The sequence below is a fragment of the Methylomonas sp. Uni0011 genome, assembly GCF_056850255.1.
Window position 1 is genome coordinate 1 of the sequence record NZ_JBVVNO010000014.1, and the last position, 57,671, is coordinate 57,671.

A 57,671-nucleotide genomic window follows, 5' to 3' on the forward strand; every position below is an offset into this window, starting at 1 on the left:
AGTCGGAACAACTGCAAACGCTGATGGCCTTCTTCAAAATCGGCCACGGCAACAGCAGCGGGTCGCGCAGCAGCGCGAAAGCCTCGCGGCGGGTGGCAAAGGTCAAGCCGGTCTCGAGTCCTGCGTCCCACGACGAAGGCGAAGCCGAATTCGACCTCAGCCAGTTCGAACGTTTCTAGGAGGTCGGCATGGGTGCAATCGCGACAACATCAAGCCAACTGCCGGTGGCAGTAGAGTCCGTAGCTACTGCAGGCCAGTATTTGACATTTGTCCTTGGCGGCGAGGTTTATGCGCTGGGGATTTTGAATATCAAGGAAATTATCGATTACGGCCAACTGACCGAAGTACCGATGATGCCGTCTTTTGTGCGCGGCGTGATCAATCTGCGCGGTAGCGTGGTGCCGGTAATCGACTTGTTGGCCCGATTCGGCAAAGGTGCAACTCAAATTGCCAAGCGTACCGGTATTGTGATCGTCGAGACGGCAACGAGCGACCAGGAAGACGAGCATAGCCAGGATATCGGCATCATCGTCGACGCGGTCAACGAGGTGGTGGATATCGGTAATCAGGATATCGAGCCACCGCCAAGTTTCGGCGCCGGTATCCGGCCGGATTTCATTAACGGCATGGCAAAGTGCGATAGCAGTTTCGTAATTTTGTTGAACGTTAACAAAGTGCTATCGGTGGATGAAATGGCCGCGCTGGGGCAGACGGTTTCCGGGTTTGCTCAGGAAGGAATAGCCGATTAGGGAGGACGCAATGGCGGCCATTAGTCATCAATCCGGGTCGGCTCCTGTCTTGCAACAACATGAGTTTGTCTGGATCAAGGATTTTTTATACAAGCGCGCGGGAATCGTGCTCAACGACAATAAGCAGGCGATGGTGGTTGGGCGTTTGGAAAAACGCCTACGCCATCATGGCTTGACCAGCTATACCGAATATTTTCGTTTGTTCGGCCGGCCCGGATTCGAAAACGAAACGACGATGGCGATCGATTTGTTGACCACGAACGAAACATATTTTTTTCGTGAGCCCAAACATTTCGAATATTTGACTCAGCATATTCTGCCGAATCATTCGCCTAGCAGGACGTTCAGAGTCTGGAGTGCGGCCAGCTCGAGCGGTGAGGAAGCTTACACCTTGGCGATGTTGTTGGCCGATCATGCCCGGCTAGGGCCATGGGAAATCGTCGGGACCGACATTTCCAACCGGATTTTGGAGAAGGCCAGGCGAGGTTTGTACCCGACTCACGGTTCGGAAAAGATTCCGCCATCGTTACTTAAAAAATATTGTTTGAAAGGTACCGGCGAGTTCGACGGATATTTTTTGATCGATCCGGCTTTGCGCAAGCATGTCAAATTTATCTATGCCAATTTGATTGGGAACTTGCCCAAGATGGAGATGTTCGACGTGATTTTTCTACGTAATGTCATGATTTACTTCGATATGGAAACCAAACAACGTTTGCTTGAGCGAATTACTAAATATTTGCTGCCGGGTGGTTACTTTTATGTCAGCCACTCCGAATCGTTGAACGGGATGAAAACCGATTTGCAGATAGTGACGCCATCCATCTACCGCAAGCCGGTAGAAGCTTGATTTTAGGAGAGGCATGAGCAAGCCGGAATTTTTTCTGGAGATTTTTTTACAACCGGGGGAACTGTATTTCGGCGACAGGGAGACCAGAATTCGCACGGTTCTGGGTTCTTGCGTTGCAATCACATTGTGGCATCCCGCATTGCATATCGGCGGCATGTGCCATTTTATGTTGCCGGGAAGCCGGCGCCAGCAACGGTCCAACGAGTTGGACGGGCGTTATGCAGATGAAGCGGTATTGATGTTTATGCAGGAGTTGCGGAAGTCCAAAACTTCGCCAAAGGATTACGAAGTAAAAGTGTTCGGCGGAGGGGACCAGTTCCCCGGACAAGCCAAGCCTAACCGGCTCAGCGTTTCCGATAACAATGTGATAGCCGCTAGGGAATTGCTGGCACATCATGGCTTTAAGATCAAAGCGGAGCACTTGGGCGGAACTGGTCACCGCAATGTGATTTTCGATTTGTGGAGCGGCCATGTCTGGATGAAGCACGTTTCGAAAGGGGCTTGAGCGAGTGAGAATATGAGCGAGAAGAAAATCAGAGTGCTGATCGTCGACGATTCGGCGGTTGTGCGCCAAGTGTTGACGCAAATTCTAAGTAAGTCGGCCGATATCGATGTCATCGGTTCGGTATCCGACCCGATTTTTGCGATGGCAAAAATGAATCAGGACTGGCCTGATGTGGTTGTGCTGGATGTGGAAATGCCGCGAATGGACGGTATTACCTTCCTGAAGAAGATTATGTCGGTTAGGCCGACGCCGGTGGTAATTTGCTCGACGTTGACTGAAAAAGGTGCCGAGACGACGATGCAAGCGCTGTCTGCAGGCGCTACCGGTATCGTGACCAAACCGAAAGCCGGCTTGAAGTCGTTTTTGGAGGACGACTGCGGCGATATTGTTCACGCCGTGAAAGCAGCGGCAATGACCGATATGCGGCGCATGAAAGCGATGACGATGGCCTCTCACGCGAAGCCGGTGAAAACCATGGACTCGGCCGCAACCGGAACGGGAGGCGTCGGGCATGCCTCGGCGATGGCTGCCACTACCGACCGACTGGTTGCAATCGGCACGTCGACCGGCGGAACCCAGGCTTTGGAAGTGGTTTTGACTCAGTTGTCCCGGATCGCGCCGGGAATTGTGATCGTACAGCATATGCCGGAGAAGTTTACCGGCGCCTTTGCCGCCCGACTTAACAGTATTTGCGAAATTGAAGTCAAAGAAGCCGTCAGCGGCGACCGGGTAATACCGGGGCGGGCCTTGATTGCACCGGGCGGCAAACATATGTCGATCTTGCGTAGTGGTGCCCAATACGTGGTCGAAGTCCAGGACGGGCCGTTGGTCAATCGGCATCGGCCGTCGGTGGATGTGTTGTTTCGTTCGGTAGCGAAATGGGCCGGTAAAAATGCGTTTGGAATCATTATGACCGGTATGGGGGACGACGGCGCGCGGGGTTTGAAAGAAATGCACTCGGCCGGAGCCCGCACAGCAGGCCAGGATGAAAAAACCTGCGTGGTCTACGGCATGCCCAGAGAAGCGGTGAAGTTGGGCGCTGTGCAGCAAGAAGTGCCGTTGCAAGCGATCGCCGGCCTGATCGAGCAATACGGCAAGTAAATCCGTTCAAAAAATACAAATTTCGTTTCCGTCTCGGTCATAATTGCCGTTTTATTGCCGGGATCGTAAGCATGCGTTATTTACACACTATGGTGAGGGTGCGAGACCTTGCCGAATCGCTGGATTTTTATTGCAATAAGCTGGGTTTGACGGAAATTCGGCGGCTGGATAACGAGTCAGGCCGGTTTACTTTAGTGTATTTGGCTGCGCCGTTAGATCGGGAACGCGGCGGCGCGAACGGTGCTCCACTGTTGGAATTGACCTATAACTGGGATGCTGAGGATTACACCGGCGGCCGCAATTTCGGCCATCTGGCGTTCGAAGTCGACGACATCTACGCAAGCTGCCAAAAGCTGGCGGATCAAGGTGTCACCATCAACCGCCCGCCGCGGGATGGCTTTATGGCCTTCATTCGCTCGCCGGACCAGATTTCCATCGAGTTGCTGCAAAAAGGCGCCGCTTTGCCCCCGCAAGAGCCCTGGGTCTCTATGGCGAATACCGGGGTTTGGTAAGGCATACACCTTTGCTACCCTTAGGTCTGTACATTCATTTTCCGTGGTGCATCCGCAAATGCCCTTATTGCGACTTCAATTCCCACGCCGTCAAACAACCAATCCCTGAACAGCTTTACGTCGATGCCTTGCTGGCCGACTTGCAAGCGGATTTGAATTTGCTGGCAACGCCGCGCGAAATCGCAAGTATTTTTATGGGCGGAGGTACACCCAGCTTGTTTTCGCCGGACGCGCTCAACCGCTTGTTCGCCGGGATAAGACAGCTGGCAGGGCTGACCGCCGATTGCGAGATCACGCTCGAAGCCAATCCGGGAACCTTCGAGAGTGCCAAATTTGCCGAATTCCGCGCTTTGGGCATCAACCGCTTATCTGTGGGCATCCAAACTTTTTCTGACCATCACTTGCAAGTTCTGGGAAGGGTGCACTCCTCCGCGGAAGCCATGGCGGCATCGGAGATTGCGATTCAGGCAGGGTTCGACAATTTCAATCTGGATCTGATGTTCGGTTTGCCGGAACAAAGTCCAGACCAGATGCTGGCTGATGTGCAAACCGCGATCAATCTGGCGCCGACGCATATTTCGTTTTATCAGTTGACGTTGGAGCCCAATACCTACTTCCACAAATTTCCGCCACAATTGCCGGACGGCGACGAAATATTCGCCGCGCAGAAGCGTTGCCAGAGCTTATTAGCAGATCACGGTTTTCAACAGTACGAAGTTTCGGCTTACGCCCAGGTTGGACGGCAATCCCGCCACAATAAAAACTATTGGCAATTCGGCGATTACTTGGGGATTGGCGCCGGCGCCCACGGCAAAATCAGTCGCCGTTTGCCGGACGATATCGTACGTACCGTCAAACCAAGGAGTCCGGAGCAGTATTTGCGCCGCGATTGGACGGCAATCGCGGAGCCGATAGCGGTCGGCCAATTGCCACTGGAGTTCTTGATGAATCAATTGCGCTTGAAAGCCGGTTTCGATTTGGCGCACTTTCGCGCAGCCACCGGATTAACGGCAGTCAGCTTACAGCCTGGATTGTCGCTATGTCTGCAGCAAGGCCTTTTGAGTCGACAAGAAAACCACTACGCCTGTACCGAGCGAGGCTGGGATCTGTTGGATTTGGTCCTAGAAAAATTTATCGATTAGAGGGGCGCGGTTATAATTGTTCACCCGGATTTTTTGTTACTAGTATCCCGTTCGGGCTGAGTATCTCGAAGTCCAAGGCGGTTCTAGCTTGACATGCTCAGCCCGAACGGGATTCAAGACCCGGGCAACAATGCCATTAACTCGTAATATTCCTACCATGCTCGATTACCAGAAACAGTTTATTCAGTACGCTTTGGCGTGCGGTGTACTGAAATTCGGCGAATTTCAATTAAAGTCGGGGCGGATCAGCCCTTATTTTTTTAATACCGGTTTATTCAATACCGGCGCCCAACTTGATAAGTTGGGCCAATTTTACGCGCAAACCTTGATTAACGCCGGGGTCGAAGTCGATGTGCTGTACGGCCCGGCGTATAAGGGCATCCCGTTGGTCAGCACGACGTCGATCGCTTATTCCCGGTTAAAAGCGGATATTCCGTTTGCCTTTAACCGCAAAGAAGCCAAAGACCATGGCGAGGGCGGCACCCTGGTCGGTGCACCACTGCAAGGCAAGGTCTGGATTCTGGACGACGTGATTACCGCCGGGACTTCGGTGCGGGAATCGGTAGACATTATTCGTGCGGCCGGCGCCACCGTGGCCGGCGTGGTTATCGCGTTGGATCGCCAGGAAAAAGGCCAGAACGAGTTGTCGGCAGTGCAGGAAGTCTCGGCTCAATTCGATATTCCGGTGCTGGCAATTATCGGTTTGGCGGACATCATCGAGTTTATTAATCAAGAGCCGGCATTTGCCGGGAAATTGCCGGTGATTCGCGCTTACCGCCAGCAATACGGAATTTGAGCCGCGACGCGAGTTACCGGCGAAATGCTTGTGGATTATTGGTCTACACTTAGCCGTTATTATTAGCCCTTACATCGAGTACAGTCAGCACAAAGGCGAGCAATGAGAACTCTGGAATTTAAAGAACAGTTGCACGAATACACGCATTGGCGTGAACAACTGATTCAAGGCATCGAGATGTATCGCGACTGGCGCAATCGGTATCGGTTTAACGACCCGCAAAGCACCGATACGTTGCTGAATATTTTACAGGGCTTGCATAACGACCGTGTGACGCTGGCGTTCGTCGCCGAGTTTTCCCGCGGCAAAACCGAATTGATCAACTCGCTGTTCTTCGCCGAAACCGGCGTACGTCTGTTACCGTCCTCGCCGGGACGCACGACGATGTCGCCCACCGAATTGTTTTGGGACGAGAAAGGCGGCAGTTACATCCGGTTGTTGAATATTGAAAGCCGTTTGGAAGACATTTCGCTGATGGACTATAAGCGTAACCCGGATCGGTGGACCCAAATCGATTTGAATTGCGACTCGCCAACCCAGATGCAGGAAGCCTTCCGCGAGTTGATTGCGACGAAAAAAGTGTCCAAGGATATGGCCGACAAACTCGGGCTCTGGAACGAACGCGAAGCCGCCGAACAGGGCATCATCAACCCGGAAGCCGTGGAAGTCCCGTGCTGGCGTCACGCGATGATCAGCTTTCCGCATCCGCTGCTGAAGGAGGGATTGTGTATTCTGGATACCCCGGGCCTGAACGCATTGGGTACCGAGCCGGAGTTGACCCTGAGCATGTTGCCCAGCGCCCAGGCCATCGTTTTCGTGTTGGCGGCCGATACCGGCGTGACCAAAAGCGATTTGGAAATGTGGAAGAGCCACGTTTGCAGTTCCCGCGGTAACCGTCGCCAGGGCTTGGCGGTGGTGATGAATAAAATCGATTCGATGTGGGACGACTTGGCCGGAGAAACCGGTTACGAAGCCGCGATCCAGAAGCAGATCGAAACCTCGGCGACGATTCTAAACCTGGAAAAAGACGTGATTTTCCCGGTGTCCGCCAAGCAGGCATTGCTGGCAAAAGTCAAAGGCGACGAAGCCTTGTTGGAAAAAAGCCGGCTGCGGCAATTGGAGAACTACCTTTCCGAAGACATTTTGAATCAGCGTCGCGATATCCTGAAAGGTGTTGTGGACAAAGAGATCGGTTTCTTGATCAGCGAATCGGTGAAGCTGATGGATGCCAAGATCAATCACGCCCAGAAGCAGTTGGAAGAATTCAAGCAGGTCGATTTCGAAAATCAGGAGTTGACCGGCAAGTTGATGGCGGAAACCCGCGATCGGCAAAACACTTATATGGCGAATATCGAGAACTTTCAGGCCAGTCGCAAAGTGTTTGCCGTTCAGGCGAAAATGCTGATCGATTCGTTCGCAAAAGAGAAAATCGACGAGATCATTCGCCGTACCAAAGAGGATATGAGCAAAAGCCTGACTACCTACGGCATGAAACAGAACATGCGCAAGTTGTTCGACGAGTTGCGCGACTTATTGCAGGATTCGGTGGATTTAACCGAGGAGACCCGGCGCCTGATCAAGGCAATTCACAAGAAATTCCAGGACGAATACGGTTTCAAGGAAATCGAGCCGCAGCTGTTTTCGATCAAACAGCATCAATTTGAATTGGAGCAGATTTTCGAGGAAGGCGAGGCGTTTCGCAATAGCGCCCGAACGACGATGACTGAGCAGAGCGTCGTGGTAAACAAGCTTTACAGCACGCTGATCGCCAAAGCCCGCAACATATTGCAGCAGGCGCAACGCGACGCCGTAACCTGGAGCAACAGCGTATTGTCGCCGTTGATGCACCAGATCAAAGACCACAAAAAGCAGATCGAAAGTCGGTTGATCATGCTGCGCAAAATTAACGAATCCAAAGGCGGTTTGGCGGAAAGTATCGCCCAATTGGAAGCCGAGTTGGGGCCGTTACAAACCCAGTATCAGGAATTGCTGGACATCATGAAATCGGTGCATTTGGCGCCGCCCTCCGACTAGCTGTTTCGGCAGCGACTCGGCTATTGCGTCAGTTAAGTAAATCGTAAAAACGTTGCCAGTCGAACAATGGGCCGGGGTCGGCCTTGCGTAGCGGGGCAATGTCGCTGTGGCCGGCAATTCTTTGCGCCGATAAGCCAGGGTAGGTTGCCATTAAGGTTTTGACTGCTTTGGCTAATTGTATGTACTGCGCGTCGGTGTAAGGTTGGGTTACCGAACCTTCCAGCTCGATACCGATAGAGAAATCGTTACACCGTTCGCGGCCTTGATAATTCGAAACTCCGGCATGCCAGGCGCGGCGGTTGAAGGGTACATATTGCCGGATGCTGCCGTCGCGACGGATCAGCAAGTGAGCGGACACCTGCAGTTGGTAAATTGCCTGGAAATAAGGATCGCTGTCGGGGTCCAGCTGGTTGCAGAACAATTGATCGATATAGGGGCCGCCGAATTGTTCCGGCGGCAAGCTGATGCAATGAATGACCAGTAGCGAGATGTCTTGCGCATCAGGCCTGTCGTCGCAGTTCGGCGATGGGACTTGGTGGGCTTGGTCCAGGTAATGGTCTTGAATTTTCATCGATCTCGCTCAGGCAATCGCGGCATTGTACAGCGCCAGGCCGAACCTCGGTCACGGCTTTGTTTATAATGTCGCTTTTGTTTCAGACAATTCGATACGGCATGCAACCTGATCCCGCAGAAATTGACCGCTTTTTAGCCGAAGATATCGGTGATGGCGATTTGACCGCCAATATCATTCCCGAAGCGATACCAGCCAGCGCGACAGTTGTCACTCGCGAGAACATGGTGTTATGCGGTAGCGCTTGGTTCGATGCCGTGTTCGAACGGCTTAGCCCGCAGTTGATGATCGAATGGGTGGTTAGCGACGGCGATTGGGTGGCCGCCGACACGGTACTTTGCCGCCTGAGCGGTCCGGCGAGAGCTCTGTTGACTGGAGAACGTACTGCGCTGAATTTACTGCAAACCCTGTCCGCCACAGCCAGCGTCGCCCGCGAGTATGCCAATGCGGTGGCCGGCACCGGCTGTAAAGTGTTGGATACGCGCAAAACCTTGCCTGGCTTGCGGCTGGCGCAAAAATACGCGGTGCAGTGCGGCGGTTGTTTCAATCACCGGATCGGCTTGTTCGACGCCATTTTGATCAAGGAAAACCACATTTTGGCCGCCGGGTCCATAGCGAAAGCGGTGCGTGAAGCCAGGAGTCAGGCAAGCGTGCCGGTAGAGGTTGAGGTGGAAAATCTGGACGAGCTTGAGCAGGCTTTGGCGGCAAGGCCTGATAGGGTCATGCTGGACAACTTTAGCGTGGCAGAACTGGTGGCGGCGGTCAGTCGCAATCAAGGCCAAGTCGAATTGGAAGCTTCCGGCAATATCACGCTGCAAAATATCCGTAGTGTCGCTGAGACCGGAGTCGATTTTATTTCGATCGGCGCACTGACCAAAAATATCAAAGCGGTGGATTTATCGATGCGCATCGACATGCGCATCGGCTGATCCGATCTCGCAAGTTTGGTCAGTTGACCGCGTTCAGCATCTCGTTTTCGTAGAGCCGCAATTTTTTCCAGTTGGCGAATTTGCTGTCGTCGAATTGCGCATCGTGGTCGATGGCGTGTTCGTAGCAGCTACGGAACAGGCGAGCGGTTCTGAAGGCATGCAATTCGTCGTCTGCAGTGACCGTTTCGACATTGCCTACCTGGAAGGTTTTGTTGCGGGATTTGCTGTCTTTGACCCAGAACACCGTGTAACAAAGATAGCTTTTGTCCTTCCGATGGTCGAATTTGATTGTTCTGGAAACGCCGGTCACGCCGGTGGTTGTTTTATTTTTCGGCGGTTTCAAGAAACGGGTCTTACTGCCTTTCAGCACCACCAGCATCTGGTCGCGCCAAGTGATGGCGGCCTTCAGTGACTTGGTTTTGCTGCCCCACAATTTGTGAGAAAAATAACGGCTGCTCTCTTTGCCGCGGCGGACGATGCGGACTTGAAAGCCGAATGCGTCGGGTTCAGTGATGTGTTTTACTTTTGCCATACGTTGTAAACCAGGTGTTTGACAACAGCCCGCATAATGGTGAATAACAATGTACGCAGACCGTCTGTTATTTATGTAAGCCGTGGATTACACGTTAGCGCGAAATTTACTGTCTTGCAAGCGGAATTTGATGGGATTATTGGCCGATTACCAACTATTTTAGTGTAGAATAGGGTTCAGCCTTCTCGCAGAGGCGGAAAAAAGGTCTTAACCTTCTGTTTTATAAATAAATATGGAGAAATTCGATGAGCGTTTTAGTAGGTAAGCAAGCCCCTGATTTTACAGTTCCTGCGGTGTTGGGCGATGGCCAAATTGTTGATTCTTTCAGCTTTTCTGAAGCAACTCGTGGCAAGTATGCGGTACTTTTCTTCTATCCGCTGGACTTCACTTTCGTTTGCCCTAGCGAATTGATCGCTTTGGATCACCGTATCGACGAATTCAAAAGCCGCGGCGTCGAAGTCATCGGCGTTTCCATCGATTCGCATTTCACCCACAACGCCTGGCGTAACACTCCGGTCAACCAAGGCGGTATCGGCCCGGTCCGTTATACCCTGGCGGCCGACCTGAAACATACGATCGCACAAGACTACGATGTCGAATCCGCCATCGGCGTGGCTTATCGCGGTAGCTTCCTGATCGACAAGGCCGGCGTAGTACGTCACCAAGTGGTTAACGATCTGCCGCTGGGCCGTAATTTCGACGAGATGCTGCGCATGGTCGACGCGCTGCAATTCCACGAAGAGCACGGCGAAGTCTGCCCGGCCGGTTGGAACAAAGGCGACGCCGGTATGAATGCCAACCCAGCGGGTGTGGCTGAATATCTGAGCAAAAATGCTGACAAACTGTAAGCGTTAGCCGGCATTGAAAAGCAGGGCGTATCGTTTCGGCGATACGCCTTTTTTTTGCCTCGCAAAATTTGCAGCGGTGGCAAACCAACCCTACAAACAAAAGTTGAAGCCAGCCGACTTATTGCTTGCCTGTCTGACCAATGCTAAGGTGCCGCGAATGGCATGTGATTCGACTCGACCTTAAACGGCGGATGGCGCAAATTACCGGAATACTACTGGCGGCGGGAGCGAGCCGACGCTTCGGCGGCGATAAACTCAGTTATACCCTTCCCAACGGCTCAGCCGTTGCCGAGCAAGCGTGTCGTAATTTAGGTCAAGCCGTGGATCGGGTGTTAGCCGTGGTGCGTCCAGGGGCCGATGTTGTCGCCGAGGCGCTGAAAGCAGCTGGAGCTCGGGTTGTGGTCTGCGCAGAAGCCGATAGCGGCATGGGCGCAAGTTTGGCTTGCGGGGTTGCGGCCAGCACCGATGCCGATGCCTGGCTGGTCGCGTTAGCGGACATGCCGTGGATTGCGCCGCAAACCGTTGCTTCGGTAGCGGATGCGTTGCGAAACGGCGCTGCAATCGCTGCTCCCTGCCGACAAGGCCGGCGCGGCCATCCGGTCGGATTTGCCCGGCATTTGGCCGCCGATTTGCTCGCTTTGCACGGCGATAACGGGGCGAAGAGCGTAATCGAGCGCTACCGGGCGCAATTGCAATTGGTCGAAGTCGCCGATCCCGGTATTCTGCGCGATATCGATACGCCGACCGATCTTATCCAACTATAAAAAACCGCGTGATTACCGACATACTCGACTTGCAACTTTCGTTGCGTAAACAACGCCAGCCTTACGTTTTGGCCACCGTCACCGAAATTCTGGGTTCGTCGTCGGCAAAGCCGGCAGCGAAGGCGTTGTTGGATCACGACGGCAAGGTCTTGGCCGGTTGGGTTGGCGGTGGCTGCGCGCAGTCCATGGTGGCTCGCACCGCGTTGGAGTGTCTGAAAACGGGAGAGCCGTGCGTGATCGATATCGATTTGAACGACGAAATATTCGGCGCCGGCATGCCTTGCGGCGGCGCGATGCGGGTGTACGTGGAGCCGGTGCTGCCCAAGCCGCAGCTTTGGTTGCTGGGCCACGGCCGCATCGTCGAGGCGGTGTGCGAATTTGCCCATCGGCTTGGCTTCGACGTGATCGTCGACGACCCGCAAGCTTGCGCCGACCGCTTCCCGGCTGCGACCAGGCTGATCGATGACGATGTCCGTTACCGCCAACTTCAGCCCGGTTCTGGCGATTTCGTTGTGATCGCAACCCACCACAAAGGCGATTACGATGCGCTGAGCCAAGCGTTGCATTCCCAAGCCTGTTACATCGCGCTGGTTTCCAGCCGGAAAAGGGCGAAATTGGTGCTGGATCGGCTGGCTGGCGAGGGCTTCTCCCAGGCTACATTGGCCGCAGTCAGAGCGCCGGCCGGCCTGGATTTGGCGGCGAAATCGCCGGAAGAGATTGCCTTGTCCATCGTCAGCGAAATGGTCGCGATTCGTCGCGGCGGTAGCGGCTCGCCGCTGAGTCGGGCCATAGCGCCGGCCTGATCCGCCGACCTTTACCGGTCGCAAGCCGGCGTGTAACATCCTCGGCCAATTCCGGTGTAGCTACGATTCTTACCGCGTCCAACGAACCCAGGGGAGTGCCAGATGACCATACTTAACATCAACGGCAAAAGCCGAAAAACCCGTTTGCCGCCCGATACGCCGTTATTGTGGCTGTTACGCGACGAATTGGGCTTGACCGGCACCAAGTTCGGTTGCGGTATCGCTATGTGCGGAGCCTGTACCGTACATCTGGACGGCCAGCCGATCCGCGCCTGTGTAACGCCGATTTCGGCAGCGGAGGGCAAAGCCATTGTCACGATCGAAGCCATCGGTCAGGACGCTACCGGCAAAAAAGTTCAAGAAACCTGGCTTGAGCTGTGCGTGCCGCAATGCGGATATTGCCAATCGGGCCAGATCATGGCCGCGACTGCATTGCTGAAGCAAAAGCCGCAGCCCGACGATGCCGACATCGACAAAGCCATGAGCGGCAATATCTGCCGTTGCGGTACCTACCCTAGAATCAGGGCCGCGATCAAACAGGTCGCTGCTAAAGCGGAGGTGCAGCCATGAACCGTTTGGCTCAGGATCTTGAGACTTCCGGCGTCAGCCCGGCCGACATCGATGGCTTTGAAATTGCCAACATCAGCCGCCGCGAGTTTTTGAAGGATTTAGCCTTGACCGGCTTGGTGTTGGCGGCCGGGGTGCCGCAGCTTTTGCAAGCCGACGAAACCGCCGCACCGGCGCAAGCCGAAAAGTTCGGCGCCGAGGCGATGCCGCATGGCTGGGTCGATAATCCTTTGGTATTCGTCGCGATTGCCGCCGACGGCGCCGTGACCATCGTCTGCCACCGCTCGGAAATGGGTCAGGGGGTGCGCACCAGTCTGCCGATGGTGGTCGCCGACGAAATGGAAGCCGATTGGGAGCGGGTCAAGGTGGTGCAAGCGCCCGGCGACGAGGTGCGCTTCGGCAACCAGGATACCGACGGCTCGCGCAGCACCCGCCACTTTTTTCAGCCGATGCGCCGGGTTGGCGCCGCCGCTCGGCAGATGCTGGAAACCGCAGCGGCCCGACATTGGCGGGTGACGATCAGCGAAGTGCGGGCCGAGCGCCACGCCGTTTTGCATATACCGACCGGCCGCACCCTGGATTACGGCGCATTGGCCAAGGCTGCCGCGAAGTTGCCGGTACCGGCGCGCGATAGTCTGCGCTTGAAAACTGCCGACCAGTTTCGTTACATCGGCAAGGGCAAGCAAGGTTTGTACGACGGTCGAGACATTGTGTCCGGCGCGGCGCAATACGGTATCGATATTCAGTTGAAAGATATGCTGTATGCCGTTGCCGCGCGGCCGCCGGTGCTGGGCGGTAAAGTGGTGAGCTACGACGCCAGCGCGGCCTTGAAAGTCCCCGGCGTGGTTAAAGTCGTGGAGTTGCCGAGCAGTCCGTTGCCGGCCGATTTCAATCCGCTGGGCGGCGTTGCGGTGATTGCGCGCAATACCTGGGCGGCGATCCAGGGCCGTAAGGCCTTGAAGATCGAATGGGACCACGGACCGCACGCCGGCTACGATTCCGCCGCCTACAAGGCCGAATTGGAGGCAGCGGTGCGGGCGCCGGGCAAAGTGGTGCGGAACGAGGGCGACGTGGATATAGCGTTGCAAAATGCGGCCAAACGCCTGGAAGCCGAATATTACGCGCCGCATCTGGCGCAGGCGCCGATGGAGCCGCCGGCCGCGACGGTGCGTATCGCCAACGGCGCCTGCGAAGTCTGGACCTGCACCCAAGCGCCGCAACTGACTCGCGAGCGCGTCGCCAAATGGTTGAAGTTGCCGGTGGCGAAAGTCACGGTGCACGTCACGCTGCTCGGCGGCGGATTCGGCCGCAAGTCCAAACCGGACTACGTGATCGAAGCGGCTTTGTTGTCCAAGGCAATGCGCGGCAAGCCGGTGAAGATGACTTGGACTCGCGAAGACGATCTGCGCCATTCCTATTTCCATACCGTGTCGCTGGAGCGGCTGGAGGCCGGCCTGGATGCCGCCGGCAAGCCGGTGGCTTGGCTGCACCGCACCGCGGCGCCGTCGATCTCGTCGACCTTCGGTCCCGACAGCAAACAGCAGATGCCGGTGGAACTGGGTATGGGCGTTATCAATAACCCGTTCGCGATTCCGAATTTGCGGATCGAGAATCCGCCGGCTGCCGCCCATACCCGGATCGGCTGGTTTCGTTCGGTGTCGAATATCCCGCGCGCGTTCGCGATTCAATCCTTCGTCGCCGAACTGGCCGCCGCGGCCGGACGCGACCACCGCGATTTTCTGCTGGAACTGCTCGGTCCGGATCGCCGGATCGATCCGCGCGACCTGAAAGACATGTGGAACCAGGGCGAATCACCGGTTTTGTATCCGCTGGATACCGGTCGTTTGCGGCGGGTGATCGAAACCGCAAGCCGCGAGGCCGGTTGGGGCCGGCCGGCTCAGCCCGGCCGCGGTTTGGGCCTGGCGGCGCATTACAGCTTCGTTACCTACGTGGCGGTGGTGGCTGACGTTGCCGTCGATGCCGTCGGCAAACTCAGCATTCCGCGGGTCGATATCGCCGTGGATTGCGGGCCGCAAGTCAATCCGGAACGGATTCGCTCGCAATTGGAGGGCGCTTGCATCATGGGCGTCAGCTTGGCGACGCTGGGCGAGATCAGCTTCAAGGACGGTGCGGTAGTGCAGGATAATTTTCATACCTACCAATTGACCCGGATCGACGATGCCCCGCGCGAAATTCGGGTGCATTTGCTGCCGTCGGCGGAATACGACGCGCCGCTCGGCGGCGTCGGCGAACCCGGCGTGCCGCCGATCGCGCCGGCCTTGTGCAATGCGATTTTCGCCGCCACCGGCCAGCGCATCCGCCAGTTACCGATTCGCGACCAATTGTTGAAGGATTGAAGCGCTAGCGGTTGCGGTCCAGTTTACGGTAGCCGATCGCTTCGCTGAGGTGGGGGATTTCGATTGTCTTTGCGTCGGCCATGTCGGCGATAGTGCGGGCCAGTTTCAGGATGCGATGGTAGGCGCGATGCGACAAGCCGAATTTCTCCATGGCCTGCTCCAGCAATTGGTGGCCGGCGTCCGTCAGTTTGCATACGACTTTGACTTCGGCAGCCGTCAGTGCCGCGTTGGGTTTACCGCTGCGGGCATCAGCGATTTGCCGGGCCGCGACTACCCGGCGGCGGATGGTTTCGCTGCGTTCCTCGCCTTCCGCCGCGCCTTTGCGCAACATTTCCAGCGAGACTCGCGGCACTTCCAGGTGCATGTCGATCCGGTCCAGCAACGGCCCGGAGACTCGCGCCCGGTAGCGGGCAACTTGCTCCGAGGTGCAGCGGCAGCGGCCGGAAGCGTCACCCAGATAGCCGCACGGGCACGGGTTCATCGCCGCAATTAGTTGGAATCGGGCCGGAAAATCGGCTTGGCGATTGGCGCGGGATATCGTGATATGGCCGGTTTCCAGCGGCTCGCGCAACACTTCCAGCACTTTGCGGTCGAATTCGGGCAGTTCGTCCAAAAACAGCGCGCCGTTATGCGATAGCGAAATTTCACCGGGTTTGGGGTTGCTGCCGCCGCCGACCAGGGCTGCGGCCGACGCGGTATGATGCGGTGCCCGAAACGGCGGTTGCCGCCAGCGGCCGATGTCCAGACCATGGTCGCTGATCGAGGCGAGCGCGGCGGTTTCCTGGGCTTGTTGTTCGGTCAGTTCCGGCAGAATGGTCGGCAGCCGCGCTGCCAGCATCGATTTGCCGGTGCCTGGCGGGCCGAGCATCAGCAGATTATGTTGACCGCTGGCCGCGATTTCCAACGCCCGTTTGACGTGGTACTGGCCGTGAACGTCGGCGAAGTCGACTACAAAGGCCGCGGCGGTGCCGATTGTGCTCGGGGCGGGCGGTTCGATTGGTTTGTGTCCGCTCAAATGCGCGCAAACTTCCAGCAAATGTGCGGCCGGCAATAAGCCGGCGTCTTTGATTAAACTCGCCTCGGCAACGCAGCCAACTGGCAGAATCAGTTGCCTATGCGCGTCGCGGCAATGAATCGCCACTGGCAAGGCGCCGGGTATCGGCCGTAGCTCGCCACCCAGCGACAATTCGCCGATGCACTCGTATTCGGCCAACGAATTCTTCGGGATCTGGCCGGACGCGGCCAAAATCCCCAAGGCGATAGCCAAATCGAAGCGGCCGCCTTCTTTGGGCAGGTCGGCCGGCGCCAGATTGACCGTGATGCGTTGGATCGGAAATTCGAAATGCGAGTTGACGATCGCGCCGCGTACCCGATCCTTGCTTTCCTTCACCGCGGTTTCCGGCAAGCCGACGATGTTCAGCGCCGGCAAACCGTTGCTGACGTGGACCTCCACCGTTACCAACGGCGCGTCGATGCCGGACCGGCCCCGGCTATAAACCACGGCCAGCGACATCGCTTATTCTGGCGACAGGCGCTGTTCCAGTTCGGCGATGCGTTGTTCCAGCTCTTCCAGGCGGGCGCGGGTTTTCGCCAACACGGCCTTTTGTACTTCGAATTCTTCGCGGCTGACCAGATCCAGTTTTGCCAAGCCGCTTTGCAGCAAGGCGTGGACGTTTTTTTCGACATCGTCCTTCAGGTTGGTCAGGCCGGGCGGAATGGCGCCGGCGATGCGCTCGGCTAAGTTATCAATGGCTTTGGGATCGAACATGGTCATCACTCGTGGTCAATAAAGGGGTTGGGTGTCGGTAAATGGTCTCGGCAAATCTTCTCGGTATCATCCCGGTCTAGCGGTTGCTCGGTCAAGCCGCACTGGTAATGGTGCTGTTCCACTCGGAAATAATGGCAGGAACGGCATAAACCGAAACTTTTGGATTGGTTGACTTTTTGCAATAAGCCTAGCGCATTTTGCAAGGCCTCGCCCACACTGTCTACTTCCTGGCGGCTGATACGCGATTCGGCTTGCTTGAAGATGTCCAGCGGCTTCAATTCGTCGACCAGGCGTTTGCCGCTGGCAGTCAGGCTCAAATGGAAGATACGGCCGTCCAGCGTGTCGACCGACTTTTCCAAATACTGTTTGCGTTCCAGGATTTGGATGCTCTGTGACACGGTGCCCTTGGTCAGGCCCAGATATTCGGCAACCGCCGTATGCGTATTGCTGTAGCGGTTGCAGCGGGCCAAATATTCCAGAACCTGGCCGTGGACCGGTTGTAAGCCGATGGTTGCGTATTTTCGGCGTTCTTCCGAACGCAGTATGGCGCTGATCCGTTCGATCAGCTTGAAGGTTTCTAATTCATGCATCGGCCCGATTCTAACACAGGCCGGCCGGGCAGCCTTGAACTGCGGCCGGTCTGTGTCGGATAAACAGGCTTACATTAGTCGAGTTTGTCCATTTGGTCGCTCCAGTTGAGGTTATCGCGGACAAAATAACGGTATTCCGCCTGTTTTTGCAGATTCAACACGTACAGCGAACGGCCGATGCCGCGCCGGCGGTAACCACCGTTTTCTTTGTCGACGATTTGATCACGCCAGGCGCCGAAATTGACGTAGGTGAAGTTCTTGCGGGTCGGGCTGTCGATGTCGGCCTCGGCTTGCAGCGGGATATGGGTATGCCCCTCGCCGTGGATTTGGAAGCCCTGTTGCAATAGTGCTTCTTGAAAGGTCGGAAAGGCCAGCAAGTTTTTCAAACTGGCGCCGTCCTCGCTGTACACCGAGCTAGGCCGGATTCGTTCCAGCCAGTCCAGCACTTTCAGGACGCCACGCACGAACTGCAATTGAATGCGGTACATCAGGAAGGATTCGGTGAATTTCAACCAGTATCTGGCCAGCGTCAAACCCAGGCGTTGCGAGCTTGGAGCGCTGGCCAGGGTATAGTCCCAATTCAGCCAGTCCTTCAAGGCGCGGAACAGCTGGTTTTCGATGATGTCGCGAATCCTGGCGTCGGTCGACGAACGGCTGGTTTCGTGCAGTATCCGGCTTACTGCGGCCGAACTGGGTCGGTACAGGTCCAACTCGTCCAAAATCCGGGTGATGCGGGCCAGATCCGGCGGAGCTGTGTCGGAGGTTTTGAATGCGTTCTCCAGCTCATCCTTGCTGCGCCAGATAAAGGTGGATAATACGCCGGCCGCCACGGTATCGCCGAAACAGGCTTCGGTGAACGGCCGGTAATTCAGCTTTTGCCAGGTTTTTGCTGCCCATCCGTCCTGGGTGTTCCAACCCGGCAGGCCGTCGGTGGCGGCGATGGCTAGACAATTGGCCCGGTCGCGCCACTGGCCGTGAGTGACGAACAGTCGCAAATCGGTGTCACCCCAGTAAAACGGCAGCCACGGCACGCTGTCGGCTGCGGTAAAGCGATCGGGGTCGCCGAAGTACATGTTGCCGATCCAGGCCCGGTATGCCGGTGTCAGTTCGCCAAGCGGCTGGCCCAGACAGTCTTCGTAAAACCGCTTCAGAATATCGGGATCGGCGAATATTTCCTTGTCGTGGTTGCCGAGCAATACCAGCACTTCCACCGTCGTAGGCGTGGTATCGGCACTGGTATTGAGCTTGCGTTTGGTTTTTTGGGCCTCGAGCAATTGGTTGGGAAGATCTTTCAGGTGGTAGAAAAAACCGCCTGAATGCTCGCCTTTTGCCGGTGGCCGGTCGTGCAGAAGCAGAATCCCGTCCATGATCTTATGCAGGCATTCCTTGAATTCCGGCTTGCTGCGTTGCCACGGGTAAACTCCGGCTTTGGCCCAAACCGAGGTGCGGATCATATCCACGACATCGCCGTCCAATATCAGCGTCAATTGGTCGATGTGCTGGTTTTCGCAGGTGTCGGCCAAGTCGGAGAAAAAATCGGCCCAGACTGTTTCTTCGGCGCTTTGGGTGCCGACCGTGCCGTCGGTGAAGTGGACGTCGCTGATTACGACGCAGAGCCGGTTCGAGGCCGTGCCGGAACCGGACGTTGCCGGTTGCAGCGTATCCAGCGTCAGTTGCAGATCTTCTTGAGTGATTGCCATGGTCGTATGCCTCAATTCCGGTGTTTGTTCAAAAATTCCACGAAGCGCGGAAACACGTCTTGGGCGGCGTTCTTACCCATGATGACGTCGGCATGGCCGTAATCCGGGATCACGGCCAACTCGTGGCGGCCCGGGACAATTTTTTCCAGGCGTTGGTGGCAAACGATGTTGGAGTCGCGGAACAAGGCATTGTCCTGGCCGGCGACCAGCAGGCACGGGGTCTGAATATCGGCAGCGTCGGCCAGATAATTGTCCGGCAGGCTGCGGTAGCGCGGTTCGTTGGGCTGATATTTGACGGCGGTATTGCCGGCGTTGACCATCTTCAACACGTGGCGATAGTAATTGACTGAGCTGCCGCCGAACAGGTCGCCGCAGCGGCGGTGGGTGACGTCATGCAGATTCTCGTGTTTGTACAGCACCGGAAAACCCCAGCCCCACATGAAGCTCAGCATGTGGCATTCCGGCGAATCGCATTCGTGGTGGAAGGCCGAGATCGCCATCGCCAGCAATTTGCCGGCGCCGAAGCCGGGGTCGCGCCGCCAATGCGGATTCAGATAATCCACGCCCAAAATGTAATCGGCGGCCAACGGCCCCAAGTACAGTTTGATCTTGGCCGGCAGCGGCACGCACGGCGTCAGCGATACGCCGTTGGCGATCAGGCTGCGGATGCCGGTGACGGCTTTGCCGAACAGGCTCATACTGAAGGCCAACGCACCGAAGCAATGGCTGATCACATGGATCCGCGCATCCGGACCGACGGCTTGGCGTACGGTCGAGATCGCCGCCGGCATGTCGTACAAGGCCAGATCGTCGACGTTGTAGCGGTGGCGTTGCAGGTTGTACGAGTAGCGGTTGCTGATTCGGCCGTCCAGGGTCCAGACGTCGGTAAAGCCCTGGTCCAGCAGATAGCTGGTCAGGTTGTAATGTTCCGGCATGATGAACATGTCGCTGGCGGCAGTCAGGCCCGGAACCAGAACCACCACGTCGTTGCTCGGCGCCCGCTTGAAGCGCAACAGGCTCAAGCCCAGTCGGTCGGCGGTGGTGAACGGGTGGGTCGAGACTTCGGCATCCTTGACGCCTTCTAGCGTATACAACGGAATTTCGCGGACGAAGGCGCCCATTTTCGGCGTCAGCGCCGGTTTATAGACTTCCCACAAGGCGCCGAGGAAAAAGCCGCCGAAGCGTTCCACGGCGTGCAGCCGGTCGGCTAAGGTATCGCCGCTGGCGCGGATCGTGGTCAATTGTTTGGCGAAGTCCATGATCTCGATGTGCAGGATACCGGTGGCGTAAACCTTGGCTTTGGCTTCCCGGTCGGCTTCGACGTGGCCTTTGAACAGGTTGGTGAACAAGGTCGTGGTGTCGGCCCACAGATCCGGCCCGACATTGTCCTGGATTTGTTTGGCGCCGCTCAGCGTCAGCTTTTGGCCGTTGCTGTCGGTGAAAAACAGCCGGTACAGCATTTGTTTGCGGTTGGCGTCAGCGCTGTCGACGAACAGGTTGAACACACCCTGGTCGACAGTGCGACGGCCGCCGACCAGATCGCCTTCCACCCAGCCGATGGCGGCGGCCTGGTGGCGATCGTTATCCAAAAACGTATCCAGATCATCGCTCTGGATGGTCAGATGAAACATGAAGTAATGGCCGTCGGTCTTGCCTTGGTCGTAACCGTCTTGAAATGCAGTTTGGCCGGGGCTGAGGTAGCCTTTCATTTCTTCGGTGAATTCGAACGAAGTTTTTGCGTTGGAGTCAGTCATGTCTGTGTCCTCTGGCGATGGGGCTACACGCCCAGGCTGGCGTCGGGTGCAATGCCGGTGATGCCTTCGGCAATCCACTCGGCAGTAGCGGAAATGGTGGCGATCGGATTGGCGCCGACTGCGCTTGGCAGGATGGAGCCGTCGGCTATGTATAGGCCTTGGTAACCGAAGGCCTGGCCGCGGCTGAGCGGGTCGGCGGAGACCACGCCTTTCTCTACCGAGTCGGCCAGGATACAGCCGCCCAACGGGTGCACCGTTACGTTGTGTTTGACCGGCAACTCCCAAGTCGGCAATGGCAAAAACAGCTTGCCTTTGATAAAGGCGTTAAAGCGTTTGCCGGTGTCGAGAATGGCCTGATACAGGCCCATGCTGGTGTCTTGCGGCCAGTCCAGGTCGATGCGGCCTTCTTGGTTTAGGGTCAGGGTGCCGTCGCCGTTATCCAATCCCATGCAGAGCAGCACGCCGCTTTTCGAAGACAAGTCGTCTTTCAGGATTTCGTGCAGCGAAAAGCCCAGTGAGCCGTTCCAGATACCGTTGACCAGATATTTTTTCAGCCAGGCAATGAATGCCTTCGCCGCACGGACCAGTTTGCGCAACAGACTGGTGGGGAAGGCGCCTTCGATATACCAAGCCAATGTGGCCGGGTAAGAGGCGTCTTCCAGTATGAAGGCCCGGTTGCGCTGGAAACGGTCGAACAGGTGGTAGTCGGTGTATTGGGTTATCACCGGGCCATAGTTCGGATCGGCTTCCTTTTTGCCTTCGATTGCGAACGACAGAAAATCGCCGTTGCCGGAAAACCAGCGGCCCAGTTGCGCGCTTAATTTAGGCAGCGTGCCGAATACGTCGCGGCAGCGCAGCAATAGCTCGTTGGTGCCGAAGGTGCCGGCCGATACGACCACGCGCCGCGCGGTAACGCTTTGCAATGTGTCTGCTTCCAGATCGCGGAACTCGACCCGATAGCCGTGTTCGCCGCCCGCTTGCGGGTCGTCGCGGCCGTCGGCACCGAGCGGGACGATTTTCTCGGCTTGGCGGTCGGGCTGGATCTGGCCGCCGTGGTGGTGTTCGCCGGCGTAGAGGTAGTTCAGGTCCAGTGTGTTCTTGGAATGGGTGTTGCAGCCGATATCGCACTCGCCGCAGTAGGTGCAGGAGGTTTGAGTGGCGCCGTAGCGGTTTTTCTCCTGGAGGCCAATAGCCAGTGGTTGCTCCCGGCCGTTGTAGCTGTAATCGTTGCCGAAAAATACGCAAATGTCGGCAAGCTTACTGGTGCGGTTGTCGTGGGCGGCGAATTCCTGAAACAGTTCGGTGCGGACGATTTGGCGGCGCGGATCGGATTGCCAGGACGGTACCGGTCGCGCGCCCAGCACTTGCTTGGCCACCTGATAGTAGTGCTTTAGCGTGTCTTGGTTTATCGCCGCGGGCCAGCCTTGTTCGAAGACTTGGGCCGGTGGCTCCAAAAACACGTTGGCATAAATCAGCGAGCCGCCGCCCAGGCCGGCCGAAATCACCGCATCCATTTTTTTATAGTTGCGAATGTCGAACAGCCCGCGCAACTTCTTATCCTGAATGTGTTTGGGCCGCTTTACGGCGTTGCCGTCGATGCTCCAGAAACTGTCGGCAATTTGTTTCGGCGAGCGGGCGAAAGACGCCATCGGGTAGCGCCGTCCGCGTTCCAACAGCAAGACCTTGCTGCCCCATTTCTGCGCCAAGCGGCAAAAACTGATGGAGCCGCCGAAGCCGCTGCCGATGATGATGGCTTCGTAATCTAAATCCGGACCGGCCATTGATACCTCCTCGAGAAAGATTTTTTTATTATTATCGGGATTAGCCGAGTCCGCTTGTTAACTAGTTAACTTGCAAAAAGCCCAATATTACAAAGCCTTGCACAATGGTCAGCCGACGCGGCGGAGCCAGTATAGACCAATTGACAATTGACTTCGACGATTAACTGTGGACTTGTCAGGCGCCGATTCGGAGAGACGGCGTTATACTGCAAGCTCGATTAGTAATGCGTCAGGAGCAGGGTATGCAGAAAATAAAGGTGAATAATCCGGTAGTGGAAATCGACGGCGACGAGATGACCAGGATTATCTGGCGTTTCATCAAGGACAAATTGATCCTGCCTTATCTGGATTTGCCGATCGAATATTACGACTTGGGTATCGAGCACCGCGACGCCACCGACGATCAGGTGACAATCGATGCCGCCAACGCGATCAAAAAACACGGCGTCGGCATCAAATGCGCGACAATTACGCCGGACGAAGCACGGGTTGAAGAGTTTGGTTTGAAAAAGATGTACAAATCGCCGAACGGCACGATCCGCAACATTCTGGACGGTACCGTGTTTCGCGAACCGATCATCTGCAAAAACGTGCCGCGGCTGGTGCCGAACTGGACCCAGCCGATTTGTATCGGCCGCCATGCCTTCGGCGACCAATACCGCGCCACCGATTTTGTCACCAAGGGCAAAGGCAAATTGACGATCAGTTTTAAACCGGACGACGGCGGCCCTGAACAAAGCTACGAGGTCTACCATTTCGCCGGCGACGGCGTGGCGCTGGCGATGTACAACACCGACGAATCGATCGCCGGCTTCGCCCGTAGCTGTTTCAACGTCGCGCTGGACCGGGGCTGGCCGTTATACCTGTCCACCAAAAACACCATCCTGAAAAAATACGACGGCCGCTTCAAGGACATTTTCGAAGACATTTACCAAACCGAATACAAAGCCCAATTCGCCGCCAAAGGTATTGTTTACGAGCACAAATTGATCGACGACATGGTCGCGTCGGCCCTGAAATGGAACGGCGCTTTCGTTTGGGCCTGTAAAAATTACGACGGCGACGTGCAATCGGATACCGTCGCCCAAGGTTTCGGTTCGCTGGGGCTGATGACTTCGACGCTGGTAACGCCGGACGGTATGATCATGGAGGCCGAAGCCGCACACGGCACCGTTACTCGCCATTACCGGATGCACCAGCAGGGTAAGCAGACTTCGACCAATCCGATCGCGTCGATCTTCGCCTGGACCCGCGGCCTGGCCTTTCGCGGCAAACTGGACGGCAACGCTCAACTGATCGATTTTTGCCACACGCTGGAAAAGGTCTGCGTCGATACCGTCGAGTCCGGGCTGATGACCAAAGATTTGGCGGTATGCATACATGGCGACGCGGTCGACGATGCGCAATATTTAACCACAGAGGCTTTTTTGGCGGCATTGCAAACCAATCTGGAGCGCAGTTTGGCGTTGTAACCGATTTCCGATTTGGCCGATCCGGCTTTCCGGCCGGCCGGCCGAAACGAAAAAAATCTTGTCGGTCACGGATTTCGCCGGCTTGCGTTACCGTTTGATTTGCTTGATAAATAGCGAATCGAAATCTGTTTGGCTTGTTTCGGAACGTGATTCAGCGCAATTAATCACGCAAATTTCACAGAGTTTATCCGGAAAACGGTGCTATGATCGCGCAACCTGATTGGGAATGCCGCCTTTTCGCCGTTCTGGCGATGCCGTTGCCCAACCGGGTACTGTAGCAATCCGATAACCGTTCTCCAAGGGAGTGGTTTGGCGGCAAAGAGGGTTGAGGAAGCGGTTTAGCCTACTCTTCAAAACTTGGCCGCCGGATAGAGGGGCTGACCGGAAACTTACAGTTGGAATGACCAACAATTTCCAGGAACCATGCCGCCCACAGCCGCCTCGCCAGCAGGCTAAGGACGAATCCGAGCCTGGCTTAGCGAGACGAGATTTCATGACATCTGCCAATCCCCACCTGCTACACATCAAATACCGCCCCGATATCGACGGCTTGCGCGCCGTTGCCGTGCTTTCGGTCGTGGTGTTCCACGCCTTTCCCAACGGTTTGAAAGGCGGGTTTATCGGCGTCGACATTTTCTTCGTCATTTCCGGCTATCTGATTTCCAGCATCATTTTTCAGAATCTGGAGAAAGGTACCTTCAGTTTCGGCGAATTCTACGCCCGTCGGGTCAAGCGCATCTTTCCGTCGCTGATTCTGGTGTTGGCCGCCAGTTATGCGTTCGGCTGGTTTGCGCTGTTTGCTGACGAATACAAAGAGTTGGGCAAGCATATCGCCGCCGGAGCCGGCTTTGTCTCCAACTTTGTGTTGTGGGGCGAAGACGGTTATTTCGATTATTCGGCGGAAGCCAAACCGTTGCTGCATTTGTGGAGCTTGGGGATAGAGGAGCAGTTTTATATCGTTTGGCCCTTCCTGATTTGGCTGGCGTGGCGGCGGAATTTCAATATTTTGACCGTCACTGTACTGGTCGCGCTGGCGTCCTTTTATCTGAATATGCGGGGAATACGCTTCGACAGCGTAGCCACTTTCTATTCGCCGCAAACCCGTTTTTGGGAGTTGTTGTGCGGCAGTATGTTGGCCTGGCTCGCGCTTTACCGGAAAGGCGCTTATGCCCCTTTCCGGGCCAAACTCGATGGCTGGTTGGCGAGCGTGGTGTATCGCGAGACGCACGAAGCGGACGGCAAGACCCTGGCCAACGTTCTCTCGTTTATCGGTTTGTTTTTGCTGATTTACGGATTTTCCATCATCAACCGCAATTTTTACTTTCCCGGCAAATGGGCGGTGATTCCGATGCTGGGTGCGGTTTTGATCATCTCGGCCGGGCCGCAAGCCTGGTTTAACCGGATTGTTTTGTCCAACCGTCTGGCGGTTTGGGTCGGCGTGATCAGTTTTCCGCTTTATTTGTGGCATTGGCCTTTGCTGTCGTTTGCGCGGGTTTTGGAAACGGAAGTGCCCAGTGTCAATATCCGTTTGGTCGCGGTGGCGCTGTCCGTGCTGTTGGCATGGTTGACGTACCGCTTGGTCGAGCAGCCGATTCGTTTCGGCAAGGGCAATAAATCCAAAACGGTCGTTCTCATAGGGATGATGTTGATCATCGGCAATATCGGTTACTTCTCTTACTTGAAAGACGGTTTCGAGTTTCGCCAAGCCGACGCCCCCAGTAAGACCACGTTATTTGCAGACGTCAAAGGCACGGTGTTGTTCAATACGCCGGATGATTGGGTCGACGATATCTGCAAAGCGGAATTGGGCGCCAGTTACGAGTATCTGATTTGTCGTTTTACGACTTCGACCCCGAAAACCTTGGTCGTCGGCGACAGCCACGCTGCGCAATTCGTTTACGACTCGATATCGAAAGGGGCCAACGATTTGGCGTTGGTGGCGGTAAACGGTTGTTTGCCCTTTGCCGATTTGGTCGCTATCAATCCGTACGAAGAGTTCTCGGATAAGGCCTCGCGCTGCAGAGTCGTGATGCCGATTGTGATGAAAGTTCTCAGAGATTTTCCGTCGATCCAGCAAGTGGTGTTTGCCACCAGAGGGGCAATGTATGTCGATGGCTCCGGTTACGGCGATATCGAGAAGAAAAATACCTACCGCATCATCAAAGACCCGAACGACTTGCTGCCGGAAAATTACAACCGGTTTATTTCCGGTTATGTGGCGTCGATTAACGAGATTCTGAAATTCGGCAAACAGGTGATTTTCGTCGAGGACGTTCCGGAAATAGGCGTCGAAGCCAGAAGTTGCGTTGAAGACCGGCCGATAAAAATTACCGACAAAGAGCGGCCGGATTGCAACGTGCCGCGCAAATCGTTCGACCAGAGAAATACCAATTACCGGCATGCGGTCGGCTCGATTAATGCTGCGACTGAAAACCGGATCAAGATTTTCCCGGCCTACGAATATTTGTGCGACGAGTCATCGTGCGGAGCCGGTTTGGAAGACGGCGTGTCTTACTTCTACGATGACGACCATCTTTCCCTGCGCGGCAGTCATTATATTTTCGGTAAGTTCTCCGAGTGGCTGACTAAGGCGTCGCAAAAGAAATAATCCCAATTTCGCTCCGAGTTAAGACTAAAGCTGAATAGGGCTTGGCCGGGCGGTCGTTGACAGAATCAGCCGACCGGGCGGGCCGCGCGTTGGTCTTCCCGGTTGCCGATATCCGCAAAATTTCATTGTTTCCCAGTTACCTGCCGGCTTGGCGCGAAGATGCACTCGCCAACCGCTACGGCAGAGTCTGATCAGGCCGATAGATATCGGCGTCCCGCCCGTCACGCGGTTCGGTTTGTCAAATAGCGCGTTTCGTTTTAGAGTTTGTGCTCAGTTGCTCGGCAGGCCAATTGCCTTGCTGGGTTTGATCCGCCACCAGTCGAACACACACTATTGATTTCGGAAACGCCATGGACGAACAATTTCGCGGTAAGCACCAATACGGTTTATATGCGCAAAGCTTACTCTATCTGGCGTTGACGGCTTGGGCCTCAATAGGAGTCAGCCTGTCGCCCGGCGGCGGGGATCTTCTGCAATATATCACTCCGGCAGGATTTGGCCTTATCGCTTGGTATTGCGGATATGCCGGGGTAAAACACTATCGGGGCGGATTCTGGTTTTTCGGCGGTAACCTGTTTTTGGCTGTGGCGGTGTTCATGTGCTGGGTGGCTTACGATGGCTACCGCAGGGCCGACGCCAACGTCATGGTCGGAAGCTGCGCAGTCATTGGGCTTGCAGTGCTGGTGGCTTTGCCGTTGTTTTGGCAGGGCCATCAACGTCATCGCCGTTGGTGGCGGGCCGCCCACGGTTTTCCCGAATTCGAAGCCGTCGCCGAAGCAAATCCGGCACCGGCGCTGCCCCCAGACAATACTCTGCCTTTACTCTACCCTCCGCAACCCAACTGGCGCATTTTATTATTGATGGTGTTTAGCGCGATGCTATATGCGCCGTTTTTGATGTACCGCATTGCCAGCGACATGTGCGCTTTGGGCGGAACCCGCCTCAATCCGCGCCGCTGCGCTTGGCAGATGCTGGTTCCTCTTTACAACTTCAATGTGTTTTACCAAATGGCCGCGCAAGTTAAACGCTTGGCGCAAAAGCGCGGAATGGTCTTCAAGTTTTCGCCGGCCGTTCTGGCATTGATGTTAGTTGCTGCGACACTCGGCAATTTCGCCATGCCGCAGTTTTTATTCTTACTCGGTTGCATCCTGGCGGCATTGCCGTGGTTGATCTTGAATGCTTGGATGAACCGCTTGCGCGTCGCGCAGCCGGCGCAATGGCGCGCTCCGCTCGATCGATACACCTGGCGGCAGCGTAGTTTGTTTTTGGCCGGTATTCCGCTTATCGCGCTGGGTCTGCTGGGTAGCAAAGCCGAGTTCGCTTATTTCAAGGCGCCGGCCTTGGCCGCCGAGCAGCTGGTGTCCGGACCGGCCGCAGACTATGTCTTGACGATACCGGATCGGCAGTGGCGCGTGGTCGAGCGAGGGACCTTGTATCCCGACACCGATCTCGAACTGGTCAATCGAGTGACCGGCGAATGGGTCGTGGTCCGCGTCAGCCCCAGCCAGCAGCAAACCCTGGACGGCTTCGTCGACCAGCGGCAGGCGTTGGTGGCGGCCAATTGGAACGATTACGAGGTGCAGGAGACGCGACGCTTTGCGGATGACGGCCAAAGTTTTCCGATGTCGCTGGCCCGATACAGCTACAAGGGGCCGGTGCCGTCGCGGGATTCGCCATTGCTGGTAGCGACGGTGTTGACCCCCGAAAAAGTGTTCGAAGTGGTCGGCCACGGCGGGAAACAGCCGAATGCGAGTGCGATGCAATTGGTCGAGAGTTTTCGGTTGGCCGTGGGTGGGAAGAAGTCATGAAAATAGTATGGATGCTGGTTGGATGCCTGTTGCACAGCGCAGGCTACGCGGCGGACACGGGCCGCGATTTGAAATTGGCCGGCTACGCGCCGAATTTGGTGCGCTGGGCGCCGACAGGCCAGCATTTGGAGTATGCCAGTCTCGCGCCGCAGCCGGAGCGGATCGAAGCATTAAAACAGCTCGGTTACGGCAGTGTGGCTGTCGATGAAACTCACCGGCTTTATCTCAGCCGCGACCGTCGGGTAGAGGAAACCGTCAGCGTCGCCCAATTGTATCTGACGGTAAAAGGCATAGAGAGCGACGGCAATAACGGTTTCTGGCTGGATGCCAATCACCAACGGGCCGACATCGAAGCAGCCTACGTGGTGCAACCGGATGGCGCGATTACCGATATCGACCCGAACACGCTGCAAGTCAATAACCAGAATGTCTACAATATTTTCACCGATACCGTATATGTGACGGTGCCGTTTGCCCGGCTCAGGCCGGGCAGCATTGCGGTATTGCGCTACAAGATCGTGTCGGATCGCAACAAGTTGGTGATGGCTTGGGCGCGCAACTTGTTTCCGGCCAATTTTTATCCGTTGGAACGTTTCCGCGCTGAAGTCCGCTGGGACGGCCCGGCGCAGAAGCCGGCCTGGCAAACCGATTACCCCAAACTGACTTGTCGCGAAGGATCGCAGGAAATGGTCTGTACCAGTACGGAAGCGGCAGCGCCGGTTCCGGTCGATAACCAGATGCCGTCGGCTTTCGACGTATTGCCGGTTTTAGTGTTGGCTGAGCCCGCCAGTTGGGCGGCGGTTGCCGCGAGTATGGACAAACTTGCCGCACCGGCGTTGAGTCAGGACGCCAAAATCGAAGAGTTGGCGATGCAGCTCCGCGGCGACGCCAGCGATGTAAGGCAAATCGTGAGCCGCTTGAGTGGATTCGTCTCGCGCGAAATCCGTTACGTGGGCTTGGAGCGCGGCAACGGCAGTGTCATTCCCAGGCCGACTTCAGCGACGCTGGAGCGCCGCTTCGGCGATTGCAAGGATAAGACCATGCTGTTCGTTGACCTGGCGCGTCATGCCGGGCTGGATGCCTATCCGGTATTGGCCTCTACCGGCCGCATGTCGCTGACCAAACTGCTGTTGCCGAGCGGTGTGTATTTCAACCACATGTTGGCCTGCGTGAAATCGGTGCAGGCCGGCGAGATTTGCGTGGACCTGACCGATCCCGACACCGGCGGCGGTCATCTGCCTTACGCCTTGCAGGGGAGCGTCGCTTTGGCAGTCGGCCGCGACGCGGTCGCTCCGCATAAACTCGGCAGCGAACCGTTTACCTGGGTGGAGCAAACCAAGGCCGATAACCGGTTGATCGATGACGGCAGTGTCCAGGAAAGCCTGGCCCGGACCTACGACACGCACTGGGCTGCAGAATTACGGCGTTCGTTGTCGGCGAAACCGCGGGAAGAGCGCGAGCGCTGGCTGCATGAAGATTACCGGTCGGTGATGGGCGACAAGGCCAAGCCCGAGTTCAGTGCGCAAGGATTGGAGGCGGTCGATTCCGGCGTCACGCTGGCGTCGAGCGCCGAATATCGGAATGTATTCGATCCGGCGATGCTCAAAATCTACCGCGACGTTGAACCCTGGTTGAATTCGTTGGTGAAAGACGTCAAGTCTCGGAATAAGTATTATCCGTACGCCTTTAAGGGCATTCATTACCGGAGCGAAATCCGTTACCAGTTACCGGCCGGGAGAAGCGTCGGCAATGTCGGGCCGAAAGCCGATTATCTGTCGCCCTGGGGCGCGCTGCATCGGTATTACCGCCAGGAGGGTAATAGCGTGACCGCGTATACCGATCTGCAAATGCCGCGGGCGGACGTGCCGGTCGAGAAATTGTCCGAATTCAACCGCTTTCTGGAATTGGCCGGTCAGGAAACCCGAATCTCGTTCACGCTACGGGCAGCGGATTCGGCGCCGCGCTAGGCTCGCTAAGGCGAATTCGTCGGCTGTTGTCGGCGCCTTTTGAAAATCCCGCCGCGACAAGGTAGGCTAGCTGCCAAAGCCGATTGGATCACGCCGAGTATGACTAAAAGAAACCTGATAATTCTCGCCGCCCTGTTGTCGGCCGGTATCGCGTTTATCTACGCCCGCCGCCCGCCGCTACTGGAAGTCGAGACCTATACGGTGGCGGAAGGCGAAGTCAGGGCTAGCGTCTCGAATACCCGGGTCGGCACCGTCAAAGCCTGTCGCCGCGCCTATTTGGCGCCTGCCACCGGTGGTCAAGTCGCCGCATTGCATGTCAAGGAGGGCGCCAAGGTTGGCCAGGGTCAGGTTTTGCTGGAAGTCTGGAATCAGGATTTGAAAGCCCAGGTCGCATTGCAGAAGGCGCAAATCGCGGCCAGCCGGGCCAGTGCCGAACAGACTTGTCAGTTAGCCGGAGGGGCCGAGCGCGAGGCGGCGCGGATGACTAAGTTGCGACAGCACAATAACGTCGTGTCGGAAGAGCAAGTCGATAAGTCGCAGACCGGCGGCAAATCGCAGCGCGCGGCATGCGGGGCTGCGTTGCGGAATATCGAAGTCGCCGAAGCGCAATTGGGCGTTGCCGAAGCCGCGGTGCAACGTACCTTGGTCAAGGCGCCTTTCGACGGCACGGTTGCGGAAGTCAATGCCGAGTTGGGCGAATTCGTGACACCTTCGCCGCCCGGCATTCCGACGCTGCCGCCGATCGATTTGCTCGATGTCAGTTGCCTGACCGTATCGGCGCCGATCGACGAAGTCGACGTGGCCCGGATCAAAACCGGTATGCCGGCTTGCGTTTCGCTCGATGCGTTTCCGGATAAACGTTGCTCAGGCATCGTCACGCGAGTTGCACCGTACGTGTTGGAAAAAGAAAAGCAGGCGCGGACCGTGGAAGTGGAAGTGACCTTGCGCGACCCGAAAGACTTGGCCGAATTGTTGCCCGGCTACAGTGCCGATATCGAAGTGTTGCTGGCCGGTAAGGACAAGGCGCTCCGGTTGCCGGCCGAAGCCATTCTGGAAGGCAATCGCGTGTTGCTGGTCGGTGCCGACAACGTATTGCGCGAACAGCGCTTCGAGCCAGGGTTGACCAATTGGAACTACACTGAGGTGCTGAGCGGACTGCGGGCCGGCGACCGGGTGGTATTGTCGGTGGGCAAGGAAGGCGTAGCGGCAGGCGTGACGGTGCGGGCCAAACCATGATCCGGCTCAGCGGCATCGAACGCCGGTTCCAGGTCGGCGAGCAGACCGTGCATGCGCTGAATGGTATCGATCTGGCTGTTAAGGCCGGCGAGTACATTTCGGTGATGGGGCCCTCCGGTTCCGGTAAATCGACGCTGCTGAACATCATCGCCTTGCTGGACCAACCCTCTGCCGGCCGATATTGGCTGAACGGCCGCGACGTCACCTGCCAGAGCGACAACGAGTTGGCTCACACTCGGCGGGATAATATCGGTTTCGTATTCCAGTTCTTTCATTTGATTCCGCGCCTGACTGCGGCCGAGAACATCGAAATGCCGCTGATTCTGGCCGGAATAGACCCCAAGCGCCGCCGCGAGCAGGTGCAGCAGGCGCTCGCCGAGGTTAACCTGAGCGATCGAGCCGAGCATCGTCCCAATCAGTTGTCCGGCGGTCAATTGCAGCGTATTGCGATCGCCCGGGCCATGATCATGCGGCCGCCGATTTTGTTGGCGGACGAGCCGACCGGCAATCTGGATAGCAAGGCCGGCCAGGACATCATCAATTTGTTGGAAGAGTTGAATCGGCAGGGAGTGACGCTGATGGTGATTACCCACGACCAGCAAATCGGCGGGCGTGCCGGACGCCGGTTGAAAATTGTCGACGGCCACTTGGCCGATTAGCCCGGAATCAACGCAGAAAAGGCAGCAAGACGCCGAATACGGCGATTAGCGCTGCGCCGAGCAAAGCGCTTTGGGCCGGAATTTGGCCGAACAGGGTCACGGCCCAGGCCAGACTCAAAACCGGTGCCAAATAACCGACCGAACTGACCAGGGCGGCGGGCGCCCGCTGATAGGCGCGGGTCATGAAATGTTGGGCGCCGCTGCCGAATACGCCGACCAATCCCAGTAAGCCCCAAGACGGGTAGTCCCGCGGCAGCTCGGCGCCGAACGTCGCAAAATAGACTGCGTGCAGCGGCAGTGCGACCAGGCAAAAATAGAAAATCACCGTCTGCGGCGCGTTGCTGCGACCGGCCCTGGCCACCATCAGAAACGCCAGGGCAGAGAGGAGGCCGGATAACAAGGCCATGGATTGGCCGAGTAGATTGTGGCTGTCGTGCATATCGAACAGCAAAGACACTCCGGTAAATGCACCGATAATCGCCAGCCAGACTCGTAAGGAGTTGTGCTGGCCGAGCACCAGCGGCCCGAGCAATGCGACAAACACACCGCTACTGGCGGTTAAAAATGCGCTTTCGCCGGGGCCGATGCGCACGATTGCGGCGAACGACAACATTAATGCCGCAGCGCCGAATAAGCCGCGTAACCACAGCGAGGGCCGGCCGTCGCCGAGCAGCGCCCTGGTTCGACCCCGGATCAAAGCCGGAAGCAGCAGGATCAGCAAATTGGCCAGAATCCGGAAAAAGCTGATCACGCCGGCCGGCAGCGTGGCATCGAAGACGCGGATGGCATAAACGCTGGCGTTCATCAGAGAAAACAACAGGCAAGCCAATACCATGTCCAGCAAGCCCCGGCGAATTCCGGACTTGCTGTTCGGCGACGGTAATGGATTCTTCACGCCGTCGCGTCCGGCTTAAACGGGACGGGCTCAACCGGATGCGGCGGTCCGGCGTTTGGCAATATGGCGGGGCGAGATTCCAAAATATTTGCTGAAGGCGGCGCTGAAGTTACTGGCGTGATTATATCCGACCAACTCCGCGGCCACATCGATTTGGCAGGTGCCGGCTTCCAAGATGCGGTAGGCGCTATGCATCCTAGTGTTCAGAACTATTCCGTAAGGTGTGTTCTCGAAATAATGGTGGAATAGTTTCTTTAATTTGAATGGATTGGTGCCGACGCGTTTGGCTAATTGCGCGACCGAAGGCGGCGAGCGAAACTCCTGAATTAAAATTGTGCGGGCCGCATAAGCCATGGCCCGGTCTTTTTCGGTAAAGCCCGACCGGTGATGAATGCTGTTTTGCCAGAGAGGATTTAATTCAGAGGCTAATATCGACATCGCTTGACCGTGCATGAACATGCGTTTTAACGGGGTCGAAACGTTGCAGGAAACTAATTGTTCGGCGGCGATTAGCGCCGTGCTGGAAATAGGTTTCTGGCTTAATAAATTAATGCTGCCGTTTTTAAATAAAGCTGCTGAAGCGTTTTCTCCGAGATATTGGTCCAGCCAGGTTTTGGTCAGAGAAAAACGCAATTGCCACATTTCGCATTCGGCTTGGTATTGGCGCTCCCCGTCACTGGCATTAAAAGCGGTAATCGAGGTATAGCCTTCGTTGAAAACGATTGCGGTGCCGCCGCGCTCGACGAAACGCGAGTAGCCCCGCATGCCTAGCGTTACTACCAGACGCGGCTCCTGCCGCTCGATCCGGGTCGAGACGGCCAAGTCCCGGTTTGGCCGGTAGCGGGTTTCGATAAAGCTCAAATCCGTGTCGAGTGGGAACACTGCCGAATGGCCACTACCGAGTGCGTCAGGTAAAGATTGCCGTAATTGGTCCGACAACTGTTGCGCCGGTAAATCGTGTTGATCGATTTTATATTGTCCGGTAGTTTTTATGGCAGCTTCCAGCATAATATCGGTCCTTATTAAACTGTGTTATTTGGCGTGGTTTTCGGTAATTTTATTGCGAATTGTGACAGCAAATTTTTATACCATAAAAAATTACTCGGCTTGCCGGTTTATCTGCCGCCGATCAAATTATTTTTGCAGGGAGATTTAATAATCTCCAGCAGGGTTTTTTCGAAAAGATGTTGAAGGTTGCAACCAAAGGTTGGCGGCGATTGCGGATCAGACCAGTCTGCCATTCCGGCTCCAGCGGGCGTCTTTGCCAGGCCAAGTCGTCAGCCGTTCTCCGCGGCAATCTGCCGGCGTTTTGCGACATGCGGCAAATCCGGCTTGAGGTACACTGTCGCCAACACCGTATCGGCAAAAGTCATGCTGCAGCGAGATTTACTGATTCAGGCTGTCAAAGCCATCCGCACCCAACCGATGCGCGCCGTACTGATTATTCTGGCGATGAGTATCGGCGTAGCGTCGGTCAACGTACTGACCGCGTTGGGCGACAGCGCCCGGCGTTATGTGGTGCATGAGTTCGAATCGTTGGGTACGCATCTGGTCATCGTATTGCCCGGACGCAACGAGACCACCGGCGGCCACCCGCCGCTGTTCGGCGAAACGCCGCGCGATTTGACGCTGGACGACGCCGCGGCCTTGTTCCGCAGCCGGCAAGTTGCCGCGATCGCGCCGGTCAGCATCGGTGCGGCGCCGGTGTCGGTGGCGGGATTGGAACGGGAAACCAATATCATGGGTTCGACCCATTCTTTGTTGCGGGTAAGGCACTTGACGATGGCCCAAGGCGTATTTTTGCCTGAGGCCGAAGCGGATAAGGAAATGCCGGTTTGCGTGATCGGCAAAAAAATCGCCGACGAGTTATTTGCCCGGCGTAAAGCCGTGGGGGAATGGCTGCGCATCAACGACCGTCGCTTCCGGGTCGTCGGCGTGTTGGCTAAGGAAGGCCAGTCGATCGGTACCGGATTCGACGAATTGGTGATTGTGCCGGTGGCATCGGCGCAGGCCTTATTCGATAGTCATTCGCTGTTTCGGATATTGATCGAAGCGCACACCGAAGCGGCAATGCATAAAGCGGTCGACGAGGTGCGGGCGATCATCAGATTACGCCACGAAGGAGAAGATGACGTGACCATCATCACCCAGGACAGCGTGGTCAATACCTTCGACAAAATCCTGACGGCATTGACCTTGACCGTGGCCGGGATTGCCGCAGTCAGCTTGGCGGTGGCCGGGGTGTTGGTCATGAACGTGATGCTGGTCAGCGTCAGTCAGCGCACCGCCGAAATCGGCTTGCTGAAGGCCTTGGGTGCGACCCGCGGCCAATTGTTGCGCTGGTTCCTGTGCGAGGCCGCATTACTGTCGTTGGCTGGGGCGTTGTGCGGCGTTTTGCTGGGAAGGGTCGGCCTCGCGGCACTGCAATGGTGGTTTCCGAACTTTCCGGTGGCCTTGCCGGCGTGGGCCATGTTGGCGGCACTGGCGGTAGCGCTGTTAACGGGGCTGGTGTTCGGCGTGATGCCGGCCCGCAAGGCGGCGGCCCTCGAACCGGTTGCGGCATTGAGTAGGCGCTGAGCGATGGCCTGGCAGGATTTGTTCAAACTCGCGCTCGGCAGCATCAGCAGCCACAGGCAGCGCTCGTTGCTGACGGCGTTGGGGCTGATCATCGGTATTGCCGCGGTGGTGATCTTGACCTCGATCGGCCGCGGCGTCCACGGCTTCGTCTTAGGCGAGTTCACCCAGTTCGGCACCCATTTATTGGCGGTTTATCCCGGCAAGACCACCACCTTCGGTTTATCCGGCGCCACCATCAGTACGGTGAGACCCCTGACGGCGGCCGATGCCGAAAGTTTGGGCGCGGTCGAATCCGTGTTGGCGGCGATGCCGCTGGTACAGGGTAATGCCAGGGTCGAGGCCGGCGATAAACAACGGCGCAGCAATGTGTTCGGCGTCGGTGCGGCATTGCCGCAGGTGTGGCGAATTGGCGTCGATATCGGCCGTTTTTTACCCGATGAAGGTGCCGACAACGCCAGACCGTTCGCCGTTCTCGGCAGTAAGGTGCGGCAGGAGTTGTTCGGCGGCGCCAGCCCGTTGGGGCAGCGCATTCGTATCGGCAGCGATCGGTTTCGGGTGATTGGCGTGATGCGCAGCAAGGGCCAGATGCTCGGCTTCGATCTGGACGATACGGTGTTCATTCCGAGCGCCAGAGCGATGGAGATGTTCGATCGCCAGGGGCTGATGGAAATCGACGTGCTGTATCGCGCGGACGCCAGCGTCGAGCGAGTCGAGCAGGCTGTCAGGCAACGGATGTTGGCTCGGCACGGTGCGGAGGATTTTACGATCGTGACCCAGAACCAGATGCTGGAAAAAATGGATTCGGTGTTGAGCGTGCTGACTCTGGCGGTGGCGGCCTTGGGCGGAATCTCGTTGTTGGTCGGCTCGGTCGGGATCTTGACGATCATGACCATTGCCGTTTCGGAGCGAGTATCGGAGATCGGCTTGTTGCGGGCGATAGGTGCCGAACGCGCTGCAGTGTTCCGCTTGTTCCTTTCGGAAGCGGTGCTGCTGAGTCTGGCCGGCGGTGCGGGCGGCGTGGCCTTGGGCATAGGTGCCGTCAAACTCGTGGCCTTACTGGTGCCGGCGTTGCCGGTGCAACTGGCCTGGAACTACATCGCGCTGGCGTTTGCAGTATCGTTGGCGATCGGCGCCGCAGCCGGAGTGGCGCCGGCGATAAAAGCGGCGCGATTGAATCCGTTGGATGCCTTGCGCGCCGAATGAGGCCAAGGCCGCTGAATTCTGTTGTTACAGTTGACCCCGAAATTCCCGCACTCTGCCATCGAATTATGGCGGCTTAGCACGCAGGCTAGAATTTCTCCATTGGCGCCATGACAATTGCGCGCGGTCTAAGTGCTCCGGTTTTTAAGGTCTTTTCAAGCTTGGATCGCCGTTATGGCAACTGAGTCTACGAGAAAATCGTGGCTCGCTTGCTTTCAAAATACTTACATGGAACAGGATTAGTCATTTATGAGAACCATAACAAAAACTTCTTTGGCAATTTTCGGCGGTTTGGCAATGGCGATGAATGCCGGTGCGGCCTGGAGTTCGCCGACCCACGCTACCGCATTGATCGACTGGAGTTCGCTTACGATCAAGGCCGTGGGTTTGGGCGACGTCGCGCCGACTTACACGCTGAGCGGACTGGGGGGTAATTCCAATTCCAGCACCAGCGATTGGCTGCGTTGGAGCAGCGATACCTCCACTTCGGGGAATGTGTTCGGTGCCGGTGTAGGCGGCAGTAGCCAAGGTAGCGGCTCGGCTTCGGCGCAACGCAGCGCCAATTTCACGATATCCGGCAGCGGTTTTCTGATGCTGTCGGCGAATTATTCGCTCAGCGCCCAGATCAACGGCAACAATTGCTACGATTACTACTGTTACGGTACGAACGCGGCCAGTGCCAGCGTCAGTTTCGATCTGACCAACGTGTCCGGCTCGCAAAACCACCAGTCCCGCGCCGCGCAGTCGCTAAACTTGGGCAATTCTTGGCAACCGGGTTTGACTTCCGACAGCAAACAGGGTGTGTTATCGGTCGGAGTGATCGTCAATAACGGCGATGTATTGAATTTCTCCGCCGCGGTTGCCGCCTCGGCTTCGGATACCATCAGCGGGCAGACCGAATTGCCGGGGGCTGGTAGTGTGTTATTGAACAGTGGTTCCGGCTCGGTAACAACTACTTTGGTCACGTTCCCCGTGAATTTTCATTTGACTGCGGTACCTTTGCCGGCTAGCGTCTGGTTGATGGGAACCGCTCTGGCCGGGCTGCTGGGACTTGGCCGGAAACGGCAGGCCTTGCTAGCGTAACCTGGCGGCGCCGGCCCAGTCGCGTCGACGGTTGCGGCCCGGCCGGCTTCGTGGCGGCGGATTCTCGGCTATGCTTATCCCGCTACCGATCATCCGACCACGAGGCCATTATGTTGAACATCAATAATTACTATGAGCGGTTGGTCATCGACCGCTTGTGGAAACTCGCCGAGCAATCTGACGAGCCTTTCCGGCAGGCGTTTCAAGAGGATGTCGCTTGTCTGGCGCTGAATAAACTGCCACCGTGTTATGTGCGCAATACCATCGATAAAGGCATTAATGTCAGCGAAGAGCACTATTTGCAGATGGTCGCCGCAGTGGAAACCGCGGTCGAGCAAGCGATGCAACAGGTGTTGAGCCGGCCGCGCCTCGATCGGGAATCGGCCGAATGAAGTCCAGGTTGTCGGTGTTGTATTTGGGCGCTTGTCTGGCGGCCTGCAGTGGTCCGCAGTCGGAATCGACCTCGGACACCATATCGGCCAATGGCAGGTCGCAACAAAACGCCGCCGAAGCTTTGCAGCAGGCCAAACAGGCGGAAAGGCAGGTGTTTGACAGTGCCGAGCGACAGAAAAAACAGGCTGATGAGTTTTGACGAGTTCAGCCCCGCCGTGCCACACGGCGGGGCCGGGTTGGCGGGTTATTTCAGTTTAGGGCAGTCGATATAATCAGGATGCGCGGAAATAACCACGGCGACACGGTGCTTTTGGTCCGCCGTGTTATCGGGGCCGCCCGCTTCGCCGATCGCTTTGACGATCAATTGCGTGGCTCTGGCGCCATTGCTAATCAACATTTCGCTAACGGTTTTGGCCCTTCTTTCCGATAACGCTTGGTTAGCGGCCGGTTTACCGACGGTGTCGGTAGATGCGGTGACAGTCGCTGTGGCATCGGGGTGGTCGTGTAAAAAGTGGCCGATATGGCTGATGGTGTCTTCCTTGGTTTTGAACGGCACGTGGCTACCGGTTTTGAAATAGGCCACGGTTTCATGAATGGTTTCCACGTGATGGTGGTTATGTGAATGCACCTCTGTCAGCCACGCACACATTTCTTTTTCGGACTCCAACCGATGCTGGGCTGCGGCATGAGCGGCTTCCAGCGCGGCTTGTTTCTCGTCGATATTCCAGTAGTAGCCCTTTTCCCAGTGCTCCAGAATCTCGTTGGCGGTTTCCAGGTTTTCTTCCGCCAATTCCTCGTGCAATATGGATTGGCCGTAGTGACCGGCCATGGCCGCATCGATTTCAGCTTTCAGGGCGGAAGTGTCTTGCTTGGGCGTGCTGCAAGCGCTCAGCGTTAAGGCGATGGCCGCGGCAGGCAGATATATGTATTGTTTTTTCATGGTTGTATTCTCCTTAAACTCTTAGCGCTTAGCTTATTCGCCGTCGTCCAGAGGACCGTAATGGGTCCAGTAGCCGGGCAAATGCAGACCGAAGTAGCGGGTATCCTCGCTAAACCGCTCCCAAGGGTAAGCCGGGGAAATAAACTCGTCGCTAGGGATAGGGGCGCTGATAAATTCCACCGCACCGATCAAGGTACGGTCAACCGTATGGGCTACGCCGCGCAGTAAACCCCAACTCATTCCCAGCAGGATGTTTTGTTCGCTGCTGATGTTGACGATATTTTTGGGTAATTCGAGGATACCGCCGGCCATATTAAAAAAGCCTTGGCTGACTTTGCTGGTGAAACCGGACAAGTAGCTTTGATGGCCGTCGGCATTGACCGCCGGCGCCAGCAACATGCCGGTCAGGAGGCAGGTGATGACAAATTTGTTTTTTTTCATTGTAGTATCTCCCATGGTGTTGCAATGATGATTCCGGTTAGCATCTATAAGCATAGCAGTAGAATGCCGAACACATTGGCGTTCAGACACTAACCCATGCCGGGCACAATTGCAAACCTCAAGAGCGGCGGTTTGGCCGGGTTGCGGCGGCTGATCGAAGCCGTTTTTTGAAGGAGTGAGCGGTGCCGGCTCGGGCAGGGGCGGACTGGTTGCCGGTCACGGGCCGATTTCCACCCGGTTACGGCCGTTTTTTTTGGCGAGATATAGGGCGTCGTCGGCGGTGCGGATGATGTCGTCCAGCGCCATAGTGCCATCGATCCGGCGGGTACACAGGCCAATAGACAGCGTCGATGGGATCGTGAAATTCTGGTAGCGGAAGCAGTGTTGCAGCACGGTTACTCGAATGCGTTCCGCCAACGCAACCGCGGCTTCTGCGGAAATTTCCCGCAGCAGCATAATGAACTCCTCGCCGCCGTAACGCGCCAATAGGTCTTCGCGGCGCATTTCCGCTTGCAGGATCTTCGCCAGATCGCGTAGAACCTGATCCCCGGCCAGATGGCCGTAGTTGTCGTTGGTCAGTTTGAAGTGGTCGGCGTCGCACATCATCACCGTCAACCGGCTCCGGTTGCGTTTGCAGTACGAAAACTCCTGCTGGGCCCGGGAAATAAAAGCGTTTCGGTTCAAGACCTGGGTCATCGAATCGATGTTGGCCGCTTCGTAAAGCGCCTGTTCCGACAGCGCTTCGTTCGGTAGCTTGTAATCGATTTTCAGGTAAGTGTCGCCGATGCGGATTCGATCCAGTAGTTGCACGAGATGGCGGGTAATGCGTCGGTTGTTGACGAAGGTGCCGTTGGTGGAGTTAAGGTCTTCCAGATGCACCTGTCTGCCGTCTAGCGAAAGCAGGCAATGGCGGCGCGATATTTTCGGGTCGGCGATCGCGATATCTGCGCTAAGCTCGCGGCCCAGAACTTGCCGGGTAGCCATCAGCGGGAATTGTTTGCCTTGGTCTCTGCCGGACAGCACCACCAAGTAAGGCTGCAAATCGGCGCCGTCGCGGCCGGTTTGGGTGGGGTTGCCGGTCAGCGTATTCGAAAATGCGTTTAGTGTGGGATCGGGAGGGGCGGTCATTGCCTGATTCGGCGGGGTGGCGCCGCGGCCGGTAACGTTGATTGGCGAAAATTCCATGCTTGGCCCAATCGGTTGCAGCGGGTAGCGGAGGCCGGCCAAAAACGGTTTTGCATGGTCAATATTCGTGATCTGCTGATACGGCGCCCAGTGTCGCAGATAGGCCGATTGCTCGCAAGCCGCGAGCTTTTAAATCGGCTGTTGCCGCAGGGCTGTTCCGCGGCAACAAGGCAAGGCCTTATGCAAAAGCCTTTTTGAAAAACTCCGGCATCGCCAGGCTGGCTTTGTGGATATCACTGTTGTAGTACACAGTGTCGAAACCTTTGTTGATTGCATCCTGTTCGCGGAACGCGGCGAAGGCGTTCTTGCCGGCCATGGTTGCGCTCCACCAGCCGGATGGATAGATGCATTGCGGGAAGAACACGGTCTGGTAATGGTTAAAACCGCCGGCCCGCATCTCGTCGCGCATTTCCCGCAGGATGTGCATGTGCAGCAAAGCCGATTCACTTTGTTGGACGACGATGCCGTTTTCGGTCAAGGCTCTGAAGCAGTCCTTGTAAAAGTCGGCGCAGAACAAGCCCGCCGCCGGGCCTACCGGATCGGTACTGTCGACGATGATGATGTCCACGCTGTTAGGCGCTGCATCCTTCACCCATTTGATGCCATCGATGAATTTCAGCTCGGCCCGTGGATCGTGGTTGGACTCGCACAATTCCGGGAAATAAATTTCGGACAAGCGGGTGACGCGTTCGTCGATGTCGATCTGCACGGCTTTTTCGACGCCTGGATGTTTCAGCACCTCGCGGAGCGTACCGCAGTCGCCGCCGCCGATGATCAGTACGTTTTTGGGGGCAGGGTGGGTAAACAATACCGGGTGACTCATCATCTCGTGGTAGAAGAAATTGTCCCGGGTCGAAACCATGGTGCAACCGTCAATCACCATCAAATTGCCGAATTGTTCGGTCTCGTAGATTTCCAGAAACTGAAACTCCGACTGCTCTTCGTGCAATTTGCGTTTGATTTTTAATGAAAAGGCGGAGCCTGACGGCTCTTGCGCTTCGCTGAACCAGGTGGCGTCGAGCATGAGTTGTCCTCAAAAAGTCATAAAAGTCGCGGCATTATACTTTAGAATCCCTGCATCTATATGACAGTACGGGGAACCTGAGTGCCGGCACAAGCATGGTCGATTGAACAGGCAAAACAGCTTTACGCGATTCAACAATGGGGCGACGGTTATTTTTCGATTAACCAACACGGCCATGTCTGCGTCAAACCGAGCAGCGACAATCCGTTGGCAATCGATTTGTTCGAAGTGGCCGAGGCCTTGCGCGGTAAAGGTTTGAATCTGCCGGTGCTGGTACGCTTCACCGATATTCTGCCCGACCGCATTCGCCGGCTGCAGCAGGCTTTCGATCAGGCCAGAACTGCTCATGGCTACGCTGGACATTACACGCCGGTATATCCGATCAAGGTCAACCAACAGGGCAACGTGGTGGAGGCCATCCTGTCTGCCGACAATATCGGTCTGGAAGCCGGTAGTAAGCCGGAGTTGCTGGCGATTCTGGGTTTGGCCAAAACCAACGGCACCATCGTCTGCAACGGTTACAAGGACAGGCTTTACATCCGGATGGCGCTAATGGGCCAGCTGATGGGTTTGTCGGTGTTCATCGTCATCGAAAAGCCGTCCGAGCTGGAATTGATCCTGGAAGAAGCGGCCAAACTGCAGGTCAAACCGTTGATAGGTCTGCGGGTGCGGCTGTCGACCATCAGCGCCGGCAAATGGCAAAACAGCGGCGGCGAAAAGTCCAAATTCGGTTTGCATGCCAGTGAAGTGCTGCAGTTGGTCGAGTACTTGCGCCAGGCGCAGATGCTGGATTGCCTGCAACTGATGCATTTTCATATGGGCTCGCAGATCGCCAACATTCACGACATTAAATTGGCCTTGAAGGAAGCCGGCCAGTTTTATCTGCAATTGCGTCGGCTCGGTGCCGAAATCAGCACAGTGGACGCCGGGGGCGGCTTAGGCGTGGATTACGACGGCAGCGGCTCGCGGCGGGAATGTTCGATCAACTACAGCATGTCCGAGTACGCCGATAACATCGTCCGCGCCTTCGCCGAGGTCAGCCGACAGCACAATTTGCCGCAACCCAACATCATCACCGAGTCGGGCCGGGCCATTACCGCCCACCATGCAGTACTGATCACCAACGTCACCGAAGTCGAGCGTTTGCAGGGAGCCGGCTTGGTTGCCAAGCATTTCGATAACGTCAGCGAGGCTTATCATAATGCTCAATTCGATATGGCCGAAGCCCGCGCCCGTTTCGTGCAAGGGGATATCGATTTAGCCGATTTGGCCGCGGCCGAGCGGCGCTACGTCGGTTTATGCCAGCAGATTCAGGAACAGTTGAACCTGGATAACCATCATCATCGGGAAATTTTGCAGGAGCTCGACGAAAAACTGGCGGATAAGGTGTTTTGCAATTTCTCGTTGTTTCAATCGATGCCGGATATCTGGGGCATCGATCAGATCTTCCCGATCATGCCGATCCATCGGTTGCACGAGCAACCAAGCCGGCGTGCGGTATTGCAGGATTTGACCTGCGATTCCGACGGCAGGATCGACCAGTATGTCGATCGGCAAAATATCAGCAACACCTTGGCGCTGCACGCAATCGGCGATGACGAAGATTACTTGATCGGTTTTTTCATGGTCGGCGCCTATCAGGAAATCCTGGGCGACATGCACAATTTGTTCGGCGATACCCACTCGGTCAACGTCGAACTGGCAGCCGGCGGTTACCGCTTCAGCGATTTCATGGAAGGTGAAGATGTCAGCGAGTTGCTGGATTACGTGCACATCGATGCCGAGGCGCTGAAAGCGGCTTATCGGCGTAAACTGGACGGCGCAGCGTTGACGGCAGAACAGAAAGCCGGCTTCGAACAGGAGTTGTCGGCCGGATTGAACGCTTATACCTACTTGGAAAAATAGCTTCCTTAGAGTGACACAGGACGGGCGCAGACGATGAAAACGGGATTTATCGGTTTGGGGGCAATGGGGCTGGGCATGGCTCGCAATCTGGCCAAGGCCGGTCATTTGGCTGCGGTGTATAACCGAACTGTGGAGAAAGCTGCGGCCTTGGCGGCGGAAACGGGTGCGGAGGCTTGCGGTAGCATAGAACAGCTCGCTGGCAATGCCGAGGTCATAATGATTTGCGTGTCGGCCGACCAAGACGTACTCGATGTGGTGGATGCCGTTTGCATCGGCGTCAAGCCGGGGACTGTGGTCGTCGATATGTCTACGGTCAGTGGCGAGACCGCGAGAATAGCGGCGGCAAAGCTTGCCGAAAAACAAGCGGAATTTCTGGACGCGCCGGTATCCGGCGGCGTAGAAGGCGCCAGAAACGGCTCTTTGGCAATGATGGTCGGCGGCGACGCGGGAGTACTGGAGCGGGTGCGGCCGGTATTGACCGCGATGACCGCGCGGATCGAACACATGGGCGGCGTTGGTGCCGGCCAGGCTTGCAAGGCGGTTAACCAAATCATGTGCGCCGGCATCAATCAGGCCGTGACCGAAGCCTTGGCGTTCGCCGCCGCGCAGCAATTGCCGCTAGACAAGGTTGTGGACGTGATCGCGGGCGGGGCCGCCGGCAATTGGTTTTTGCAACATCGCGGCAAGACCATGACCAACAACCAGTACGCGCCGGGTTTCAAGTTGGCGCTGCATCACAAGGATTTGCTCATCGCCGAACGGATGGCGGCGCAGGTTGGACTGACATGTCCGTTAACGGCAGCAACGCTGGCGGATTATGCCAAACTAATGGCAGAGGGTTACGGCGACGAGGATATCTCGGCGCTGTATCGCTTAAGACAGCAATGATCTTTCAATTAGCTTACAAGATGTAACAATGAAAATTACGGTATTTGGCAGTGGATACGTCGGTTTGGTCACGGGGGCCTGCTTGGCAGAAGTGGGAAATCAAGTGCTGTGCATGGACGTCGACCAGCGGAAAATCGACCAGCTGAAACAGGGTGTTATCCCAATCTACGAGCCCGGTTTGGACGAAATGGTCAAGGATAATGTTGCCGCCGGCCGGCTAGGTTTTACGACCGACGTCAAGCAGGCCGTTGATTTCGGCTTGTTCCAATTCATCGCCGTCGGTACTCCGCCGGACGAGGATGGGTCGGCCGATTTGAAATACGTGTTGGCGGTGGCGAAAAGCATTGCTGAACACATGAACGATTACAAAATCGTCGTCGACAAATCCACTGTGCCGGTCGGTACTGCCGATAAAGTGAAGCAGACCGTTGCCGACGCGCTGGCCCAGCGCGGCCAGAGCTTGGAATTCGATGTCGTGTCCAATCCGGAGTTTTTGAAGGAAGGCTCGGCGCTGGACGACTTCATGAAGCCCGACCGCATCATCATCGGCACCGACAACCCGCGGACCGCAGAGCTGCTAAAAGCGCTATACGCGCCGTTCAACCGCAGCCGCGAGCGGGTCATTACCATGGACATCCGCTCTGCGGAACTGACCAAGTACGCCGCCAACGCGATGCTGGCGACCAAGATCAGCTTCATGAACGAACTGGCCAATCTAGCCGAGCGGCTGGGTGCCGACATCGAACAGGTGCGCCACGGCATCGGTTCCGACAGCCGGATCGGTTATAGCTTTATCTATCCGGGTTGCGGCTACGGCGGTTCCTGCTTTCCGAAAGACGTCAAAGCCCTGGAGCGCACCGCCCGCGACAACGGCTATCACGCCGAGTTACTGAGTGCGGTCGAAAACGTCAACGACCGGCAGAAACACCGCTTGTTTGAAAAAATCAGCGCGCATTACCCGGATGGCGTCAAAGGCAAAACCTTTGCCTTGTGGGGCCTGGCCTTCAAACCCAATACCGACGACATGCGCGAAGCACCTAGCCGGGTATTGCTGGAGGCATTGATCGAGGCGGGCGCCGTGGTCCGGGCCTACGATCCGGAAGCGCTGCAAGAAGCGCAGCGGATCTATGGCGACAAGGCCGGTTTGGTTTATTGCGCGAAACAGAATGAAACCTTAAGCGATGCCGACGCGCTGGTCATCGTTACCGAATGGAAACAATTCCGCAGCCCGGATTTTGATGACTTGGGGCATTTGTTAAAGGACAAGGTGATATTCGACGGGCGGAATATGTATGAGCCGAGGTTGGTTAAGCAGTTTGGGTTGCAGTATTACGCGATCGGAAGGTAATACTCTCCCTCTCTTGCTGGAGAAGGTTGGGGTGAGGAGAATCAAAACCTTGCCTCATTTTCTTTCTTGGAAGGTGTTGCTAGCGCGACGGCTGGTTTTAATGTCGGGTCTCGGCCCGACAGCCGAGGTACTTTTCTTTGCTCCGCCAAAGAAAAGTACCCAAAAGAAAGGCGGCCCGGATGCCGCTTTGATCCTGCGCTCCGAAGCTTTCGCCGGGGGTTGACGAAAGGGGCTCCCTGCCCCTTCGTCAACGTGCGGCATCCCTGCCTCCCCCCTTTGGGCTATTCCCGCCGAAAGCTCCGGTGCTCGGCGCGGCATACGGGAGAAAAACCATCCCGAAATTGAAAGTCAGTTGGTATGCAAATAATATAGTTTCGATGGAGTGAAATGAAATAGAGGAATTGATCGCGTTAATTACCTGGATTCCGCTACATGCTGGCTACTAGTTAAATTCAAATTTTGGCAACTCTTTCCCATCATTTATTTGAATAACTCTGATTCTAAGGATACAAGCTCCGAGAGTAATAGTATCAAGCGATTAAAGCATTCGCTGCATCGGAAAGCATAATTGAACGCCTTTTTACAAACTCGTTGTATGACATTTCCAGACCATCTTTTGGTATGAGTGATGCGGCCATAATAGAATCTAGACTCGCAGGAGGAATCATTTTGACGTACTCTGATGGCGCTTTGTCTTGAATGCTCCGATTATCCTTCTGCGACAAAAACGCAAAATTAGCCAGCATAAACTGTTGAGACTTTTCTTTAATTCCTTCTTTAGTAGAAAGGTAGTTCTTTGGGAAGATGTGATGAAACTCGGTTCGATTGCACGAAACCAAGACTTCATTCAAATCAACATCTGCTGCGGATAAAAAAGACTTTGGTTGAGCATGTGCAAGTAGCAAAACAAATACTTTTGTGTTGACAGATGTCAATGCAAAAACGTTTTCGGTGAAATATTCTGGAGTGACAGTAACGCTGCGTCTTTCAAATTCTGATGTGTTGCCTGTAAGAAGTTGCTGTATTGCAGCAATATCTTGTGCAATAGCGTTATCTACGCTGTTTGAATAGCGCCTTGAGAAGCAACTGTGCCAAAACCAACGTTTGAGCGCTGACCGTTGTTTGGCGTCTGGGTGAAAACCAGCTGCCTTATCTGTAGCAAAACATCTAACTAACGGAATAATCATAGATTTATAGGGAAGAATCTTCAATGAAGCCACTCCGCAATCTCGACGTAGGAACTCAATGGCACCGAGAATCCCATTTCTAAGAATATCAAACGAGTCTCGTACTTCTGAACCTTTTAGATCAACAATCGCATGAGCAGATGCATCGTTTCTGACAACACCTGCACAACATTTTAGAAGCAAATCTGGAGTATCTCGGAGCTCGCTGAAACCCACTTCGTCGAGATCATTTGCTAGCTCATCAAACTTTGTTCGAAGATCAAAGTCTCCACTCCATGTCCAAGCAGAAAGAAGCTGATACGTATCTAAAGGTACGCCCCCACGGTTTATCCTCTCAAAAATAATAGCGATCTTGGAGTGATCTTCAGTTTCCACAGTTTCAACCGGAATTACTGCTTCCTTGAATAGCGCCTGCAGTTGGTCGATTACTTTGAGCTGATCGTCATCTTTGATTGATCTTGTGAATTTACCAAACTCTGTTACATCGAAAAGAATCCTCAGTGGAACATGGTTCCGAGTTACTTCACTCGGTTCCAAGGCTACAAACTGAGAATCCTGGGCGCTTGCGGAGGCGGTGAGATCAAAATATATATCGACCCATTTCACCTGCGTTTCCGAATTTTGTTTAAGTTCAGTTTGAAATGTCGAGTAGATTGAGGTCAGTCGTTGCTGACCGTCCAAGACATAGTCGATGGGATATTCTTTTTTGGGTTCAGGAAGAGTGAACGGACCAAGGTCACGGTCATAGGAAAGTTTTTCTTTTGTTCTCCAGAACAGAACGGTACCTATTGGATAGCCTTTGAAAATACTATCCATGAGAAATTGTACGCGATCTGGCTCCCACACAAAATCTCTTTGGAATGCGGGAATACGTATTTCGCCGTCTGTAATTCTCTGAAGTAACTGTCGAATAGTTATGGTTGCGATAGCCATATAATTTCCTGATTTTCCTTAAATATTATGGGGCGCGATTGTAGGCGTAATAGGCGTTAGAAGTATACGCTGGATCCAAATGTTCGAATTGATGCAATATGCTGGCGCTATTGCAACCTATGATTTGAAAATACTAAATAACTTTCAAATTATGGGATGGCTTTTCTCCCGTATGCCGCGCCGAGCACCGGAGCTTTTGAACGGGTAAGCCCGTTAGGGGCGATGCAGGGATGCATCGCGTTGCCGAAGGGGCAGGAAGCCCCTTTCGGCAACCCCGTTCAAAAGAGAGGAGCGCAGGGGAGAAGCGGCATTCGGGTGTCCTTTCTTTTGGATACTTTTCTTTGGACAAGCACAAATTCGCCCGGAGCGAATTTGAACAGCCGATAGGCTGGCCCGAAGGGCGAAAACCAAGGATGGTTTTCGTAGCGAAAGTATCGCGGTTGTCGGTCCGCGAACCGACATTAAATCAAGCCGTCGCGCTAGCGACACATTAATTTGGAGATTCAAGTCTGCCATCCATGGCTCTCAATGCCCTTCTCCCGGCGGGCATGACACCATCCAAAGCTAAGAAGACCGCAGCTGACTATGCTTCACCCCATACCCAAAATAAATCAAAAACCCTAGCAGCAGCCAAATCAATAACCTGATCCAGGTATCCATCGGCAAGCCCGCCATCAAGCTCAAGCACACTAAAATCCCGCCAATCGGTACGTAAGGCACGGCCGGGCATTTGAAATGGCGTTCCATTTCCGGGTGGCTGTTACGCAAGATCCAGACGCCGCCGCAGACCAGGACGAAGGCGAACAAGGTGCCGATGCTGACGAGTTCGCCAAGTTTCTCGATCGGCATGAAGCCGGCCAGCAAGGATACGGCGACGCCGACCAGGATGGTTGATAAATGCGGGGTTTGAAACTTCGGGTGGACTTGGGCGAACAACGGCGGCAGCAGTTGGTCTTTGGCCATCGAAAAGAAAATCCGGCTTTGGCCCATCAGCAATACCAGCATCACCGAGGTCAGGCCGGCGATCGCGGCGATTTTGATGATCGGCGACAGCCAGCCCATGCCGACGTGGTCGACCGCCAGTGCGATCGGTGCCGGGACATTCAATTCGGTATAGGAAATGATGCCGGTCAATACGCCGGCGACCAGAATGTACAACAAGGTGCAGACCGCCAGCGAGCCGATGATGCCGATCGGTACGTCGCGTTGCGGGTTGATGGCTTCCTGGGCGGCGGTGGATACCGCATCGAAACCAATGTAAGCGAAAAAAATCACGCCGGCTCCGGTCAACACGCCGCCGAAGCCGAACGGTGTGAAATTCGACCAATTCGCGGTATCGACGTGGCCGGCGCCGGCGACGATGAAGATCACGATCACCGCCGATTTGATCAATACCATGACGAAATTGAAGATTGCGGATTGGCGGATGCCGAGCACCAATAACCCGGTCAGCAGCAGGATGATTGCGGCGGCGGGCAGGTTAACGAAGCCGGCTTCGGGATTGGCCAGATAAGCCGTGGTGAGATAGGTGGGTAGATGCACGCCTAACGCGTCGAAGAAGCTGGTCAAGTAGCCGGCCCAGCCGATCGCTACGGTGCTGCTGGCCAGCGCGTATTCCAGGATCAAGTCCCAGCCGATAATCCAGGCCATCAGTTCGCCCATCGTGGCGTAGGCGTAGCTGTACGCGCTGCCGGACACCGGGATCATCGCCGCCAATTCGCTGTAACACATCGCTGCCAGACCGCAGGCGATACCGGCCAAAATAAAGGAGACGACGATGGCCGGGCCGGCATATTTGGCGGCGGCGATGCCGGTCAGCACGAAGATGCCGGCTCCGATGACGGCGCCGATGCCGAGAACGGTCAAGTCTTTGGCGGTCAGGGTTTGTTTCAGGCCGTGCTCGACATCGCTCAATGCGTCGACCGATTTGCGTTGCAGCAGTTGCTTGGGAATTTGCATGAGCGGTCTCGGTTATTTAGTTTGGGCGGATGTGACGGAGTCGGGCAGATTTTTGGCGCCGTCGAAGCGGGTGCCTTGCAAATTCGCGCCGGTAAAAATTGCATCGTGCAATTTCGCTTCCGAGAAGTTAGCGTTGCTGAGGTCGGCTCCGCTCATATCGGCACCGTCCATTTCGGCGGAATACAGGTCGGCGTTCTGCAAATTGGCTTTCACCAATTTGGCGTGTTTCAGCATGGCTCGGCCGAGTTGAGCGTTGCGTAAATTGGCTCCGCTTAGGTTGGCACTCTTCAAGCTGGCGCGCATCAGACCCATCGATTGGTTTTTCATGTCGGCAGCCCACTGCACGTTGCTGAGATTGGCATTGCTCAGGTTGGCGCCGTCCATGATCGCCACCACCCGGCTGCCGCTCATGTCGGCCTTGCTGAGGTCGGCGTGCATCAGACTGACCCCGAAAATGCTGGTATTGGCCAGATTGGCGCCGCTTAGCTGGATGCGGGTCATCACCGTCAGGTCCAGCGTCAGGCCTTGCAGATTACATTTGTTCAAATTCGAGCGCCTAAGATCCGCTCCCCACAAGTCAGCGTTGCGAAAATCCAGGTTGGATAAGTCCAGATCGGTCAGATCCTTTCGTCGCAGGTCGGCTGGGTGCTGCTTGTCGGCCTTTGCGAGCAGTTGCTCGACTTGGGCTCGATTAAGTTCGGCGGCTAGGGTTGGTATCGGGCCCATTGCAATTGGGATTGCAAAAAGCACCGCTTTGATTGGGAAGTTCATAAAGTCTCCTGGCCATTTGCAAGGGAGTTAGGCTGCTTGGGTTTGGAAAATACGATGATATTGGCGTGCTGCTCCGCAATTGAAAAACCGTGCGGAACAAGTATTTCCGCCATTTTCTGCTGCCAATCGATACTAACAGGCGCTCTGGCGATATCGTTGCTAGGTAGCGCTATAAAATAAAATGGTCTAACCGTTGTAACCGAGTTAGACATTTCTATTACATCCATTAAGCTCTTATCCAAATTTCTGGCGTTAAAGTCCAGGGTTCTGACCGGGCGGCCGGTCACTCGACGTAAAGCACCGCCGACATTCGATATTAATAAGGCATCTCCCGGAAGAGCGGATACGGTGTTCTGGATAATTGGATCGCGGCTAATTTTAAAGATAATTTCGTTCGATAGTATTTTATATTTTCCGGTAACTGGCTGCGCCGCGGCAATAATGTCTGTAGACTGGTTGAGGCTGCTCAGAATGTCTTCGGTTTTTTCGATGTCGGATTTAATAAAATACAAGTGGCCGGCAATAATGATGGTGCCAATAGCGACACCGACGGCTTTGTAATATGGGCCTTGATTTTTGATGCGAAAAGCAACTAAAAACAGGGGGAAAAATATCCAGCTAAAAGGATATACGTGGCGGATCAGATCTCCCGGATCCAGGCCGTGGTAAGTATGGGCAATGACTAGCATTCCGCTCGAAGATGTGAGCAATAGCAGCGCGAATAAAATAAAGAACTTTTCGGTTAAATTATAGCTATGCCGGTGTTTCCAGCAAAAGTAAGCGAATAGAGTTGCCAGCGGAAGCCCGATTGAAATTAAGCGCAAAAAATCCCACGACAACATCGATATGTCCCGCGAGCCACTCAGGTCAAGTAGGATGGCTTCAATTAAAACGCGTAACGAAATCAGTGGCGTTGAAAAGTAACCTTGATTGACTTTGTAGGGTAGTGCTTCGCCAAATAGACTAATATTCCTCCAGAGTAAGGCTATTACGATAGGGGTCAAGCCCAATAGAAAAAATCCGAAAATTTTGGCAATCTTTTTCGGGCTTTCCTGTCTTAATGCTCCTAGTACCAGTAGTGCCGAAAAAAAAGATAAAAAATACGCCAAGCCAACGTTTCTGATGGCATAGGCAATGCCGGCGATAAATCCGGACAAAACAAATAATTTTAAATTTTTATGCTTATCTTCATATTGTAGGCTTCTAGTTGTTACGCCCAGGGAAATCAAGATCAGCAAGCTATAAACCGGCTCAGTAAATGGGCCTGGGCTGAATAAATAAAAGCTGGGGGCGCTTGCGATTATTGCTGCGGATAGAATCGAAAACGTCAGACCGATTAGCGGCCGTAGGAGAAAGGCAAGAGCAGAGGGCGTTAATATCCAGCAAATCCGAGAAATCCACAGGTCGGCGGCGGTGGGTGGCAGACCGAATTGTGTCACCAGATAAATTAGTATTCCGTAGCCTGGCGGTTGATATATGGTTGGTTCGTAATCCACGGTGTAGTTGTTCGCCGCCCAAGGCGTTCTGGTTAAGCCGTGGCCCTTGATGAAATTTTGAGCTTCTTCGTAGTAGCTGTCGTTACTCGGGTAGAATCTTATCGAATCGATAAATGCTGTCAGATTCAATACGATAATTGTGCTTAATAGCAGCAACGGCAGGTATATGTAGAAAAAGTCCCGTAGATTGGGGCGAATATGCAAACTAGCCGTCAGACCGTTTTTCATGGTTTTTCCTGTGACTCTCAAGGTAATCGTATTGTATATCAATAATTTTAGGCTGGTAAGGCGGCGCCGGGAGGTGCTGCCGGAAACTGGCGATGTTAGTGAAATTGCCTATACTTGACCACTGATCGGTGTGTTGTTTCGGCTCTGGCGGGAATACGAAACGGCAGTTTTTATTTTATAAGGGTCGAAAATACATTTGCGGCTATGCTGTTAAAATAGTCGCTATAAAATATAACAAATATTGAATGGTGGCATCATGTTATCGATAATTGTTCCGGCATATAACGAGCAGGAAGTGCTAGATCAGTTTTATGCTCGTGTGACGGTTGTGTTACAAACCGCCGCTCCGGACTACGAGTTGATTTTTGTCAATGACGGTAGCCGAGATGGCACTCTGCAGTTATTAGAGAGATTGTCGGAATCGGATCCGCGGGTTGTTGTTATCGATTTGAGCCGAAACTTCGGCAAAGAAATTGCTGTTTCGGCCGGGATTGACTTCTCGCGGGGCGATGCAGTGATTATTATCGATGCAGATTTACAGGATCCGCCTGAGTTAATCCCGGAATTGTTGAAGCAATGGAATAGTGGCTTCGATAATGTTTATGCACGGAGAATTAGCCGAGACGGCGAGTCGGTAATCAAGAAAACGACTTCGTATCTGTTTTACCGGTTTATTCGAAGAATGACTAATATCGATATTCCTGCCGATACCGGAGATTTTCGGTTATTGAGCCGGCGCGCGGTCGATTCGTTGAAACAATTGCCTGAGCGGAATCGTTTCATGAAAGGCTTGTACGCTTGGATCGGCTATCCCTCTGTTGCGGTAGAGTATCGGCGTGATCCGCGCTATGCCGGCGAAACAAAATGGAACTATTGGAAGCTATGGAATTTCGCGTTGGAAGGGATTACTTCGTTTACAGAGGTTCCGCTTAAGGTAGCTAGTTATGTTGGCGTAGCTGTAGCATTTGCGGCATTTTGTTACGGAGTTTATATTATTATAAATACTATTTTGTATGGTAATCCGGTTGCAGGCTATCCGTCATTAATTGTGACGATTTTATTTCTCGGCGGAGTGCAATTAATATTTATCGGGGTATTGGGGGAGTATCTGGCGAGAGCCTTTTCTGAGTCCAAGCGCAGGCCCTTATACTTTGTTAACAAAGTTATCAGGAAATGAGGCTATGGACGTTAAAGAAGAGTCAATATTAGGCGATGCTGTTTATACGCATTGGTATTACTTGTCCAAACTGAAAGCCATTCAAGGATTATTGGCGGATATTGTTTTTAAAAGAATTCTTGATGTTGGTGCAGGATCCGGAATTTTTTCGAAATTGTTGTTGATCGACGCAGGGTCGGCTGCGCGTTGCGTCGATACTGCATATGTCGATGATGAAAGGCGCGAGCTTTATCAGGGTAAGGATATCGTTTTTGTTAAGACAATCAATTCTGTCGATGAGGATGTCGTATTAATGATTGACGTTATTGAACACGTTGAGAACGATCGAGATTTTTTAAAATATTATGTTGATAGAATGCCTGTGGGTGGGCATGTTTTAATTTCTGTGCCGGCGTTTAATTTGCTATGGTCGGGCCATGACGTTTTCTTGGAGCATAAACGACGCTATTCTTTAGGGGAATTAGAATCGCTTGTGAAGAATGCAGGGCTGCATGTAGTAAAAGGTCGGTATTTTTTTGGGTTGCTATTTCCTATTGTAGCCGCGATTCGAATATTTAGTAGATGGCGAGGCAGTACGAATAAAAATCAGGCGAAAAGCGATTTGACTATGGCAAGTAATATTGTCAATAGTTTATTGATAATGATTCATCAGGTGGAAGCCAAGACTTTATTTTTGATCAATAGAAGTGCAGGGTTGTCTGCTTTTTGTTTGGCAAAGAAAGTGAGTTAGGAAAAAGCCCATTTTTTGTTGATAATGAAAGTCGTCACCGGAACTACTGATACCATAAATAATATGGCGTAATGATAAGGTAATAACAACCGCTCGACGATAACCAGCACTCCCGCAGTATTTAGGCCCAATCCAATCAATGCGACGATCAAAAACTTGGTCATCTTTTTGGACCAATGCGTATCGCTGCTATTTCGAAAGGTCCAGTGGTATTGGCCTAAAAAGGATATTAAAAAGGCGACGGCAAAGGCGATAAAGTTAGCTTCTAGGGCTTGGGCTAACTGCGTTTCAATAACAAAGGCAAATATACCCGCATGCGTTGCTGTTGCTAAACCGCCGACGATGGCAAATTTTAAAATTTGCCATTTGGTTTGGCTTGATGGATTTCCGGATTTGGTTTGGACTGCAATATAACGCGGTTTCCCTTTGACTCGGTGATGTTTTTTTTGCTTTTTGGTTTTACGCATAGCTAACAGTTAACCGGGGTTTTTTTCTATGCCTGATCGACAGGTGGCTGATTGATATGTCGAAAATGTTTGCACCTATCTTAACAGGCAGAAAGGTAAAATATTGTAATTGCGGTGTTGGTGCAAACTGATTGCCGTATTGTCGCAGATAAGTTTGAGCCAATTATGAATAAACCCAAAATATTCGGTTTTAAACCTGCAGCGGATTTTAATAAAAATCAGATTAGTTTATGCCTAAGTAACATTGCCAAGCAACGGGAATTGTTGGCAATCGTTCGAGCCGGATTACCCGACGATCTGTCGAAACACGTTTTGCATTGCGTTGCCTCGGATTCGGCGATTCTGCTCTACAGCGACTCCGCGAATTGGGCATCGCAAATTCGTTTTTTTGCGCGGAACATTCTGGAAAAGCTGCATGACGCCGGCGAGATGGGCTTGGTCAAGCTGCAGGTTCGCATTGTGACCGCGGCTGTCGGCGCATCTGCGGCGCCCCGCAAGCCAAGGTTGCCTTCGGCGGAGGCCATCGAAGTACTTTGCCGGAGTGTTGACAGCGCTACCGGCGATGACGCGTTGGCAGTAGCGTTGAAGCGTTTGGGCGATACTTTGCGGCGGAGGACGCAGGAAGGCTAGTTGATGGAGGCGCTGCCCGGACGAACTAGAACCAGGCAGCGTCAAGATTGAGTCGGCGCGTTATCAGCCCGTGGCCCGTGCGGAAGACTGAGCCGAATGCAAGAAGGAAATCGGCGCGTCCTCGGCGTTTTCGAAGGTGACCTTTTCCCAGGCGTCGGTTTCGTTCAGTAGCGTCAATAACAATTTATTATTCAGCGCGTGGCCGGATTTGAAGCCCTGATATTCGCCGATCAGGCTGTGGCCCAGCAGATACAGGTCGCCGATCGCATCGAGAATCTTGTGTTTGACGAATTCGTCGGCGTAACGCAGACCGTCTTCGTTCAGCACCTTGTCGTCGTCGACCACGATGGCGTTATCCAGGCTGCCGCCCAGCGCCAGATTATTTTCCCGCAAAAACTCGATGTCTTTCATAAAGCCGAAGGTGCGGGCTCGGGCCACTTCCTTGACGAAAGTCGTCGTCGAGAAATCCATCACCGCGGTTTTCAAATGCTCGGAAAAAGCCGGATGTTCGAAATCGATCGTGAAAGTGACTTTAAAGCCTTCGAACGGCAGAAAAGCCGCCCATTTGTCGCCATCCTCGACCCTGACTTCGCGTTTGATCCGGATATATTGCTTGGGCGCGTCTTGTTCGACGACGCCGGCCGACTGCAGTAAAAATACAAAAGGCCCGGCGCTGCCGTCCATGATCGGTACTTCGGCGGCGCTGACATCGACGATCGCATTATCGATGCCCAGCCCGGCCAGAGCCGACAGTAAATGCTCTACCGTGGAAACCTTGACGCCGTCGCGTACCAACGTGGTGGATAGTTTGGTCTCGCCGACATTTTCGGGACGAGCGGAAATCATGACCGGCGCTTCCAAATCGACGCGGCGGAAGCGGATGCCGGTATCCGGCTCGGACGGGTGCAGAGTCAGATAGACTTTGTCGCCGGTATGCAAGCCGACGCCGGTGGCTCTGATCGTGTTCTTCAAAGTACGCTGTTTAATCATGAAATGCCGACAATATGTAAAACAAGGCGGGGGAGTCTATCACAGATTGGGCGATAGCTCCCCTCGAACTTGGTGGGCTGCCTGAAGCGCTAAGCAGCTGACTTGCTTAGTCCGCTTGGCGACGCAAGAAGGCCGGTACGTCCAAGTAGTCCAGATCGACATCGTTTCTCGGTTGGGCGCCGAAACGCGACTCCCGGGTCGATTCCTGCTTTTGCTGGCGGATTACGGTCGGTTTTTCCAGTTGGCCGTAATCGACTTCGCCGGCCGCGACCTTTTTCACCAGACTGATCGGAGCGGCGTGTTTGGCTTTATCGCCCATGCCGGTCGCAACCACGGTGACTTTGATTTCGTTGCCCAAGGTCGGATTAACCGCCATGCCGATTTTCATGTCGGCGTCTTCGGAAGCGAACGCGTGCATGATGCTGCCGATTTCGTCGAACTCGTTCAGGCCCAGGTCGCCGTTGGAGGTGACGTTAACCAGGATGCCGCGCGCGCCTTGCAGATTGTTGTCGTCCAGCAACGGGCAGGCAATGGCTTTTTCCGCCGCCAAACGGGCCCGGTTTTCGCCGCTGGCGACGCCGGTACCCATGATCGCGCTGCCCATGTTGGACATCACGGTACGGACGTCGGCAAAGTCGACGTTCATCAGGCCCGGATGGGTAATCAGCTCGGTGATGCCCTGTACCGCATCGCGCAATACGTCGTTGGCGGCGCGGAAGGCTTCGACCAGCGATTTGTTGTTGCCCAGAGTCGGCAGCAGTTTTTGGTTAGGAATGATGATCAAGGAATCGACCAGTTTTTCCAGTTCGCGCAAGCCGGCG

General features: G+C 55.0%; 52 protein-coding genes (1 of these 52 running past the window's edge). 31 read left to right on the plus strand and 21 right to left on the minus strand.

Translation table 11 applies throughout. The features are described from left to right. Positions 1–188: 188 nt before the first annotated feature. From AC0IM9_RS14720 to AC0IM9_RS14755, 8 genes are all read left to right on the plus strand, one after another. Positions 189–749 carry a chemotaxis protein CheW gene (locus AC0IM9_RS14720; RefSeq protein ID WP_140914131.1) on the plus strand — a complete coding sequence of 187 codons (561 nt, stop codon included), beginning with the start codon at positions 189–191 and terminating at the stop codon, positions 747–749. Between the two features lie 10 nt (positions 750–759). After that, complete coding sequence (locus tag AC0IM9_RS14725; RefSeq protein WP_140914130.1) at positions 760–1,599, plus strand: CheR family methyltransferase; 840 nt, start codon at positions 760–762, stop codon at positions 1,597–1,599. 13 nt (positions 1,600–1,612) lie between these two features. Next, on the plus strand, positions 1,613–2,104 hold the full coding sequence (locus AC0IM9_RS14730) for a chemotaxis protein CheD (RefSeq protein WP_482804525.1): 492 nt from the start codon (positions 1,613–1,615) through the stop codon (positions 2,102–2,104). A 12-nt stretch (positions 2,105–2,116) separates the two neighbouring features. Beyond that, positions 2,117–3,205, plus strand: a complete 1,089-nt coding sequence (locus AC0IM9_RS14735) for a protein-glutamate methylesterase/protein-glutamine glutaminase (RefSeq protein ID WP_278209831.1) — start codon at positions 2,117–2,119, stop codon at positions 3,203–3,205. Between the two features lie 71 nt (positions 3,206–3,276). Next, on the plus strand, positions 3,277–3,717 hold the full coding sequence (locus AC0IM9_RS14740; RefSeq protein ID WP_140914129.1) for a VOC family protein: 441 nt from the start codon (positions 3,277–3,279) through the stop codon (positions 3,715–3,717). 11 nt (positions 3,718–3,728) lie between these two features. Then, entirely contained in the window at positions 3,729–4,859 is a 1,131-nt protein-coding gene (hemW, locus tag AC0IM9_RS14745) for a radical SAM family heme chaperone HemW (RefSeq protein WP_482804526.1), read from the plus strand. Between the two features lie 157 nt (positions 4,860–5,016). Then, positions 5,017–5,655: an orotate phosphoribosyltransferase gene (gene pyrE, locus AC0IM9_RS14750; RefSeq protein ID WP_140914139.1), complete on the plus strand. Its 639-nt coding sequence runs from the start codon at positions 5,017–5,019 to the stop codon at positions 5,653–5,655. A 102-nt stretch (positions 5,656–5,757) separates the two neighbouring features. After that, positions 5,758–7,689, plus strand: a complete 1,932-nt coding sequence (locus AC0IM9_RS14755) for a dynamin family protein (RefSeq protein WP_140914127.1) — start codon at positions 5,758–5,760, stop codon at positions 7,687–7,689. A gap of 28 nt (positions 7,690–7,717) precedes the next feature. On the opposite strand, the gene ampD is transcribed toward AC0IM9_RS14755, so the two are convergent. Next, positions 7,718–8,260, minus strand: a complete 543-nt coding sequence (gene ampD, locus AC0IM9_RS14760; protein WP_482804527.1) for a 1,6-anhydro-N-acetylmuramyl-L-alanine amidase AmpD — start codon at positions 8,258–8,260, stop codon at positions 7,718–7,720. A gap of 101 nt (positions 8,261–8,361) precedes the next feature. Here ampD and nadC point away from each other — a divergent pair, with 101 nt between their 5' ends. Continuing rightward, positions 8,362–9,189 carry a carboxylating nicotinate-nucleotide diphosphorylase gene (nadC, locus tag AC0IM9_RS14765; RefSeq protein ID WP_482804528.1) on the plus strand — a complete coding sequence of 276 codons (828 nt, stop codon included), beginning with the start codon at positions 8,362–8,364 and terminating at the stop codon, positions 9,187–9,189. 19 nt (positions 9,190–9,208) lie between these two features. On the opposite strand, the gene AC0IM9_RS14770 is transcribed toward nadC, so the two are convergent. Then, positions 9,209–9,721 (minus strand): hypothetical protein, encoded by a 513-nt coding sequence (locus tag AC0IM9_RS14770; protein ID WP_140914124.1) that lies wholly within the window; start codon positions 9,719–9,721, stop codon positions 9,209–9,211. A 245-nt stretch (positions 9,722–9,966) separates the two neighbouring features. Here AC0IM9_RS14770 and AC0IM9_RS14775 point away from each other — a divergent pair, with 245 nt between their 5' ends. The 5 genes from AC0IM9_RS14775 (at position 9,967) to AC0IM9_RS14795 (ending at position 15,060) form a co-directional block, all read left to right on the plus strand. Then, a complete protein-coding gene (locus AC0IM9_RS14775) occupies positions 9,967–10,569 on the plus strand; it encodes a peroxiredoxin (RefSeq protein WP_278209826.1) in 603 nt (200 codons plus the stop codon). A 164-nt stretch (positions 10,570–10,733) separates the two neighbouring features. Beyond that, positions 10,734–11,333 (plus strand): nucleotidyltransferase family protein, encoded by a 600-nt coding sequence (locus AC0IM9_RS14780; RefSeq protein WP_482804529.1) that lies wholly within the window; start codon positions 10,734–10,736, stop codon positions 11,331–11,333. Between the two features lie 8 nt (positions 11,334–11,341). Then, the gene (locus AC0IM9_RS14785; RefSeq protein WP_482804530.1) at positions 11,342–12,136 is read left to right on the plus strand and encodes an XdhC family protein; all 795 of its coding nucleotides are present in this window, start codon (positions 11,342–11,344) and stop codon (positions 12,134–12,136) included. A gap of 102 nt (positions 12,137–12,238) precedes the next feature. Next, positions 12,239–12,706, plus strand: coding sequence for a (2Fe-2S)-binding protein (locus AC0IM9_RS14790; protein WP_482804531.1), 468 nt, complete (start codon positions 12,239–12,241; stop codon positions 12,704–12,706). Next, positions 12,703–15,060, plus strand: coding sequence for a xanthine dehydrogenase family protein molybdopterin-binding subunit (locus tag AC0IM9_RS14795; protein ID WP_482804532.1), 2,358 nt, complete (start codon positions 12,703–12,705; stop codon positions 15,058–15,060). The genes AC0IM9_RS14790 and AC0IM9_RS14795 overlap by 4 nt, the downstream gene beginning before the upstream one ends. A 4-nt stretch (positions 15,061–15,064) precedes the next feature. Here AC0IM9_RS14795 and AC0IM9_RS14800 read toward each other — a convergent pair whose 3' ends face one another. From AC0IM9_RS14800 to AC0IM9_RS14825, 6 genes are all read right to left on the minus strand, one after another. After that, entirely contained in the window at positions 15,065–16,573 is a 1,509-nt protein-coding gene (locus AC0IM9_RS14800; RefSeq protein ID WP_445372212.1) for a YifB family Mg chelatase-like AAA ATPase, read from the minus strand. A gap of 3 nt (positions 16,574–16,576) precedes the next feature. Next, positions 16,577–16,828 (minus strand): ubiquinone biosynthesis accessory factor UbiK, encoded by a 252-nt coding sequence (gene ubiK, locus AC0IM9_RS14805; RefSeq protein ID WP_140914118.1) that lies wholly within the window; start codon positions 16,826–16,828, stop codon positions 16,577–16,579. Positions 16,829–16,833: 5 nt separating this feature from the next. Then, positions 16,834–17,418, minus strand: a complete 585-nt coding sequence (locus AC0IM9_RS14810; protein ID WP_482804533.1) for a MarR family winged helix-turn-helix transcriptional regulator — start codon at positions 17,416–17,418, stop codon at positions 16,834–16,836. 74 nt (positions 17,419–17,492) lie between these two features. Then, the gene (locus AC0IM9_RS14815; RefSeq protein ID WP_482804534.1) at positions 17,493–19,118 is read right to left on the minus strand and encodes a hypothetical protein; all 1,626 of its coding nucleotides are present in this window, start codon (positions 19,116–19,118) and stop codon (positions 17,493–17,495) included. Positions 19,119–19,129: 11 nt separating this feature from the next. Beyond that, complete coding sequence (locus AC0IM9_RS14820) at positions 19,130–20,872, minus strand: alpha/beta fold hydrolase (RefSeq protein ID WP_482804535.1); 1,743 nt, start codon at positions 20,870–20,872, stop codon at positions 19,130–19,132. Between the two features lie 23 nt (positions 20,873–20,895). After that, the gene (locus tag AC0IM9_RS14825; RefSeq protein WP_482804536.1) at positions 20,896–22,653 is read right to left on the minus strand and encodes a GMC family oxidoreductase N-terminal domain-containing protein; all 1,758 of its coding nucleotides are present in this window, start codon (positions 22,651–22,653) and stop codon (positions 20,896–20,898) included. A 242-nt stretch (positions 22,654–22,895) separates the two neighbouring features. Here AC0IM9_RS14825 and AC0IM9_RS14830 point away from each other — a divergent pair, with 242 nt between their 5' ends. The 6 genes from AC0IM9_RS14830 to AC0IM9_RS14855 all read left to right on the plus strand — a co-directional run bounded on the left by AC0IM9_RS14830 (position 22,896) and on the right by AC0IM9_RS14855 (position 32,403). Further along, complete coding sequence (locus AC0IM9_RS14830) at positions 22,896–24,125, plus strand: NADP-dependent isocitrate dehydrogenase (protein ID WP_482804537.1); 1,230 nt, start codon at positions 22,896–22,898, stop codon at positions 24,123–24,125. 493 nt (positions 24,126–24,618) lie between these two features. After that, entirely contained in the window at positions 24,619–26,733 is a 2,115-nt protein-coding gene (locus AC0IM9_RS14835) for an acyltransferase family protein (protein ID WP_482804538.1), read from the plus strand. 350 nt (positions 26,734–27,083) lie between these two features. Continuing rightward, the gene (locus AC0IM9_RS14840; protein ID WP_482804539.1) at positions 27,084–28,541 is read left to right on the plus strand and encodes a hypothetical protein; all 1,458 of its coding nucleotides are present in this window, start codon (positions 27,084–27,086) and stop codon (positions 28,539–28,541) included. Further along, positions 28,538–30,508 (plus strand): DUF3857 domain-containing transglutaminase family protein, encoded by a 1,971-nt coding sequence (locus AC0IM9_RS14845; RefSeq protein WP_482804540.1) that lies wholly within the window; start codon positions 28,538–28,540, stop codon positions 30,506–30,508. The genes AC0IM9_RS14840 and AC0IM9_RS14845 overlap by 4 nt, the downstream gene beginning before the upstream one ends. A 99-nt stretch (positions 30,509–30,607) precedes the next feature. Then, positions 30,608–31,744, plus strand: coding sequence for an efflux RND transporter periplasmic adaptor subunit (locus AC0IM9_RS14850; protein ID WP_482804541.1), 1,137 nt, complete (start codon positions 30,608–30,610; stop codon positions 31,742–31,744). Beyond that, positions 31,741–32,403 carry an ABC transporter ATP-binding protein gene (locus AC0IM9_RS14855; RefSeq protein ID WP_482804542.1) on the plus strand — a complete coding sequence of 221 codons (663 nt, stop codon included), beginning with the start codon at positions 31,741–31,743 and terminating at the stop codon, positions 32,401–32,403. The genes AC0IM9_RS14850 and AC0IM9_RS14855 overlap by 4 nt, the downstream gene beginning before the upstream one ends. A 7-nt stretch (positions 32,404–32,410) precedes the next feature. On the opposite strand, the gene AC0IM9_RS14860 is transcribed toward AC0IM9_RS14855, so the two are convergent. Together AC0IM9_RS14860 and AC0IM9_RS14865 are read right to left on the minus strand one after the other, a co-directional pair. Next, positions 32,411–33,298, minus strand: a complete 888-nt coding sequence (locus tag AC0IM9_RS14860) for a DMT family transporter (protein WP_482804543.1) — start codon at positions 33,296–33,298, stop codon at positions 32,411–32,413. Between the two features lie 30 nt (positions 33,299–33,328). Next, entirely contained in the window at positions 33,329–34,306 is a 978-nt protein-coding gene (locus AC0IM9_RS14865) for a helix-turn-helix transcriptional regulator (RefSeq protein ID WP_482804544.1), read from the minus strand. Between the two features lie 363 nt (positions 34,307–34,669). On the opposite strand from AC0IM9_RS14865, the gene AC0IM9_RS14870 reads away from it, so the two are divergent. The 5 genes from AC0IM9_RS14870 (at position 34,670) to AC0IM9_RS14890 (ending at position 38,750) form a co-directional block, all read left to right on the plus strand. Further along, positions 34,670–35,875, plus strand: coding sequence for an ABC transporter permease (locus AC0IM9_RS14870; RefSeq protein ID WP_482804545.1), 1,206 nt, complete (start codon positions 34,670–34,672; stop codon positions 35,873–35,875). A gap of 3 nt (positions 35,876–35,878) precedes the next feature. After that, positions 35,879–37,078 (plus strand): ABC transporter permease, encoded by a 1,200-nt coding sequence (locus AC0IM9_RS14875; RefSeq protein ID WP_482804546.1) that lies wholly within the window; start codon positions 35,879–35,881, stop codon positions 37,076–37,078. Between the two features lie 246 nt (positions 37,079–37,324). Beyond that, positions 37,325–38,158 carry a VPLPA-CTERM sorting domain-containing protein gene (locus tag AC0IM9_RS14880; RefSeq protein ID WP_482804547.1) on the plus strand — a complete coding sequence of 278 codons (834 nt, stop codon included), beginning with the start codon at positions 37,325–37,327 and terminating at the stop codon, positions 38,156–38,158. A gap of 110 nt (positions 38,159–38,268) precedes the next feature. Continuing rightward, entirely contained in the window at positions 38,269–38,550 is a 282-nt protein-coding gene (locus AC0IM9_RS14885) for a late competence development ComFB family protein (protein WP_140914102.1), read from the plus strand. Continuing rightward, positions 38,547–38,750, plus strand: coding sequence for a hypothetical protein (locus AC0IM9_RS14890; RefSeq protein WP_445372226.1), 204 nt, complete (start codon positions 38,547–38,549; stop codon positions 38,748–38,750). The genes AC0IM9_RS14885 and AC0IM9_RS14890 overlap by 4 nt, the downstream gene beginning before the upstream one ends. A 45-nt stretch (positions 38,751–38,795) precedes the next feature. Here AC0IM9_RS14890 and AC0IM9_RS14895 read toward each other — a convergent pair whose 3' ends face one another. The 4 genes from AC0IM9_RS14895 to speE form a co-directional block, all read right to left on the minus strand. Further along, on the minus strand, positions 38,796–39,491 hold the full coding sequence (locus AC0IM9_RS14895; protein ID WP_140914100.1) for an OmpA family protein: 696 nt from the start codon (positions 39,489–39,491) through the stop codon (positions 38,796–38,798). A 33-nt stretch (positions 39,492–39,524) separates the two neighbouring features. After that, a complete protein-coding gene (locus AC0IM9_RS14900) occupies positions 39,525–39,932 on the minus strand; it encodes an exosortase system-associated protein, TIGR04073 family (protein ID WP_140914099.1) in 408 nt (135 codons plus the stop codon). Positions 39,933–40,148: 216 nt separating this feature from the next. Continuing rightward, on the minus strand, positions 40,149–41,117 hold the full coding sequence (locus AC0IM9_RS14905) for a GGDEF domain-containing protein (protein ID WP_482804548.1): 969 nt from the start codon (positions 41,115–41,117) through the stop codon (positions 40,149–40,151). Between the two features lie 178 nt (positions 41,118–41,295). Then, positions 41,296–42,141: a polyamine aminopropyltransferase gene (gene speE, locus AC0IM9_RS14910; RefSeq protein ID WP_445372229.1), complete on the minus strand. Its 846-nt coding sequence runs from the start codon at positions 42,139–42,141 to the stop codon at positions 41,296–41,298. Positions 42,142–42,222: 81 nt separating this feature from the next. On the opposite strand from speE, the gene speA reads away from it, so the two are divergent. From speA to AC0IM9_RS14925, 3 genes are read left to right on the plus strand one after another with little or no spacing between them, the layout of a single operon-like run. After that, positions 42,223–44,046 (plus strand): biosynthetic arginine decarboxylase, encoded by a 1,824-nt coding sequence (gene speA, locus AC0IM9_RS14915; protein WP_482804549.1) that lies wholly within the window; start codon positions 42,223–42,225, stop codon positions 44,044–44,046. A gap of 33 nt (positions 44,047–44,079) precedes the next feature. Next, positions 44,080–44,934: an NAD(P)-dependent oxidoreductase gene (locus AC0IM9_RS14920; protein ID WP_482804550.1), complete on the plus strand. Its 855-nt coding sequence runs from the start codon at positions 44,080–44,082 to the stop codon at positions 44,932–44,934. A gap of 28 nt (positions 44,935–44,962) precedes the next feature. Beyond that, a complete protein-coding gene (locus AC0IM9_RS14925; RefSeq protein WP_482804551.1) occupies positions 44,963–46,282 on the plus strand; it encodes a UDP-glucose dehydrogenase family protein in 1,320 nt (439 codons plus the stop codon). Positions 46,283–46,812: 530 nt separating this feature from the next. Here AC0IM9_RS14925 and AC0IM9_RS14930 read toward each other — a convergent pair. From AC0IM9_RS14930 to AC0IM9_RS14945, 4 genes are all read right to left on the minus strand, one after another. Continuing rightward, on the minus strand, positions 46,813–48,402 hold the full coding sequence (locus AC0IM9_RS14930; RefSeq protein ID WP_482804552.1) for a GmrSD restriction endonuclease domain-containing protein: 1,590 nt from the start codon (positions 48,400–48,402) through the stop codon (positions 46,813–46,815). A gap of 564 nt (positions 48,403–48,966) precedes the next feature. Then, complete coding sequence (locus AC0IM9_RS14935; RefSeq protein ID WP_482804553.1) at positions 48,967–50,361, minus strand: amino acid permease; 1,395 nt, start codon at positions 50,359–50,361, stop codon at positions 48,967–48,969. Positions 50,362–50,373: 12 nt separating this feature from the next. Then, a complete protein-coding gene (locus AC0IM9_RS14940) occupies positions 50,374–51,132 on the minus strand; it encodes a pentapeptide repeat-containing protein (protein WP_482804554.1) in 759 nt (252 codons plus the stop codon). Continuing rightward, a complete protein-coding gene (locus AC0IM9_RS14945; protein ID WP_482804555.1) occupies positions 51,129–52,856 on the minus strand; it encodes a hypothetical protein in 1,728 nt (575 codons plus the stop codon). Before AC0IM9_RS14945 ends, AC0IM9_RS14940 begins: the two co-directional genes overlap by 4 nt. A 256-nt stretch (positions 52,857–53,112) precedes the next feature. Here AC0IM9_RS14945 and AC0IM9_RS14950 point away from each other — a divergent pair, with 256 nt between their 5' ends. Further along, the gene (locus tag AC0IM9_RS14950) at positions 53,113–54,033 is read left to right on the plus strand and encodes a glycosyltransferase family 2 protein (protein WP_140914090.1); all 921 of its coding nucleotides are present in this window, start codon (positions 53,113–53,115) and stop codon (positions 54,031–54,033) included. Between the two features lie 4 nt (positions 54,034–54,037). Beyond that, positions 54,038–54,763, plus strand: a complete 726-nt coding sequence (locus AC0IM9_RS14955) for a class I SAM-dependent methyltransferase (RefSeq protein WP_482804556.1) — start codon at positions 54,038–54,040, stop codon at positions 54,761–54,763. Here AC0IM9_RS14955 and AC0IM9_RS14960 read toward each other — a convergent pair. Further along, complete coding sequence (locus tag AC0IM9_RS14960) at positions 54,760–55,230, minus strand: GtrA family protein (protein WP_482804557.1); 471 nt, start codon at positions 55,228–55,230, stop codon at positions 54,760–54,762. The two genes, AC0IM9_RS14955 and AC0IM9_RS14960, sit on opposite strands and share 4 nt — an antisense overlap. Positions 55,231–55,395: 165 nt before the next feature. Here AC0IM9_RS14960 and AC0IM9_RS14965 point away from each other — a divergent pair, with 165 nt between their 5' ends. Further along, positions 55,396–55,860 carry a hypothetical protein gene (locus AC0IM9_RS14965; protein ID WP_445372238.1) on the plus strand — a complete coding sequence of 155 codons (465 nt, stop codon included), beginning with the start codon at positions 55,396–55,398 and terminating at the stop codon, positions 55,858–55,860. Positions 55,861–55,923: 63 nt separating this feature from the next. Here AC0IM9_RS14965 and lpxC read toward each other — a convergent pair whose 3' ends face one another. Beyond that, a complete protein-coding gene (gene lpxC, locus AC0IM9_RS14970) occupies positions 55,924–56,850 on the minus strand; it encodes a UDP-3-O-acyl-N-acetylglucosamine deacetylase (protein ID WP_140914086.1) in 927 nt (308 codons plus the stop codon). A gap of 106 nt (positions 56,851–56,956) precedes the next feature. Then, on the minus strand, positions 56,957–57,671 hold the 3' portion of the coding sequence (gene ftsZ / locus AC0IM9_RS14975) for a cell division protein FtsZ (RefSeq protein ID WP_140914085.1). Its footprint extends 443 nt past the window's final position; only the last 715 of its 1,158 coding nucleotides appear in the window; its start codon lies off the right edge, out of view; it ends in the stop codon at positions 56,957–56,959.

Bases quoted from the DNA above. Each gene is read 5' to 3' on its own strand.
- lpxC (WP_140914086.1), bottom strand. From the start codon at position 56,850: ATGATTAAACAGCGTACTTTGAAGAACACGATCAGAGCCACCGGCGTC.
- AC0IM9_RS14890 (WP_445372226.1), top strand. From the start codon at position 38,547: ATGAAGTCCAGGTTGTCGGTGTTGTATTTGGGCGCTTGTCTGGCGGCC.
- AC0IM9_RS14855 (WP_482804542.1), top strand. From the start codon at position 31,741: ATGATCCGGCTCAGCGGCATCGAACGCCGGTTCCAGGTCGGCGAGCAG.
- ampD (WP_482804527.1), bottom strand. From the start codon at position 8,260: ATGAAAATTCAAGACCATTACCTGGACCAAGCCCACCAAGTCCCATCG.
- AC0IM9_RS14845 (WP_482804540.1), top strand. From the start codon at position 28,538: ATGAAAATAGTATGGATGCTGGTTGGATGCCTGTTGCACAGCGCAGGC.
- AC0IM9_RS14800 (WP_445372212.1), bottom strand. From the start codon at position 16,573: ATGTCGCTGGCCGTGGTTTATAGCCGGGGCCGGTCCGGCATCGACGCG.
- AC0IM9_RS14895 (WP_140914100.1), bottom strand. From the start codon at position 39,491: ATGAAAAAACAATACATATATCTGCCTGCCGCGGCCATCGCCTTAACG.
- AC0IM9_RS14775 (WP_278209826.1), top strand. From the start codon at position 9,967: ATGAGCGTTTTAGTAGGTAAGCAAGCCCCTGATTTTACAGTTCCTGCG.
- AC0IM9_RS14945 (WP_482804555.1), bottom strand. From the start codon at position 52,856: ATGAAAAACGGTCTGACGGCTAGTTTGCATATTCGCCCCAATCTACGG.
- AC0IM9_RS14830 (WP_482804537.1), top strand. From the start codon at position 22,896: ATGCAGAAAATAAAGGTGAATAATCCGGTAGTGGAAATCGACGGCGAC.
- speE (WP_445372229.1), bottom strand. From the start codon at position 42,141: ATGCTCGACGCCACCTGGTTCAGCGAAGCGCAAGAGCCGTCAGGCTCC.
- AC0IM9_RS14755 (WP_140914127.1), top strand. From the start codon at position 5,758: ATGAGAACTCTGGAATTTAAAGAACAGTTGCACGAATACACGCATTGG.
- AC0IM9_RS14730 (WP_482804525.1), top strand. From the start codon at position 1,613: ATGAGCAAGCCGGAATTTTTTCTGGAGATTTTTTTACAACCGGGGGAA.
- AC0IM9_RS14920 (WP_482804550.1), top strand. From the start codon at position 44,080: ATGAAAACGGGATTTATCGGTTTGGGGGCAATGGGGCTGGGCATGGCT.
- AC0IM9_RS14925 (WP_482804551.1), top strand. From the start codon at position 44,963: ATGAAAATTACGGTATTTGGCAGTGGATACGTCGGTTTGGTCACGGGG.
- AC0IM9_RS14740 (WP_140914129.1), top strand. From the start codon at position 3,277: ATGCGTTATTTACACACTATGGTGAGGGTGCGAGACCTTGCCGAATCG.
- AC0IM9_RS14840 (WP_482804539.1), top strand. From the start codon at position 27,084: ATGGACGAACAATTTCGCGGTAAGCACCAATACGGTTTATATGCGCAA.
- AC0IM9_RS14865 (WP_482804544.1), bottom strand. From the start codon at position 34,306: ATGCTGGAAGCTGCCATAAAAACTACCGGACAATATAAAATCGATCAA.
- AC0IM9_RS14965 (WP_445372238.1), top strand. From the start codon at position 55,396: ATGAATAAACCCAAAATATTCGGTTTTAAACCTGCAGCGGATTTTAAT.
- AC0IM9_RS14795 (WP_482804532.1), top strand. From the start codon at position 12,703: ATGAACCGTTTGGCTCAGGATCTTGAGACTTCCGGCGTCAGCCCGGCC.
- AC0IM9_RS14875 (WP_482804546.1), top strand. From the start codon at position 35,879: ATGGCCTGGCAGGATTTGTTCAAACTCGCGCTCGGCAGCATCAGCAGC.
- AC0IM9_RS14820 (WP_482804535.1), bottom strand. From the start codon at position 20,872: ATGACTGACTCCAACGCAAAAACTTCGTTCGAATTCACCGAAGAAATG.
- AC0IM9_RS14960 (WP_482804557.1), bottom strand. From the start codon at position 55,230: ATGCGTAAAACCAAAAAGCAAAAAAAACATCACCGAGTCAAAGGGAAA.
- AC0IM9_RS14810 (WP_482804533.1), bottom strand. From the start codon at position 17,418: ATGCATGAATTAGAAACCTTCAAGCTGATCGAACGGATCAGCGCCATA.
- AC0IM9_RS14770 (WP_140914124.1), bottom strand. From the start codon at position 9,721: ATGGCAAAAGTAAAACACATCACTGAACCCGACGCATTCGGCTTTCAA.
- AC0IM9_RS14900 (WP_140914099.1), bottom strand. From the start codon at position 39,932: ATGAAAAAAAACAAATTTGTCATCACCTGCCTCCTGACCGGCATGTTG.
- pyrE (WP_140914139.1), top strand. From the start codon at position 5,017: ATGCTCGATTACCAGAAACAGTTTATTCAGTACGCTTTGGCGTGCGGT.
- AC0IM9_RS14790 (WP_482804531.1), top strand. From the start codon at position 12,239: ATGACCATACTTAACATCAACGGCAAAAGCCGAAAAACCCGTTTGCCG.
- AC0IM9_RS14885 (WP_140914102.1), top strand. From the start codon at position 38,269: ATGTTGAACATCAATAATTACTATGAGCGGTTGGTCATCGACCGCTTG.
- AC0IM9_RS14935 (WP_482804553.1), bottom strand. From the start codon at position 50,361: ATGCAAATTCCCAAGCAACTGCTGCAACGCAAATCGGTCGACGCATTG.
- AC0IM9_RS14950 (WP_140914090.1), top strand. From the start codon at position 53,113: ATGTTATCGATAATTGTTCCGGCATATAACGAGCAGGAAGTGCTAGAT.
- AC0IM9_RS14880 (WP_482804547.1), top strand. From the start codon at position 37,325: ATGAGAACCATAACAAAAACTTCTTTGGCAATTTTCGGCGGTTTGGCA.
- AC0IM9_RS14905 (WP_482804548.1), bottom strand. From the start codon at position 41,117: ATGGAATTTTCGCCAATCAACGTTACCGGCCGCGGCGCCACCCCGCCG.
- AC0IM9_RS14720 (WP_140914131.1), top strand. From the start codon at position 189: ATGGGTGCAATCGCGACAACATCAAGCCAACTGCCGGTGGCAGTAGAG.
- AC0IM9_RS14825 (WP_482804536.1), bottom strand. From the start codon at position 22,653: ATGGCCGGTCCGGATTTAGATTACGAAGCCATCATCATCGGCAGCGGC.
- nadC (WP_482804528.1), top strand. From the start codon at position 8,362: ATGCAACCTGATCCCGCAGAAATTGACCGCTTTTTAGCCGAAGATATC.
- AC0IM9_RS14735 (WP_278209831.1), top strand. From the start codon at position 2,117: ATGAGCGAGAAGAAAATCAGAGTGCTGATCGTCGACGATTCGGCGGTT.
- AC0IM9_RS14725 (WP_140914130.1), top strand. From the start codon at position 760: ATGGCGGCCATTAGTCATCAATCCGGGTCGGCTCCTGTCTTGCAACAA.
- AC0IM9_RS14870 (WP_482804545.1), top strand. From the start codon at position 34,670: ATGCTGCAGCGAGATTTACTGATTCAGGCTGTCAAAGCCATCCGCACC.
- AC0IM9_RS14835 (WP_482804538.1), top strand. From the start codon at position 24,619: ATGACATCTGCCAATCCCCACCTGCTACACATCAAATACCGCCCCGAT.
- AC0IM9_RS14930 (WP_482804552.1), bottom strand. From the start codon at position 48,402: ATGGCTATCGCAACCATAACTATTCGACAGTTACTTCAGAGAATTACA.
- ubiK (WP_140914118.1), bottom strand. From the start codon at position 16,828: ATGTTCGATCCCAAAGCCATTGATAACTTAGCCGAGCGCATCGCCGGC.
- AC0IM9_RS14850 (WP_482804541.1), top strand. From the start codon at position 30,608: ATGACTAAAAGAAACCTGATAATTCTCGCCGCCCTGTTGTCGGCCGGT.
- AC0IM9_RS14815 (WP_482804534.1), bottom strand. From the start codon at position 19,118: ATGGCAATCACTCAAGAAGATCTGCAACTGACGCTGGATACGCTGCAA.
- AC0IM9_RS14940 (WP_482804554.1), bottom strand. From the start codon at position 51,132: ATGAACTTCCCAATCAAAGCGGTGCTTTTTGCAATCCCAATTGCAATG.
- AC0IM9_RS14955 (WP_482804556.1), top strand. From the start codon at position 54,038: ATGGACGTTAAAGAAGAGTCAATATTAGGCGATGCTGTTTATACGCAT.